We start from the raw sequence: 55647 nt of genomic DNA on the forward strand, positions 1-55647 counted from the left end.
AGCACCGCCCCGGCGGTGGGATCCGGCGCGCCGGGGCCGCCCTGCAGCGCATGCGCCAAGGTCTGGGAGAGGGCGGTGGCGGAGGTCCAGGCCTCCGTCAGCTTGGCCTGCGCACCGGCGAGGCCGGCGAGATCCGCCGCCGGGAAGGTCGGCCAGCCGAAATTGGGGACGGCCTGCCCGGCACCCGGCGTGAGGAAGCCCGCGCCGGCCCGGGTCCAGAACTCGCCCATCGCCCGGAACGCGTCGAACTGGTCCATGCTGGCGTTCCTCCCGACCTTTTCTGGCTCCGCGTTGCCGCGGAGCCCGTTGTCAGCTCACCGACTCGACCGCATGACCCGAATCCTTCCTCCCCGCCCTGCGGGGGAGGGTGGCCCCCGAAGGGGGTCGGGAGAGGGGCAGCGCGACGGTACCCAACCGGGCTCTACCCGTCTCGATGGCGTCCGCCCCATTCTGAAACGTCGCTCCCCTCTCCCGACCCTCGCTGACACGAGGGCGTTCCTCACCCGCAGACGGGGGAGGGACGGCGCGCGTGGGTTGATTGTCGTTCTTGTCCTTCGATGTGTGGATCCGGTCGGGATGAGGTCGTTGTTGGGGCGCCCCCGGGTCGATCGACCGCTCACGCCGCCGGGCGCGTCTCCCCGAGGGCCTCGGCGTAGATCGCGAAGGCGTCGTCGTAGGTGACCTCGCGGGGGTTGTTCACGAGGAGCCGCGTCTGCTTCATCGCGTCGGAGGCCATCCGCTCCAGGTCCTGGCGGGCGACTCCGACCTCGGCGAGCGAAGCCGGCACCTTGCAGTCGCGGCAGATGGCGTCGAGGCTCTCGACGAAGCGCTTGGCGGCTTGGGCCGGCGGCAGGCTCGCGGCGGCGGGATCGAGGATCGGCGCCAGCTCGGCGTAGAGCGCCTCCGCGTGGGAGAGGTTGAAGCGCATCACCCCCATCAGCACCAGGGCGTTCGAGAGCCCGTGCGGCACGTGGAAGATCGCGCCCACGGGGTAGGCCAGGGCGTGCACCGCCGCCACCGGTGCGTTGGCGAAGGCCATGCCGGCCAGCATCGAGCCGAGCAGCATGCCGGAACGGGCTTCGAGGTTCTTGCCGTCCGTGCAGGCGGTACGGATGTTGGCCGAGAGCAGCGCCAGCGCCTGCTTGGCGAGCTGGTCCGAGATTGGGTTCTTCTTGTTCTTGCTGGTGAAGGCCTCGATGGCGTGGACCATGGCGTCGATGCCGGTGGCCGCCGTGACGGCGGACGGCAGGCCGAGCGTCAGCTCGGGGTCGAGCACCGCCCAGTCGGGCAGGAGCTTCGGGGCGACGACGCCCTTCTTCTCGGTGGTCGGTGTCGTGACGATCGAGATCGGCGTCACCTCGGAGCCGGTGCCGGCGGTGGTCGGCACGAGGATCAGCGGCAGCCGGTCGCCCTTGGCGAGGCCGACGCCGTAGATCGAATCGAGGGGCTCGTCGGACTTCGCCAGGTAAGCCACGAGCTTGGCGGTATCGAGCGCCGAGCCGCCGCCGATCGACAGGACGAGATCGGTCCCGAGCTCCCGGGCGCGCTTGGCCGCCGCCTCGATCACCGTGGAGGGCGGATCGGCGACCACGTCCTCGTAGACGTCGAGGGTGACGCCGGCTTCCGCCAGGGCGGTTTCGGCGGCCCGGGTCAGGCCGGCGCCGCGCACGCCCTTGTCGGTCACCAGCAGGACGCGCTTGGCCCCGAAGCTGCCGACGATCTCCGGCAGCTTCTTCGCGGCGCCCGCCTCGAACAGCACGTTCGGCGTGGTCTGGAAGGTGAACGGGTTCATCGCGCTGCCCTGTTGTCGTGCCGATCCGTCTGCGAGGCCGAACTCACTCGGCGGGCTCGAAATCCTTCACCTTGGCCCGCAGCTCGTCGACGAGGACGCGGGTGTTCTCCGAGTAGTCGATCGGCACCGCCACGAGGTGGACGCCGCCCGCCGCGAAGGCCCGGTCCAGGGTCGGGACGAGGTCGTTGACCGCCTCGACCCGGTGGCCGGTCGCCCCGTACGACTTGGCGTAGAGCACGAAGTCCGGGTTGTTGAAGGTCATGCCGTAATCGGCGAATTTGTCGACCGCCTGCTTCCAGCGGATCATCCCGTAGGCCGAGTCGTCGAGCACCAGCACCACGAGGTTGAGCTTGAGCCGCACCGCGGTCTCCAGCTCCTGGCTGTTCATCATGAAGCCGCCGTCGCCGCACACCGCCATGACGCGCCGCTTGGGATAAAGCATCGCCGCCATCATGGCCGAGGGCAGGCCCGCCCCCATCGTGGCCAGCGCATTGTCGAGGAGCAGCGTGTTGGCCACGTAGGTACGGTAGTTCCGGGCGAACCAGATCTTGTACATCCCGTTGTCGAGGCAGACGATCCCGTCCTCGGGGATCACCCGGCGCACGTCGCGCACGAGGCGCTGCGGCGTCACCGGGAAGCGGTCCTCGCCGGCCCGGTCGGCGATGTGGCTGAGGATGTGCTCGCGCAGGTGCAGCAGCGCGCCGGCGTTGGGGAGCTTCCCGTCCAGCTTGTCTGCCAGCAGCTTGAGCGTCGGCCCGAGGTCGCCCACCACCTCGGCGTCGGGATAATAGACCTGCTCGACGTTGGCCGGCATGTAGCTGATGTGCAGGACCTTCTGGTCGGCCTGGCCCATGAAGAACGGCGGCTTCTCGATCGTGTCGTGGCCGATCGCGATGATCAGGTCGGCCCGGTCGATCGCCTCGTGGACGTAGTCGCGCTCGGAGAGCGCCGCGGTGCCCATGTAGAGGTTGGTGCCGCTGGCGACGGTGCCCTTGCCCATCTGGGTGGTGAAGAACGGGATCTGGGTCCGCTGCACGAACCCGCCGAGCTCGCCGGTGGCCCGGGGGCGGCTGGCGGCGGCGCCCAGCATGATCAGCGGGCGCTTGGCCTTCAGGATCATCGCGGCGGCACGCTCGATGGCGGCCGGGTGGGCGACCGGGATGTCGATCGGGTGCGAAGGCACGAGGTTGGCCTCGGCCTCCTCGGCGGCGATGTCCTCCGGCAGTTCCAGCAGCACCGGCCCGGGGCGCTCCTCGGTGGCGACCCGGAAGGCGTCGCGCACGATGGTGGGGATCGAGGAGGCGGACACGATCTGCCGGGCCATCTTGGTGATCGGCTTCATCGAGCTGATCACGTCGACGATCTGGAACTTCGCCTGGCGCGAGGACAGGATGCCCTTCTGGCCGGTGATGATGATCATCGGCATGGCGCCGAGATGCGCGTAGGCCGCGCCGGTGGAGAAGTTGAGCGCCCCCGGGCCCAGCGTCGAGAGGCAGACGCCCGGCTTGCCCGTCAGGCGCCCGTGGGTGGCCGCCATGAAGCTCGCCGCCTGCTCGTGCCGGGTCAGGACCAGCTCGATGGAGGAGTTGCGCAGGGATTCGACGACGTCGAGGTTCTCCTCTCCGGGAATGCCGAAGATGCGATCGACGCCCTCGTTCTCCAGCGCCGCGACGAGTAGATCTGAACCCTTGGGCATGCGAAGTCTCGCTGATGCAACGGCGCGCCTGCGGCCCCCGGGCGCCTGCGGCCCGCTTGTCGCGAGGCTTCGAACAGCGCGGCCCGGGACGGAGGACGCCCTCCGTATATTCGGTTCGTTAGAGGGCTCGGCTGTAAAGCGGTCAAGGGCCGTTCGGGGTCAACAAGTCACAGAGCCGGGCCGATGCTAACGTATGGAAGTCGCTCCCCGATCTGGGACGAGGTCCGTACGGTCGCGCATCTGCCGCGGCCAGCGGATTGGAAATCGATGGATCGGGCGGGAAGCGACAAGACTGCGTCGGCACAGGGCGAAACCGAGGCTCCGGCCGCGGACTCGGTGCTGGCACCCATCGCGGACTTCCCGCGGATCGATCTCCGCGTGGGCGTCGAATCCTGGGACAAGCGGCGCCACGCCGGCAAACGGTTGCGGGCCGAGGTGCCCCACGCATCCCAGGCCGAGCTGGCCTCCGATCCGGACCGTCCGGACCCGATCGCCCTGATCGAGGCGGCGCACCGGGGACGGCAGCCGCGCCTGATCCCGCTGCGGGTCGCCCGGATGGCGTCCTCGCCCTTCGCGTTCCTGCGCGGGGCCGCGCACGTCATGGCCTGGGACCTGTCGCGCGGGCCGCGCAGCGGCATCGACGTGGTGATGAACGGCGATGCCCATATCGACAATTTCGGCCTGTTCGGCACGCCCCAACGCGACATCGTGCTCGACCTCAACGACTTCGACGAGGTGACCATCGGCCCGTGGGAATGGGACCTGAAACGCCTCGCGGCCGGCCTCGCGGTGGCGACCGCGGATGCGGGCGCGCCGGCGGGCGAGCGCCGCGCCGCGGTCATGGACGCGGTCTCCGGCTACCAGCACACGATGCGGCGCCTGGCGCCCCAGGGCTCCCTGGACGTCTGGTATCAGACCACGCGGGCCGACGGGCCGCATATTGCCGGTCTCCGGATGGATTCGGAGGCCCGGGCCGTGGTGCGGCGAGCGGTGGACAAGGCGCGGCGCCGGAACAACCGCAGCCTCCTCGCACAGGTGGCCGAGCGCCGCACCGACGGCAGCTGGCGCCTGCGGTCGGACCCGCCGATCCTGACGCCGGTGGACACGGAAACCCGCGAGGGCGTCGTCACCGGCCTGGAGCGCTACGCCGAGACCCTGCCGCGGGAGCGGCGCTTCATGCTCGACCGCTACCACGTGGTCGACGTGGCCCACCGCGTCGTCGGGATCGGCAGCGTCGGGACCCGGGCCTATCTGGCGCTCCTGTTCGGCAATTCCGACGCGGACGCCCTCTTCCTGCAGGTCAAGGAGGCCGTCCGCCCGGCGCACGCGCCGTACCTGCCGGGCATGCCGGCGCCCTATGCCGGACACGAGGGCGAACGCGTGATCTACGGCCAGCGCCTGCTTCAGGCGGTGGGCGACCCGCTGCTCGGCTGGACCAGCATCGCGGGCCGGCCGTTCTACGTGCGGCAGATGAAGAACCTGAAGGGGGCGCTCCCCCTGGCGCGGATGTCCGGCGCCTCGCTGCTGACCTTCTCGTACGCCTACGGGGCGCTCCTCGCCCGCGCCCATGCCCGGACCGGCGACGCGGCGGCGATCGCCGGCTATTGCGGCAGCGGCAAGCACCACGACCTGAGCGGCGCGATCGCCGACTGGGCGGCGGCCTACGCCGAGCGGAACGCGGCGGATTTCGCCCTGTTTCGCGCGGCGATCGCGAGCGGCCGGCTGGAGGCGGCGGACGATCCGTGCCTGTGACGCCGGCCGTCAGATGATGCCGGGCGCCGGCGGCTCGTGGGCGAGCCGCACCAGGAGATCCCGCAACCAGCGATGGGCCGGATCATGATCGTAGGAGGCGTGCCAGAGCATCGAGATGGGGACGTCGTCGAGATGCACCGGCACCGGGCTGACGCTGAGCGAGAGGGCGCTGGCGAAGGCATTGGCGAGCCGGGCATGCATCGTGGCGATCACCGGGGCCGCCCGGACCATGAAGGGGACGACGAGGAAGCGCGGGGTCGTCACCGCCAGGACGCGCGCGCGGCCGATAAGCGCCAGCGCGTCGTCGACCACCCCGTGGGCGGTCTCGCGCAGGGACGTCAGGACGTGCGGGAACCGCAGGTAGTCGTCGAGCCCGATCGGCGGCTGCAGGCCGATCAGCGCGGCGTTGAACAGCACGACGTAGCTGTCCCGATAGAGCAGCCGCTGCTTGTGGTGGAGCTGGCCCTCGGAGAACAACCCGATGGCCAGATCGACCCGGTCGGCGTCGAGCTCGTCGAGGACCCGCGTGCGGTCGACGGAGCGCAGCAGCAGGCGGATGCCGGGCGCCTCCCGCCGGAGCTGCGCGATCAGCCGCGGGCCGAGCAGCGCCTCGACGCTGTCGGGCAGGCTCACCGTGAAGGTGCGCTCCAGGGTGGCCGGATCGAAGCGCTCCTCCCGGTGCACCAGCGCCTGCACCTGCCGGAGGGTGGCGCGCAGCGGCTCGACCATCTTGAGGGCGCGGGGCGTCGGCCGCATCCCATCCGGCGCCCGGGTCAGGAGCTCGTCGTCGAACAGGCGCCGCAAGCGGGCGAGGCTCGAACTCATCGCCGACTGGCCGATCCCGACCCGGGCCGCCGCCCGGGTGACGCTGCGCTCGTCGAGGAGCGCGTCGAGGGCGACCAGCAGATTCAGGTCGATGCGGCTGAGGTCGATATGGTCGATGGCCACGGCGGTCACGGTCGGTCGGTTTCGCCGCCGAGCTATAGCAACATCCACTCTGCCGAGGGCGAGCATGACGCCGCCGATCCGGCCCTCGCCCTCATCGCGAGGCGACCGCGGGGCGGACGTCGCCGATCGAACCGAGGTCAGGCCGGCAGCGGCACCCGCGGCTCGGTGTGGTCGTAGAGGCGGGGCGGCGGGATCTCGTCCGTCGCGCCCATCCGCTGGACGAGGTGGTCGGCGACCCGGAGCGCGTTGGCGATGATCGTCAGCGTCGGGTTCACCGCACCGATCGACGGGAAGAAGCCGGCGTCGGTCACGTAGAGGTTGTCCAGCTCGTGGGCCTTGCAGTCCCGGTCGAGCACCGAGGTCGCGGGGTCATCGCCGAACCGCAGGGTGCCGGCCTGATGGGCCGTCCCGCCGATCGGCACGTTCTTGCCGAGGTAGAGCGCGCGGTCGAACAGGTGCGGGTGGATGTCGGTGAAGCTGCAGATCTCGCGCAGCTTGTGCCGCAGCCGCTTGTGCGCCTCCACGTTGGTCTCGGTGAGGTCGAGATGGACCTCGCCGTCCTTGTAGAACACCCGGTTCTGAGCGAGCGGCACGTCCTCGGAGGTCAGCCAGAAATCGACGGAGTGCTTGGCGATCCAGTCGAACGGCTTGTCGGGGAACCACTGCAGGAAGCCCGGCAGGCCCTCGCCGTGGATCTGCGCCCCGTCCGACTTGCCGACCATCTGGATGTGGCCGAGGGGAAAGGTCCAGGCGTCCTTCGGATCCGGGTCGCCGAAGTAGAAGTCGTTGAGCCCGAGCGTCTTCTGGAAGCGGGTCGGGTTCGGCGTCTTGGAGAGCGCCAGGACCGTTGAGTTGTTGTGGCGCATGTAGTTGCGCCCGACCTGATCCGACCTGTTGGCGAGGCCGTTCGGATGTTGTGCACTGGCTGACCGCAGCAGCAGCAGCGCCGACGAGAGGGCGCCGCAGGCGACCACGACGAGGTCGGCGGAGGCCTCGAAGGGCGCGCCGTCCCGGTTGCCGACCACGCCCGTGACGGTGCGGCCCGCGGGATCCGTCATCAGGCGCTCGATATAGGTGCGGGTCAGGAGCGTCAGGTTCGGGCAGTCCCGCAGGGCCGGATCCACCACCATGGTCTGGGCGTCGGACTTGCCGTTGGTGGGGCAGGGGAAGCCGTCGAAGGATTCGCACTTGATGCACGGCGAGGTCGGGACGGCCCTCCCGTCCTTCTCCACCAGGCGCACGCCCACCGGCAGGTGAAACGGGTGATGGCCGGCCTGCTTCAGGTTGTCGAACAGCTCCTGGATCCGCGGCTCGTGCGAGACCGGCGGATGCCCGTAGGGCTTGCGCGACCAGGGTTCGGTCGGGTCCTCGCCGCGCAGGCCGTGGACGTGGAACAGGTCCTCGGCCGCCTGATAGTACGGCTCGAATTCGTCGTAGCCCACCGGCCAGGCGGGCGCGACGCCGTCTTGGTGGCGGATCTCGGAAAAGTCCTGCTCGCGCAGGCGGAACAGGACCGAGCCGTAGAATTTCGAATTGCCGCCGACATAGTAGTGCAGCCCCGGGTGGAAGCTGCGGCCGTCCGAGGCGTACCACGTCTCCTTGGCCTGGTAGACGCCGTCGACGATCACCGCCTGGCTGTCCCAGTTCCGCGGCTCGCGCAGCAGGTAGTCGCCGCGCTCGATCAGCAGGATGCGCTTGCCGGTCTGGGCAAGGCGCCACGCCATCGTCCCGCCCCCCGGACCGGATCCGACGATGATGACATCGTAGTGCTCACCGGGCATGTGCCGCCTCCGTCCGGGCCGCTGTCCTGGCCGCCGTATTGGCAGGCAACTCGTGAGCCGCTTTTCGGATCACGCGCCGGACACCTTTCCGGCGGCTCATCGCGGTCGCGGTCGGGCCGGCGCCCGCCGCAACCGCCGGTTAAGCCCCTTTCCCAACGCCGCCTTCAGCTTCGCCTGCGATCCTGCCTCCGACCGGCCTCCGCCGGGGAGGCACGCATGATCGAGGACATCGCCCTGGTCCTGGCGCTCGCCGTCGGGACGCTCCTGGCGCTCGACCGCTGGCGGTCGCGCGGGGCGCTGTCCGACGAGAACGAGGCCGAGCGGCTGCAGGATCGCATCTGGCGGATCAGCGAGAGCGAGGATCGCTACCGGGCCCTGGTGGCCGCAACCACGGAGATCATCGTCCAGCGGGACCCCCGGGGCCGCATCACCTACGCCAACGAGGCCTATGCCCGCCTGCTTGGCCGCGAGCCGATCGACCTGCTCGGCGCGCAGACCGAACTCGAGATCCTCGACCGCCACGCAGTCCAGGTCGGGGACGACGGGGTCCGTCGCATGGAGGCGCAGGTCCGGGCCGCCGACGGCCGCGTGCGCTGGTTCGCCCTCGTGGAGATGCCGATGGCGCACGGCGACGCGATGCACTGGCTGTGCGCGGGCCGGGACGTGACGGCCCGCGTCGAGGCGATCCGCAGCCGCGACGGAGCCCTGGAGCGGGCCGAGGCGGCGAGCGTGGCGAAATCCCGCTTCCTGGCGACGGTGAGCCACGAGATGCGCACGCCGCTCAACGGCATTCTGGGCATGGCCGACCTCGTCCTCGGGACCGACCTCGACGCCGAGCAGCGCACCTACGTGGAGGCCGTGCGCACCAGCGGTCAGGCTCTGCTTGGCCTGATCGACGGGGTCCTCGACTTCTCGCGGATCGAGGCCGGGCGCCTCGATCTGGCGGCCGAGCCCTTCGACCTGCCGGCGCTCGCCGAAGGCGTGGTCGAGTTGCTGGCGCCGCGGGCGCAGGACAAGGGGATCGAGATCGCCCTCGACGTCGCCGCGGATTTCCCGTCCGGGGTGGTGGGCGACCCAGACCGGGTCCGGCAGATCCTGATCAATCTGGCGGGCAACGCCATCAAATTCACAGAGCGCGGCGGCGTCGGCGTCAGCCTGGGCTACACCCGTGACGAGCCCGGCGGCGGCGTCGTGCTGGCGGTGGCCGATACCGGCCCCGGCATCCCGGAGGACCGGCTGCCGATCCTGTTCGAGGAGTTCGAGCAGGGTGACGGCAGCCCGAGCCGCAGCCATGAGGGCACCGGGTTGGGTCTCGCCATCACCCGGCGCCTCGTCACACGGATGGGCGGCCGGATCGACGCGGAGTCGCGTGTCGGGCGGGGTTCGACCTTCCGGGTCGTGCTGCCGCTGGCAGAGATCGCCGGGGTCGGACACGGCTCGCGCGACCCGCTGCCCCACCGTGCCGGCCTGCGCTGCCTGATCGTGGCTGATTCGCCGTTCCAGGCGCCCTATCTCGCCCGCAGCCTGTCCCGCGCCGGTGCCGCCACCGTGATCGTCGACACCGTGGAGGCCGGACTCGATGCCCTGTCGGGGGCGGCGTTCGACGCGGTGCTGGCCGACCGGGCCCTGGGCGACGCGGCGGTGCGGCAGATCGCCGACGCGGCGCGCGCCTGCGGGGTGCGCACCAGCCTCGTCCTGCTCTCGCCCTTCGACCGTCGCGGGTTCGGTGCGCCGGGCGCGGCGGGCTTCGGCGGCTATCTGATCAAGCCGGTCCGCACCCGGTCGCTGTTCGAGCGGCTGCTCGCGCCGGCCATCCCGCCCGAGACCGCCGCCGCGCCGCCCCCGGCCCCCTCCCGGATCGGCAGCGGCCTGCGCATCCTGCTCGCCGAGGACAACCCGATCAACGCCCTGCTGGCGACCCGCGCTCTGGAGCGTCTCGGCGCCGCGGTGGTCCACGCGGTCGACGGCGTCGAGGCGCTGGAGCGGCTGGATTCGGACGGCCCGTTCGATCTCGCCCTGATCGACGTGCGCATGCCCCGCCTCGACGGGCACGAGACCGCCCGGCGGATCCGCGCCGCCGAAGCCGCCGGGTCGGGCCGGCTGCACCTCGTCGCGCTCACCGCCAATGCCGGCCGCGAGGACGAGATCGCCGCCCGGGAGGCGGGGTTCGACGGCTTCCTGGCCAAGCCGCTCAACCTGAAGCTCCTCCCGTCCCTGCTGGAGCGGCGATCCGAGCGGGCGGCCTGAGGCGGCCCGGCTCACCCTCCGGACCCCACCGGTCTCGGCGCATCGGGGCGGCGGGCTCGTCCGACGCTCAGGTCCCGCCGCCGGGAGCGACGGGGAGTGCCTCAGCCGAAGATGATCAGGCCCGCGAAACCCAGGGCGCCGACGATGATCCGCCACCACGCGAACAGCCAGAAGCCGTGGCGCGAGACGTAGTCGAGGAGCACCCGCACCACGAACAGCGCCGCGATGAACGACACGACGAAGCCGATCACGATCAGCCCGACGTCGTTGGCCGAAAGGTATTTGTAGTTGTCCAGCAGGTCCTTGGCGAAGGCGCCCGCCATCGTGGGCATCGCCAGATAGAACGAGAACTCGGTGGCCGAGCGCTTGTCGGCCCCCATCAGCATCGCGCCCACGATGGTGGCGCCGGAGCGCGAGACGCCGGGGATCATGGCGAGGCACTGGAAGATGCCGATCTTCAGGTCCATCGGCAGCGAGAAGTCGTAGACGTCGGTCTTCTTCACGTCGAGGTCTGTGTCGTCGATGACCAGCAGCACCAGCCCGCCCGCCACCAGGGTCGCGCAGACGATCCACGGGTTGAACAGGTACGCCTTGATCATCTTGGAGAAGATGCCGCCGATGATGGCCGCCGGCAGGAAGGCGACCAGGATCCCCAGCACGAAGCGGCGCGCCTTCGGGTCGGACGGCACCGCCGTGGCGATCCCCAGCAGGCGCCGGAAATAGACCGCCAGGATCGCCAGGATCGCGCCGAGCTGGATCAGCACCTCGAAGGTGTTGTTGGGCGAGTGGAAGCCGATGAAGTGGCCGACCAGCAGCTGATGGCCCGTGGACGAGACCGGGATGAACTCGGTCGCGCCCTCCACGAGCGCCAGCAAGACCGCCTTGCCGATACTTGCCAGATCCATCGTGCTGCCTCGCGCCCGGGCGCACGCCGGCCCATGCCGGGCGCGCCGCGAACCGCTTCAATACTCGTGCCGCTGACTGTGCCCATCATGGTTGACGGGCGGTTACCGCAGCCGGCTGCGCGTGTTAAGGGCTCGGCAACGGTCGGGCAATAACGCTTGGTCCGAAGTCCTGCGCGACCACGTCGTGCGCGTCGGGGCCGACGCGCGGGCCCCGCCGCACCGTCAGACCGAACTCCACGCACGGCCTCGATGGCAACCCTCTACCACTTCCCCTTCTGCGCGAATTCCCGCTTCATCCGTCTCGTGCTCGCCGAGATGGGCATGGAGCCGACGCTGTTCGAGGAACGGCCCTGGGAGCGCCGCGACGACTTCCTGCTGATCAACCCGGCGGGAACGACCCCGGTTCTGCTGGAGCAGAACGGCCACGTGATCCCGGGGGCGGGCGTGATCGCCGAATATCTCGACGAGACCCGCGGGCTCGGCCTGTCGGGACGGCGGATGATGCCCGACGAGACGGTCGACCGGGTCGAGGTGCGGCGCCTCCTCGACTGGTTCCTGGTCAAGTTCGATTCCGAGGTGACGGGGTACCTCGTCAACGAGAAGATCTCGAAGCGCTTCATGGCGGCGAACGAGGGCGGAGGCCCGCCCGACATGAACGCGATCCGGGCCGCGCGCACCAACGTGCGCTATCACCTCAAGTATATCGGCTACCTGATCGCCCGCCGGCGCTGGATCGCCGGCGACAACCTGACCTACGCCGATCTCGCGGCGGCGGCCCATCTCTCCTGCGTCGACTATCTCGGCGACGTCCCGTGGGACGAGGACGAGATGGCGCGGAACTGGTACGCTCGGATCAAGTCGCGGCCCTCGTTCCGCGGCCTGCTCGCCGACCGGGTGCCCGGAATGGTTCCGGCCGGCCATTACGCGGATCTGGATTTCTGAAACAGCGACGGATCCATCACGGTGCCGACCTGCGCCGGCTCCTGGAGGCCCGGGCCCGCGATCTGGGCTTCTGCGGCCTGCGCGTGACTCGGCCCGACCGTCTGCCGGACCTGCCGGGCCGCCTCTCGACCTGGCTCGCCGAGGGCGCCCACGGCACGATGGACTGGATGGCCGACCGGGCCGGCCAGCGCGCGAGCCCCATCAATCTCTGGCCCGGCCTGCGCAGCATCGTGGTCGTGGCGATGAGCTACCGGCCCGAGCAGGATCCGCTGTCGCTCCTGGCGCGGAAGGATCGGGGCGCGGTGGCGGCCTACGCGCAGCGGCGGGACTATCACGAGGTTTTGAAGGGGCGGCTGAAGGAGCTCGGCGGCTACCTCTCGGCGAAAGGCGACGTCCGGGTGAAGGTGTTCTGCGACACCGCTCCGGTGATGGAGAAGACGCTGGCGGAGGCGGCGGGGCTCGGCTGGCAGGGCAAGCACACGGTGCTGATCGACCGCCGGCACGGCAACTGGCTGCTTCTCGGGGCGATCTACACGAGCGCGGAGTTCGAGCCCGACGCGCCGGGACGCGACCATTGCGGGTCCTGCCGCGCTTGCCTCGACGTCTGCCCCACCGCGGCGTTCCCGGCGCCCTACCGCCTGGATGCGCGGCGCTGCATCTCGTACCTGACGATCGAGCACGCCGGGCCGATCCCGCCGGAGTTCCGCTCCGCGATCGGCAACCGGATCTTCGGCTGCGACGACTGCCTCGCCGTCTGTCCCTGGAACAAGTTCGCCCGCACGGCCGCCGAGACGCGTCTCGCGGCCCGGGCGGATCTGGCCTCGCCCGCGTTGGCGGACCTCGCGGCCCTCGACGATGCAGCCTTCCGCCGGTTCTTCGCCGGCACGCCGGTGAAGCGGACGGGGCGGGACCGCTTCCTGCGCAATGTGATGATCGCAGTCGGGAATTCCGGGACACCGGACCTCGCCGACGCGGCCGTGGCCGGCCTCGCCGACGCGTCGCCGCTGGTGCGCGGCATGGCGGTCTGGGCCTGCGGCCGATTGCTGGACCCGGAGGCGGTTGGCGCGCTGCACCGTCGTCACGGCGCGGCCGAGACCGATCCCCATGTGCGCGACGAGTGGCGGGCCGCCGGCTTGACGGAAGCGCGAGCGGGCGAGACATCCGCCGCATGAATCTCTTCGTCTTCGGGCTCGGCTTCACCGGCCGCCGTTTCGCCGAGCGGGCGCGTGACCGATTCGGGACCGTGCGCGCGACCGTCACGGAGGCCGCGGCCGCGGCGCGGATCGCGGCGGAGACGGGCTTCGCCATGCGCGCCTTCGGCCCGGAGGCCGACGATCCGCGGATCGCCGACGACCTCGCCGACACGGACGCGCTCCTCGTCTCGGCCCCGCCCGGCGCGGAGGGCGACCCGGTGCTCGCCCGCTACGCGGACGCGATCGCGGCCAGCCGGATCGCCTGGATCGGCTACCTCTCGACCATCGGGGTCTACGGCGACCAGGGCGGCGCCTGGATCGACGAGGCCACGGCCGCGGCCCCGCGGAGCACCCGGTCGAAGGTGCGGCTGGACGCGGAGGCGGCGTGGCTCGCCCTCGGCGCCGGGACCGGCAAGGCCGTGCAGGTCTTCCGCCTGTCGGGCATCTACGGGCCGGGACGCAACCCGATCGTGAAGCTGCGCGAAGGCCGCTCCCAGCGGATCGTCAAGGCCGGCCAGGTCTTCAACCGCATCCACGTCGACGACATCGCCACGACGCTCCTCGCCTCGATCGACCGGCCGCGGCCCGGCGCCATCTACAACGTCACCGACGACGAGCCGACGGCGCCGCAGACCGTGACCGAGCACGCCGCCGCGCTCGCCGGCCTGCCGCTGCCGCCGGAGATCGACTTCGAGACCGCCGACCTGTCGCCGATGGCCCGCAGCTTCTACGGCGAGAACAAGCGCGTGCGGAACCGGCTGATCCGGGACGAACTCGGCGTCCGCCTCGCCTATCCGACCTATCGGGAGGGGCTGGCGGCGCTGAAGGATCAGCCCTGATCAGGCTTCGAGATGGCGCTGACGCCCCAGGCGGCAGAGCAAACCGTCACGCGGGCCGGCCAGCATGGAGGCGACGTACAGGGCGCCCGCCGCCAGCACGATGGCCGGACCGCTGGGCAGGTCGAAGCGGTAGGACAGGCTGAGCCCCGACACGCTCGCGATCGCGGCGATCAGCATGGAGACCGGGATGAGGCCGCCGAGGTCCCGGGCCCAGAACCGGGCCGCCACCGCGGGGAGGAGCATCAGTCCGACGGCCAGCAGCGTCCCGAGGGCCTGGAAGCCGCCCACCAGATTGACGACCACGAGGGCCAGGAACGCAAGATGCACGGGGCCGCCGCTCCGGCTCACCGTGCGCAGGAACAGCGGATCGACGCACTCCATGACCAGGGGCCGGTAGATCACCGCGAGCGCCATCAGGCTCAGCGTGCTGATGGCGCCCAGCAGGGACAGCGCGGCATCGTCGAGGGCCAGGACCGAGCCGAACAGGAAGTGCATCAGGTCGATCTGCGAGCCGCGCAGCGAGACCAGCAGCACGCCGGCGGCGAGGGAGATGAGGTAGAAGGCCGCGAGGTTCGCGTCCTCCCGCACGACGGTGGCGCGGGTCACGGCGCCCGCCAGCAGCGCCACCGCAACGCCGGCGACGAGGCCGCCCAGCGTCATCGCCGGCAGCGACAGGCCGGCGACGAGGAAGCCCGCCGCGGCGCCCGGCAGGATCGCGTGGCTCATGGCGTCGCTCATCAGGCTCATCCGACGGAGCGTCAGGAATACGCCGACGGGCGGAGCCGAGACCGACAGCGCGAGGCAGCCCGCCAGCGCCCGACGCATGAAGCCGAACTCGACGAACGGCGCGACCAGGGACCCGAACGGCTCGATCACGCAGCGTCCTCGTGGGGGTGGTGACCGTCCGGGTCATGGAGGCCGTGATCGTGGGCGCCGTGCCGGTGGGGCGCGTCGCCGCGCGGTCCGGCGCAGACGGCCGCGCCCTCGTCCCAGGCCTCGGAGAGCGCGCGCGCCCGTGCCAGGTTGTCGGGCGTCAGCACTCGGGATGTCGGACCCCAGGCCACCGGCTCGCGGGCGAGCAGCAGGGTGCTGGGGAAATGCGCCCGCACCTGCGACAGGTCGTGGAGCGCGGCGACCACGGTGCGGCCCTCGGCGTGCCAGCGGCGAAGCAGCGCCAGCAGATCCTCGACCGTGCGGGCGTCGATTCCGGTGAACGGCTCGTCGAGGAGCACCACCGGACAATCCTGCAGGATCAGCCGCGCGAACAGGGCGCGGCGGAACTGGCCACCCGACAGGGTCCCGATCGGCCGCGCCTCGAAGCCGTCGAGACCGACCGCCGCCAGGGCGGCCTCGATCGCGCCACGGTGCCGGTTCAGGCCGCGCCAGACCCCGGCCCGGCGCCAGAGCCCCATGCCGGCGAGATCCAGGACGCTGAGCGGGAAGCTCCGGTCGATCTCGTCCGCCTGCGGCATGTAGGCGATGGCGCCCGCGCGCTCGATGCGGCCGTCGAGGCAGCGGATCTCCCCCGCCATGCCCTTCAGCAACGTCGATTTGCCCGCCCCGTTCGGTCCCACCAGCGCCAGCAGGTCGCCGGCCCGGACGGTCCCGTCCAGGTGATGGACCGCCGGATGCCGGTCGTAGCCCAGGGTCAGGCCGACGAGGCGGATCGGAGCGGGATCCGGCAGCGTGCTCATAGCGCGAGCGCCCACGCGATCATGAGCCACACCAGGGCCGAAAGGGTGCCGGCTACCGCGAGGCGCAGACCGATCCCGCTCCGGAAGAGGGAGAGGCGGGCCGCGCGTCTCGGGCTGGGTCTGGTCGGCAAGGCGTCCTCGTCGCGCGTTCGAGCCGGCGCGGGGACCGGGCGGGGTGACTGGTCCGGGGCGGCGGTGATACACTGTAACACTCGCGCGGGACAACCTGCGGATCGGTCAGTGGAGCAATCATGCACCGTCACGAGGGTCACGACGCGTGCCCGGGGGACGCCGTCGACATGCTCGCGCGGGCGGAATCCCTGTGCCGGGAGCGCGGCCTGCAATTCACGCCGCTGCGCCGCGACGTGCTCGAGGTCGTCGCCGCCTCCGGCAAGGCGCAGGGTGCCTACGACATCGCCGAGCGCCTCAGCGTCCCGGGCAAGCGCGTGGCGCCGGTCTCGGTCTATCGGGCCCTCGACTTCCTGATGGAGCAGGGGCTGGTGCACCGGATCGCCAGCCGCAACGCCTTCATCCCCTGCGCGCACGTACACGCCCCCGGCGAGGGCGTGATCTTCCTGATCTGCCGCACCTGCGGCGGCGTCGACGAGGAATCCTCGCAGGACCTGGAGAGCGGGCTCGGGCGCACGCTCGAACGCGCCGGCTTCACCCCCGCCCACAGCATCCTCGAGGTCGAGGGCGATTGCGGCCTCTGCCGGGACCGGAAGCAGGCCTCCTGACGGCTCAGAACGCGTTCTGGTAGGCCCGGCGCGAGACCAGGGTCTGGATCATGATCTGGATGTCGAACCAGATCGACCAATTGTCGATGTAGTGCAGGTCGCAGGCCACCCGCCGTTCCATGTCGAGGTCGGTCAGCGTCTCGCCGCGGAAGCCGTTGACCTGCGCCCAGCCGGTGATCCCGGGCCGGACGTTGTGGCGGCGGGCATAGAGGGCGATCCGCCGCTCGAAGCTCCGGTCGTGGGCCAGGGCGTGCGGGCGGGGGCCGACAAGGGACATCTCGCCCCTCAGGACGTTGAGGATCTGCGGCAGCTCGTCGAGATTGGTCCGCCGGAGGACCGCGCCCACCCGGGTGATGCGGTCGTCGTTGCGGGTCGCCTGCCGGAACGCCGCGCCCGCATCCGTCCGCATGGACCGGAACTTGAACACGCCGAAGGGCTGCTGGTTGAAGCCGTAGCGCTTCTGGCGGAAGAAGACCGGACCCGGGCTGTCGAGCTTGATCGCCACGGCGATCGCCGCGAGGAGCGGCGACAGGGACACGAGCGCGATCGTCGCCACGGTCAGGTCGAAAGCGCGTTTCAGCACGACCTCGCCGACGTTGAGCGGCCGGCGGCCGATATTGATCCCGGAGACCCCGCCGACGCGGGTGATCTGAAGGTCCGGAAACCGGTCCATCACGGCCCCCGGCCGCAGATGCAGCGCCGAGGGCACGCGCAGGAACGCGTCGATGCAGCGCTCCACCTCGGCGGCGTCGGTCCAGGGCACCAGCACGAACACGTCGTCCGGGCGCAGAAAACGCACCACCGAGACGGCGAGGTCCAGATCCTCCTGCAGCTGATCGTGGCGGGCGGCCGTGTCGGCGCCCGGATCGACGCGGCGCAGATAGCTCGTCCCGACGATCCGGAGCCCGAGCCTCTCGGCCTCGTTGCCGGCGTAGAAGCGGGCGATGTCCTCCTCGTAGCCGACCAGATGCACGCGGCTCGCGGAGGCCGAGCCGCCCGCGAGGCTGCGCCGCACGAGACGGATCGTAGCCGCGCGCGAGAGGGCCAGTGCCGGCAGGCCGAAGCAGAAGATCCCGATGCAGACCACGCGCGAATAGTCGTTGGTGGTCTTCGTCATGAAACTGACGACGAGAACCGCGGCCCAGCCGACCAGCCAGAGCGACGCCGTGCGCTGAAGGCTCGCCTTCCGGGTCATCGCGCGGTCGAGATCGTAATCGGCGCGCAGGGCGTTGGTGGCGACGATGACCACGCTCAGCAGGGCTGCGATCTGCAGGCTCCGCAGATCGTTCGTCCAGATCGACCCGGCGCGCCAGACGACGTGGTAGGCGAACTCCATGAACAGCGTGACCGCCAGGATCGCCGCGATGTCGGTGCCGGCGAGCGCCGCCGACAGGGCGATCCGCACCGCCGCCTGGCTCCGGCGCGGCAGAAGGGCCGACCACACGCTGCGGCGACGCTCAGCCGCGTTCGGCAGGGCCTGGAACGTTTCCGGAAGCCGGTCTTGAAACATCTGGCGCGCCAAGTCCCGTCTTGAGCGGACTATGTACCGGTCTGAAACACCGTTGGTTTCAAAGCCGTTCGGTCCCGTCGACCGAGCAAACGGCGGGCCCCGGAGATTCGCGTTTCCATCCGTTCAAGGCCGCTGCCGACTAATATGCGCGGCCGGACGCGGCAATACATAATTAATGCTGAGCGGGCCTGAGCCGCTTTTTCGTCTGAAAAAGACCGGTGGCAACCGGCCGGGCGCAGCCCTGCCCAATTCTAGCGCGTTGCTTCCCGGGGCAATACAACCGGGGCGAGACGCGACGCCGCAGCAGGCTTCCACCGTGCGCCGCGGGAGCGGCCGGGCGTCTTCGCCCGGCGGAGATGGCGGCGTCAGACGGCCTCGGCCGCCTCCCGCGGTGCGGCCGCGCCGCCCACGGTCTGGATCGCCTCGAAGCCTTCGAACTGCGGATGGCCGAGGTAGAGCGGCTTGGTGCTCGGAACCCGGCCATGCGCCTTGCGGAACTGCTCGGACCGGGTCCAGGCTTCGAAATCCGCCCGCGAGCGCCAGATGGTGTGCGACGCGTACAGGACGTGGTCGTCGTGCTCGGGCCCCCGCAGAAGGTGAAACTCGACGAAGCCATCCATCTCGCCGAGGTGGCTGTCGCGGCCCAGCCAGACAGCCTCGAAGTCCGCGGTCGCATCCTTGACGACCTTGAACCGATTCATCGCAATGAACATGCGTCTCTCCTTTGAGATGGTGACCCTACAAGCCATCCCGCGCTCTGGCGACCCACGGCGCGGCGACAAGGCGCACCCTAGACTCCGTGCAAAGTACGACTGCCGACATTTCCGCAACAATGTTGCAAAGTTGTGTGCGCTTAAACTAGAAGCTGTAATCATTGACTTGCGAAGCTTGACAACTTGGTGTCCTACTGCGGCGCGGCTGGTTTGTGCCGCAGGATGGCCGATCGAGGGCTGCCAGCTTTTGAGTTGCGAGATCATTTTGTACGGCTTGGGACGCAGGGGCGGACGGTGAAGCAGCGCGACGGCGAGGCAAAGGCACCGCGACCCCACCAGGACGCAGGCCAATCGGCCGAGAAGGACACGCCCGGCCAGACGATGCCGAAGCAGACCACCGACGTGGATCGTCTCGTCGGCGTCCGCATCACGGCGTTGCGCAAGGCGCGCGGCATGAGCCAGACCGCCCTCGGCAACGCGGTCGGCGTCACCTTCCAGCAGGTGCAGAAGTACGAGAAGGGTCAGAACCGCGTCGGCGCCGGCCGGCTGCGCGAGATCGCGCGGCTACTTGAAGTCCCAGTCTCGGCGTTCTTCGAGGAGAACGAGCCGCGCGAGAAGACCCAGGAAGACGTCTTCGGCTTCCTCAGCGCCCATGGGGCCATCGAACTGTTGCGCGCCTATGCGCAGATCGAGGACGAGCAGATGCGACGGGACGTGGTCGCGCTCGTCCGGAGTGCTGCCCGCCTCGCCCAGGCCCGGGCCGTATCCCCTCCGGCGGAACCGACCTGATATCCGGCGCCGCGTCGCCTCACCCGGGATCGGCGGCGACGAGATGGAAGAAGCTGCCGGTGACCGTGCCGACGCGATGCCCGGCCAGGCCGAGATCGACGCCCTCCGCGTCCGTGACCCGGGCCAGGGCCTCCCTGTCGGACGGGGCCGCCGACAGCTCGCTGGCGTAGTGGAACTCGTGGCCGATGAGGCGCGCGCCGGCCGGCCCGAGGATGCCGTCGTCGCAGAGGCGCGCCACGCGGTAGCCGAGATGGAGCTTGCGGCGCCGGTACGACGTCTCCACCGGCAGCAGACCCGCCATCGGGTAGGTGGCGCCGTCGGCATCCTCCAGGGCGCGGCCGAGCACCATGTAGCCGCCGCACTCGCCGTGGACCGGATGCGCGCGCGCGAAGCTGCGCAGGCCGTCCAGGAACCGCTCCGCGCCGGCGAGGCGGCCGGCATGCAGCTCCGGATACCCGCCGGGCAGCCAGCAGACGTCGCAATCCACCGGCGGCGGCTCGTCGGCCAGGGGTGAGAACGGCACGAGCTCCGCGCCGGCCCTGCGCCAGCCAGTTTCGAGATGCGGGTAGAGGAAGCTGAACGCCGCGTCGCGGGCAACCGCGATGCGCTGTCCGGGCGGGGACGGCATCGGCCCCGCCCCATCGGGCACCGTGCCGCCCGCGCAGGCCACGAGGGCGTCGAGATCGATCCCCGCTTCCGCAAGGTCGGCCAGGCGATCGAGACGCGCCGCCAGGTCGGCGGTCTCGCCGGCCTGCACCAGGCCGAGATGGCGTTCGGGCAGGACGAGCTGCGCGTCGCGCATCAGCACCCCGAGGACCGGCAGGCCGGCGCGCTCCATGCCGGCCTCCACGAGCCGGCGATGGCGCGCGCTCGCCACCTTGTTGAGGATCACCCCGGCGATGGTCACCCGCGGGTCGTAGAGCCTGCAGCCCAGCGCGACCGCGGCAGCCGATTGCGCCGCGCCGGAGACATCCACCACCAGCACCACCGGCCATCCGTAGCGGGCGGCGATGTCGGCGTTGGCGCCGGTGCGGCTCTCCGCCGCCCGGACGCCGTCGAACAGGCCCATCGACCCTTCGGCGATGACGAGGTCGGCCGCCGCGGCCGTCTCGCTCGCGAGGGCGTCGAGCAGGCGCGGCGCCATGGCGAAGCTGTCGAGATTGAAGCTGGGCCGCCCCGTCGCCGCGTGGTGGAAGGCCGGATCGATGTAGTCCGGCCCGCATTTCGCCGCGCGCACGCGCAGGCCGCGGCGGGTCAGGGCCCGCATGACGGCCAGCGCCACCGTGGTCTTGCCGGAACTCGAGCGCGGGGCCGCGACGAGAAGGCCGGGGGCGCTCACGCGGCGCCCCCGACCGTGCCGCCGGGTCGGAAGCGCCGGTCGTAATCGGCGGCGTAGAGCGCGCTCTCGGGGAAGCCTTCCGCGGCGAGCGCCGGGCCGACCAGGATCAGCGCGGTCCGCTCCAGGCCGGCCTCCGCCACCAGCCCGGGCAGCGTCCCGAGGTCGCCCGTCAGCACACGCTCGTCGGGCCAGGATGCGCGGAACACCGCCGCCGCCGGGCAGGCCGGCCCGTAGAACGGGATCAGCGCGGCCGCGACCCGATCGACCACGTGGATCGACAGGTGGATCGCCAGCGTCGCCCCGGTGGCGGCGAACGCCGCGAGGGTCTCGCGTTCGGGCATGGCGCTCGCCCGGCCGGAGGTGCGCGTCAGAACAACCGATTGGGCGACGCCCGGGACGGTCAGCTCCCGCCGAAGCAGGGCGGCGGCCGCCGCGAAGGCCGGGACGCCCGGCGTCACCGTGTAGGGGATCGCCAAGTGGTCGAGGCGGCGCATCTGCTCGGCCAGCGCGCTCCAGATCGACAGGTCGCCGGAATGCAGCCGGGCCACGTCCAGGCCGCCCGCATGGGCCGCCGCCATCTCCGCCACGATCGCGTCGAGGTCGAGGGGGGCGGTGTCGACGATCCGCGCCCCGGGCGGGCACCATCCGAGGATCTCGGGCGCCACCAGGGACCCGGCGTAGAGGCAGACGGGACAGGCGGCGACGCGGTCGCGCCCGCGCACCGTGATGAGGTCCGCCGCGCCGGGGCCGGCGCCGATGAAGTGGACGGTCATGGCTGTGGTTTCGTGGTCTGTGGGACGGCCAGCGCGCAGGTGGCGCCGCCGCTCGCGATCCGCGGGAGGACGAGCCGGCTATCGGGCCCGGCCGCGGCCAGGGCAGCCGCCTCCGCCACCGAGCCCACGGCGCGCAGGCGCTCGATCCGCGCCGAGCGGGTGACGACCGACCCGTCGCGGGCTTCCAGCGCGGCCGCGCCGACCGGGGAGGGGCGCAGGCCGAACCGCGCCGCCGCCCGATGGATGGACGGTTCGGAGGCCCGGTCCTCCGCCGTCGCGACGCCCGCAAGGTCGGCGCTGCCGGCACCGACGAGGGCGAGCGCCCGGGCGATTAGGGCGGCGATCTCGTCGGCGCCGGTGCCGTGGCGGAATCCGACGCCTGCGACGAACGGACCGGTCATGATCTCGTCCAGGCCCACTGGGTCACCGGCATGGCGGGCCGCCAGCCGTGAAGGCCGCCGACGGGGCTCGCGCGCTCGACCGAGAATCGCCGCAGGCTGCCGCCATGCTCCGAGAAGGCGGTCAGCAGGACGGCTTCACCCTGCAGCGTCACCGCGTTGGCAACGCATCGCCCACCGGTCGGAAGCGCTGCGAGGGCCGCCGCGAGGAGGCCGGGCTCCGAGACGCCGCCGCCGATGAACACCGCGTCGGGGGCCGGCAGGCCGGCGAGGGCTTCGGGGGCCGCGCCCGTCACCACGGTCAGGTCCGGGACGCCCAGCGCCTCGGCGTTGCGCCGGACGCGCTCGGCCCGGTCCGGCCGCGCCTCGACCGCCGTGGCGTGCATACTCGGGTGGCGCAGCATCCACTCGATGCCGACCGAACCCGCGCCGGCCCCGATATCCCAGAGATAGCGCCCCGGATGCGGGCGCAGGGCCGCGAGGGTCAGGGCCCGGATCTCGGACTTGGTGAGCTGGCCGTCGTTCTCGAACAGGGCGTCGTCGAGGCCGGGCGTCAGGGGCAGGGCGGGTCCCGGTCCGGCGACGGCGATCGCAACGGTGTTGAGGGGGTCGACCGCGCCCAGGTCCAGGGCGTCGGCCCGGCATGAGCGCACCTGCTCGCGCGGGCCGCCCATGGCCTCCAGCACCGTCAGCGTCGAGACGCCGAAACCGCGCGCGCAGAGCAGCGCCGCGATCGCCGACGGCGTCGACCCGTCCCAGGACAGGGCCAGCAGCCGCGCGCCCGGCTGGAGATGCGGGACGATCCGGGCGAGCGCGCGTCCGTGCAGCGTGACGAGGCCGCATTCGGCGAGGGGCCAGCCGAGCCGGGCACAGGCGAGGCTGAAGGCCGAAGGCGATGGGAAGGTGCGGATCTCGGCCGGGGGCACCAGCCGGACGATCTCGGCGCCGATGCCGTAATGGAACGGATCGCCGGTGGCGAGGATGCAGGTCGGCTCGCCTCTCCGGGCGAGGATGTCCGCATAGGCGTCGTGGATCGGGCTCGGCCAGGGGCGTGTCTCGGCGTCGAGCGGGCCCACGAGGGCGAGATGGCGCCGGCCGCCATAGACCACGCGGGCCGCATCGAGGGCCGCAGCCGCGGTGGCGGTCAGGCCGGCCCGGCCGTCCTCGCCGATGCCGACGATCGACAGCCACGGGGTGCTCGACAGCGGCTCAGCGCTCATGGACAAGGCATCCATGAACGGGGCGCCCGAGACGCACGAAGGCCGGCGGATCCTGATCCTCGGCGGCACCGGCGAGGCGAGCGCCCTGGCGCGGGCGCTGGCCGGGCGGCCGGACCTGTCGGTCCGCCTGTCCCTCGCCGGACGGACCGCCGCGCCGAAGGTCGAGCCCGTGCCGACCCGGATCGGCGGATTCGGCGGCGCCGCGGGCTTGGCGCACTACCTGCTCGCCGAGGGGCTGACGCGCCTGGTCGACGCGACGCATCCCTTCGCCGCGGCGATCTCGGGCAACGCCGCGCGCGCGGCCGCGCAGGCGGGGGTGCCGCTCCTCGCGATCCGCCGCCCGGCCTGGGACCGCGTCCCGGGCGACCTCTGGACCGAGGTCGGCAGCATGGCGGAGGCCGCCGCTGCCCTCGGCCCGGTGCCTCGGCGCGTGTTCCTGACGATCGGCCGCCAGGAGGCCGGAGCCTTCGCGGCGGCGCCGCACCACGCCTACCTGGCGCGGACGGTCGAGCCGCTCCGTGAGGTGCTGACGGTGCCGCGCCTCGCCACCATCGAGGCCCGCGGCCCCTTCGACGCGGAGGCCGAGACTGCGCTGATGAGGGCCTCCGGCATCGAGATCCTGGTCGCCAAGAATTCCGGCGGCGCCGCGACCTACGGAAAGATCGCGGCGGCGCGGCGTCTGGGGATACCGGTCGTCATGGTGCGGCGGCCGGCCAAACCCGACGTGCCGAGCGTGGCCGACATCGCGGGCGCCCTGCGCTGGTTGGACGGGGACGCTCACGCCGTCCCCTCGACCGTGCGGGCGGTGTAGACGAGCGGGGGCCGCCCCTCCCGGTGGATCAGGCGCGTGGTCGAGGCGCCGAGGATCACGATCGTGGCCATGTCGGCCGGCAGGTCGGGCGCCTCCGCCAGCGTCGCGACCCGGATGGCCTCTTCCGGCCTGCTGACGGCGCGGGCGAACATGACCGGCGTCCCGGGCGCGCGGATCCCGGCGGCGATCGCCAGGGCCGCGCCGAGCTGCCAGGGGCGGGCCGCGGAGATCGGGTTGTAGAGCGCCACCACCAGATCGGCCCGCAGCACCGCCTCCAGCCGCGCGGTCACCACCGGCCAGGGCTTCAGGTTGTCCGAGAGCGACAGGGCGCAGAAGTCGCCGCCGAGCGGGGCTCCGAGGCGGGCGGCGGCCGCCAGCATGGCGGTGATGCCCGGCTCCACCGTGATGGCGAGGTCGCGCCAGCCCGGCTCGCCGTGCTCCACTGCCTCGAACACCGCCGCCGCCATGGCGAAGACGCCGGGATCGCCGCCGGAGACGATCGCGACCCTCCGCCCGGAGGCGGCGAGCCGCAGGGCGTGGCGGGCGCGGTCGACCTCCACCCGGTTGTCGCTGGCGTGCCGGGTCAGGCCCGGACGCTCGGGCACGCGGGCCACGTAGGGAAAGTAGCCGACGAGATCCTCCGCCGCGTCCAGCGCCCGACGGGCGGATTCGGTCAGCAGCGACGGGTCGCCCGGTCCCAGGCCGACGACGGCGAGGCTGCCGTCCGGATGGCTGCGGCCCGTCATGACAGTGACGGGGCGGCGATGCCCCGCGCCGCGAGACGCTTCACCGCCCCCTCGTCGAGGGACGCGAAGGTCTCGCCGCTCATTCGCCGAACTCCGCAGGCGGTCACGCCGCTGGCGAAAGCGCCGCCCGCGTCAAGCATGGTCAAGCCGGCCACGACCGCGATCGATCCCCGACGCGCGTCGCGTTCCCTGCGCGGGAGGACGGGGCATGTCGCTCACGGCCGCCGCCCCTCGCCGGGCACGAGCACCATGGAGAAATACGGGGCGTCGTCGTCGGCCTTGTCCGCCAGCATCACGACGCGCTCGCCCGCCATCGTGCCGCGCTCGACGTAGACGGCCCGGTCGAGGACGCCCGCGGCGGCCAGGGCGGCGCGCACCTTCGGCAGGTGGCGGCCGAGCTTCATCACCACGGCCGCGTCCGTGGCGCCGAGGCGCTCGGCGAGGGCGGCGAGCGGCAGGGTGGCGGGCAGGACGGTGAGGACGTCGTCACCCCAGGTGATAGGGGTACCGGCCCGGGTCCAGCAGCCCGACATGCCGGTCACGCCCGGCACGACCTCGACGGGGAAGCGGTCCTTGAGGCGCCGCCACAGGTGCATGAACGAGCCGTAGAAGAACGGGTCGCCCTCCGACAGGATCGCCACGTCCCGCCCGGCGCCGAGATGGTCGGCGAGCTGCCCGGCCGCGTCGTCGTAGAAGCCCGCGAGCGCCGCGACGTAATCCGGATGCTCGGGGTGGATCTCGGTGGTATAGGGGTAGGCCAGCGCCATCTCGCGGGCGGGATCGCGCAGGATCGCGTCCGCGATGGTGCGGGCGTTCCCGCGTCGGCCGCGCTTGCAGAAGTGCACCAGCACCGGCGCGCGCATCAGCACGCGCTGCGCCTTCACGGTCAGCAGCTCCGGGTCCCCCGGACCCATCCCGACCCCGTAGAGCGTGCCGGTCACCGCGGCGGCGGGAAGCGCCTCGGCGGGCTCGTCCAGCCGTTCGAACCCGTCCATCACTCGGCCTCGCTGGCGAGCGCGTTGACGGCCGCGGCCGTCATGGCGCTTCCGCCCCGCCGCCCATGGACGACCACGAAGGGCACACGCCCGTCCCGGGCGAGCGCCTCCTTCGACTCCGCGGCGCCCACGAAGCCCACCGGGATGCCGATCACGGCGGCCGGCGGCGCCACCCCGGCGTCGAGCAGCTCGAGCAGGCGGAACAGCGCGGTCGGCGCGTTGCCCACCGCCACGACGCTGCCCGGCAGATGCTCGCGCCACAGCTCCATGGCGGCGGCGGAGCGCGTGGTGCCGAGGCGGCCGGCGAGATCCGGCACGCGCGGGTCGCCGAGGGTGCAGATCACCCGGTTGTCGGCGGGCAGGCGGGCCCGGGTCACGCCGTCGGCGACCATGCGGACGTCGCACAGGACCGGCGCGCCGGCCCGGAGCGCCGCGACGCCGGCCTCGGCGAAGCCCGGCGCCATCTCCACGTCGGCCGGGAGGTCGGTCATGCCGCAGGCGTGGATCATGCGCACGACCACGCGCTCGGCGGCCCCCGTCCAGCGGGCGAGATCGGCTTCGGCGCGGATCATCGCGAAGGAGCGCGCGTAGATCGCGCCGCCGTCGCGGATGTAGTCGTAGCGGGACGGTGGCTCGGAAGCCGCCGCCGGCTCCGATCCTGTCTGGCGCAGGGCGTTCTGGCTCGCGCTCATGCCGGTCTCCTGGTCCTCCCGCTCTCCGTCCGGGCAGCCTCCGGCGCGAAAGCGGCGGCGAGCCCGACGGTCTTGGCCCTTCCTAACCGCTCCAGCACGGCCTCGATAGGGAGGTCGATCGCCGGCTCATCGCCCGGGCCGCCGTCGATCACGATGCCGTAGAGGCCGCCGCGACCGACGAGCGTCAGGTCGGTCGGGCCGGGCCTGGCGCAGCCCTTGGCGCAGCCCGACACGTGCGCGGTCCGCCCCTGCGCCGCCAGCTTTCCGAACAGCGCCGCGACACGGGCGGCATCCGCGAGGGTCGGCGTCGATCCGGACGCGCAGCCCGGAGCGCCCGTACAGGCGTCGATGCTGCGGCGGGGATCCTCGGGGGCGACGATGAACGCGTCCGCGAGGCCGGCCAGCACCGGTTCCGCGCGTGCGCCGGCCGCAGCCGCCAAGACGAAGCCGCGGGTCGGCGAGAGCCGGATCGCGTCCGCTCCGATCGCGGCGGCCGCGGCCGCGACCCGGTCGAGGGCGTCCGCGGTGCAGCGGCCGAAGGGCGCGTCGAGGGCGAGGATCTGGAGATCCGGCGCCGTCCGAAGGCCGGCGGCCGGCCCGAACGGCGCGCCCCGGAGCGGAGCATCGCCGCGCTCCGTCGCCCGCACGGACTGGCAACTGCCCGCCGCCCGGGTCCCGCCGAGCATGTCCGCCAGCCCGGCGCGTTCGTCGTCTGACAGGTCGCGCATGCGGCGGCGGCCGCTGCGCGCGAAGGCCGCCAACAGCCGCGCCACGAGGGGCGCGGCCTCCTGCGCCGGGCAGGTGAGGAGATCCCGCCGGCCTCGGTCGGTGGCAACCGCGATCACGACACCGTCGCGGTCATCGGCGAACACGAGACAATCCGCGTCCGGCAGCGCCACGGCGCGGCGGCCCTCGACCACGACCAGCGTCTTGGCCGGCAGGCCGGGGATCGCGAGCGCCGCCGCCTCGATGGCGCGGGCCAGGGCCGGCACGTCGAACACCTCGCCCGCGTCGCGCCCCGCCAGGGGGCTCGTGAGCGTCGAACGCTGCGGGCCCCCGTCGGCGCGCACGTCGCCGAGGCCGGCGGTTGCGAGTAGCTCTGCGAGCTCCGTCCGGGTCGCCTCGGTCACGCCGCGGATCTGGAGATTGGCCCGGGCTGTGAGGTCGAGATGGCCGTTCCCGAATTGGCGGGCGCCCTCCGCCACCGTGCGGGCCTGATCCGGCGTGAGCATCCCCAGGGGCGGGTGCACCCGCGCCAGGAGCCCGTCGCCCGTCGGCATCGGCCGGGCGAGGCCCGGGCACCAGCCCCGGCGGGCAGGCGCCTGGGGCAGGGCGCGGCGGTGGCGGCCGGCGAGCGGGGTCACGCGGCCGCCTCCCGCATCAGCGCATCCGCCGGCAGGGCGTTCCGGCGGCTGCGCCAGAGGCCGCGGTCCCGGGCCTCGTCGAAGCGCTCCAGGATCGCCCGCGTGGCCGCGGGATTGGCGGCACGGAGCCGCTCGAACACCTCGGCATCGGCGATCCAGGCGGCGTAGAGCCGGTCGAATCCGGCATCGGTGACGGCCTCGCTCGTCGCGGCAAGGACGAACACCGCGTCGAGGCCCTGCGCCAGCTCCTGCGCCCCCCGGTGGCCGTGGCGGAGCTGCGCGGCGATCCAGCGGGGATCGGCCAGGCGTCCGCCGATCAGGCGCGCAGCATCCTCGCGGGCCGTGCGGGCCTTCGGCCGTTCCGGCACCGAGACGTCCAGGCTGTAGAGCGTCGGCCGCGCACCCTCCAGGCTGGCGGCGGCCGCGAAGCCGCCCATGGCGTCGACCGCCGCGTCGCCGTCGAACAGGTCACGCTCGGCCACGTCGAAGGCGTGCAGATACGCGTCGGCGGCCCCGACCCGGGCGGCGAAATCCCCGTCCGGACCCTCGCCGTCGCCGAACGCGTGGGTGCTGGCCGCGAGATAGGCACGGCCGAGATCGGCCCGGTCGTCCCAGCCGCCGTCGAGGGCGGCGGCGGCCGTGCCGGCGCCGTAGCGGCCCGGCGCCGCGCCGTAGACCCGCGCGCCCGTCGCGCCGCGCCGCCGGGCCGCCGCCAAGGGGTTCTCGTCATCCGCCTCGTCCCGCTCGGCCACCGCCCGGGCGGCGCGGTCGATCAGCGCCAGCGTGTCGGGAAACGTGTCGCGGAACGCCCCCGAGACCCGGACCGTCACGTCGATCCGCGGACGGTCGAGCAAGGCCAGGGGCAGGATCTCGAAGCCGGTCACGCGGGTGCTGGCGTGGTCCCAGACCGGACGGACGCCCATCAGCGCCAGGGCATGCGCCACATCCTCCCCACCGGTGCGCAGGGTCGGCGAGGCCCACAGGTCCATGACGATCCGGGCCGGATAGGTCCCCTCGTCCTGGAGGTAGCGCGTGACGACGGCATCGGCGGCCCGGGCGCCGAGGAGCGCGGCGGCGCGGCTCGGGATCGCACGGGGATCGAGGGTGGTGAGGTTCCGTCCGGTGGGCAACACGTCGGTGCGGCCCCGGGACGGGGAGCCGGCCGGTCCCGGGGGAACGAACCGGCTGTCGAGGGCGGCGAGCAGGCCGTCGCGCTCGCCGGCGGCGCTCGCCAGGACCGGATCGGCCGCCCCGTCGGGGGCCCGGCCGAAGACGTGCAGCCCGTCGCGGAACGTGGTCTCGCCGAGGTCGCACAGGTGGGCGTCGAGCTGCGTCAGCGCCGCGTCCATCGGCGTGTCGGGTCCGATCCCGGCGCCGTCCAGCAGTCCGGCCGCCTCGGCCTCGTCCAGGATGGCCCTGGCCACGAGGGCGGCCCGGCGCGGGTCCAGGACGCTGGCGGCCGCGTATTCCTCGACCAGTTCGCGCAGGCGCACGGCTTCTGGCGGCAGGGCATGCGCCGCGGTCTGCGGGGTCAGGTGGCCCAGCGCGATCCCGCCGAGGCGGCGCTTCAGCGGAGCGGCCTCGCCCGGATCGTCGACGATGAACGGGTAGACCACCGGAAGGCCGCCGACGCAGAGCGCCGGAAGACACGCGGGCGACAGCGCCACCGCCTTTCCGGGGAGCCATTCGGTCGTGCCGTGGGTGCCGAGCTGCACCAGGACGTCGAAATGGCTCCGCAGGCCCAGGTAGAAGGCCAGATAGGCGTGGGTCGGGAGGCGCTCCGGGTCGTGGTAGCCCGCCTTCCGGTCCGGATCGCGCCCCCGGTCGGGCTGGAGGAAGACCGCGAGGTTTTCGCGGTGGCCTCCGCCGTCCGGCGGGGCGGAGCTGCGCCCGCCGACGGGTGCGCTTCCGCCGGTCACCATGCGGAACCGGAACGCGCCGTCGACGCAGCCGGCATCGCCCTCGGGTTCCCCCCAGGCCGCGACCAGGGCGGCGCGCGTCGCCTCGGGGAGGCCGCCGAGCCAGGCGGCGTAGGACGCGAGCGGCACGCTGAACCCGGCGGGGCCCTCGGTCAGGTCCGCCATCAGCCGGCTACAATCGGGCAGCGCCCCCGCGGCGTAGCCCGCGGCGGCGAGGTCGGCGGCAATCGTGCGGGCGCTCGCCGGCGTATCGAGGCCGACCGCGAAGCCGGCCCGTCCGCCGCGGGCCGGATAGTCGGACAGGACCAGGGCGACGCGCCGCGCCGCCCGGGGCAGGGCGGCGAGGCGCAGCCAGCCCGCTGCCCGGTCGGCCAGGGCGGCGATGCCCGGCGCGTACGGCACCGCCCGCCGCTCGGCGAAGCCCGCGACCTCGGGACTCTCCTCTTTGAAGGAGATCGGGAATCCCGAGAGCCGGCCGTCGAATTCCGGCAGCGCCACCTGCATGGCGAGGTCGGCCGCGCCGAGACCCCGGGCCGAAGCCTGCCAGGCGTCCTGCGCGGCGCCCACCGTGTAGGCCTGCAGGACCGGGCAGTCGGCCCCGTCGAGGACGAAGTCGGTCCCGTCCTCCCGGGCCGAGAACGCCGTCGCGGCGATCACGAGATCGGGCCTGCGCGCGCGCACCGCCTCCGACACCGCGGCGGCGGCCTCGGGCTCCTTCAGGCTCGAGACCGCCATCGGCAGCACCCCGATGCCCCGATCGCGCAGGGCCGCGGTCAGCACGACGAAGGGCGCGGTGTCGCCGCCGAGCACGGCCGACCGGTAGACCAGGAGCAGGACCAGCGGTGCGGCCGGGGCGCCCGATCCCGCGAAGGGAATCGCCGACGCGGCCGCCGCGACGGCGTCGTCGACGGCCATGACGCTGCAGCCCGGGCACCAGGGGAATCCCCGCGGCAGCGGCCGGGGCGGCTCGACCGCGAGGTCGCAGCCGATCCGCGCCGCCAGCACGCGCAGCAACCGCCGCAGATTTGCCGGGCCGCCGGCGCGGAAGTAGGCGTCGAGACGCCCGGCGAGATCGGGGTCGGTCGAGAAGGCCGCGAGCCGCGGGTCGGGCCGGTCGTCGCCCGGGAGCACCGCGAGCACCACCCCGTGTGCCCGGGCGATCTCGGCGCAGCGCTCGATCCCGTAGCGCCAGTAATCCAGGCCGCCGAGGCAGCGGATCATCACGAGCTTCGCCCGCGCCACCACCCGCTCGACATAGAGGTCCACCGACAGCGGATGCCGGAGCTTCGCCAGCTTGGCGAGCCGCAGGCTCGGCAGCCCGGTCTCGGCCGCGTGCGCCTGCGCGATCCCCGACAGGTCGCTGTCGGTGAAGGACAGCACGACGAGGTCCCCGGGCTCCTGCCCGAGATCCACCGCCGCCTCGCCCTCGTCGAGGGACACGGAATCGATGCGCACGAGGTGCATGGCGCCTAACCCGCCGCGTCCGGCATCATCCGGACAGGCACGCCGAAGACCCGCCCTTCGCGCGCGGCCGTGTCCTCCGCCCGGGCGGGAACCGCGTCGATCCGCATCGGTTCGGGCTCGCGATCCAGCACGGTTCGAGGCGCTCCCTCCGCCACAGCACGCTCATCCTGCCGCCGGCGGCGACAGGCCCCTAGCCGGCCAGCGCGGCGGCCACGGCGCTCCGGTCGAAGCCCTTCAGGCCGATCACCACGAGCGTCCCGTCCCGCGGCTCGCCCGCCCGCCAGGGCCGGTCGAAATGGTGGGCGACACGGCGTCCGACACCCTGCACCACGAGGCGCATCGCCTTGCCTTCGACCTCCGCGAAACCCTTGATGCGCAGCACCCCCGCGGTCTCCGCCGCCTTCTCGACGCGGGCCGCGAGATCCCCGGCGGTCACCGCCGGGCGGATCGGCAGCGCCACGGTCTCGAAGTCGTCGTGGTCGTGGTCCTCGCCGTCGCCGTGGTGCGAGGGGCGGGCATCGAGGTCGTCCTCGGCCGCCGCGCCGAGGCCCAGCAGCACACGCGGGTCGATGGCGCCGTTCTCGGTCTCCACCACCTTCACGGCGCGGGGCAGGTGCCCCTCCACCTCGGCCCGGACCCGGGCGCGCGTCGCGGCGTCGATCAGGTCGGCCTTGTTGAGCACCACCAGGTCGGCGCAGAGGAGCTGATCCTCGAACACCTCCTCCAGCGGGTTGTCGTGATCCACCGACTGGTCGGCGGCCCGCTGGGCCGCCAGCGCCTCGGGATCGTCCGCGAAGGCGCCCGCCGCCACCGCCGGCCCGTCCACCACCGCGACGACGCCGTCCACCGTCACCCGCGAGCGGATCGCCGGCCACTGGAAGGCCTGGACCAGGGGCTTGGGCAGCGCCAGGCCGGAGGTCTCGATCAGGATGTGCTCCGGCGGCTCGGCGCGGGCGAGCAGCGTCTCGAGGGCCGGCACGAAGTCGTCCGCCACCGTGCAGCAGATGCAGCCGTTCGGCAGCTCGACGATGGCGTCCTCGGTGCAACCCTCGACGCCGCAGGCGGCCAGGAACGACTTGTCGAAGCCGACATCGCCGAACTCGTTGACGAGGATCGCCAGCCGGCGGCCCCTGGCGTTCTGCACCACATGGCGCACCAGCGTCGTCTTGCCGGCCCCGAGGAAGCCGGTGACGATGGTGCAGGGGATCTTGGACACGAGGGTCATTCGGCGGCCTCCAGGGTGCCGGCCGGGAGCGGGCGGGGTTCGGGAAACGGGGGGATGCGCGCGATCACGCCGGTGCGGAACGCCGCCGGCCGCTCGCGCCACGGCACGAGGCCGTCCGCGGTCGTCGCATAGGCGCAGAGCCCGCCCAGGATCGTCTCGGCGGAGGCGGCGGGATCCATGTCGCCGTACACGTAGGTCCAGCGTCCGGCCGACGCCACCGCCACCGTACAGGGCCGCTTGCACACGGACAGGCACTCCACCGGCTCGATGCGCAGCTCCGGCACGGCACCCGCCCGTTCCCTGAGGGCATCGAGCAGGCGCGCACCGGCGCGGGGCCCGTCCGGGGCGTCGCCGTCCCGGCGGCAGGTGGTGCAGACGTACAGGACGGTCTCAGGCACGGGCCGTACCCCACGCGGCGTCGCGCCCGAAGACCAGCCAGGCCCGGCCAAAGGCGAGGGCGATCATCATCCAGAAGACGAAGCTGATCGCCAGCGAGCGGGCGGCGAACTGCGCCGCGAGGGCGGGCGGCAGCTCGGACGCCCCCGAAGGCGCCTCCGGCGCGCCGGCCACGTGGGGGGCGATGAGCAGGACGAGGCCGCCCAGGATGGCGATGAGCGAGCGGCGCATCGCGATCAGGTACAGACCCATGCCGGTCGCCGCGGCGGTCATGACCCACCACGCCTGCCGGGCCGCCAGCGGGGCGGCCTCGCTGCCGGGCAATTCCGGCGGCAGGCCGAGCCCCGGCGCCAGGGCCACGCTGGCGAAGCCCGCCACCGCGAAGGCCAGGCAGGTCTGCGGCGTCGGCTCGCGTCCGCAGGCGAGCATCACGGCGCCGAGCAGCAGGGCGTAGCCGACCCCGCCGACCAGCGTCGCCAGGGCGGTGAACGCCATCCGCGGCAGACCCGCGCCGGGCTGCCATTCCGGCGCGGCATCGGGCGCGCCGTGCTCGTGCCCGGCATGCGCGAGAACGATCGGAAGCGCCCGCGCGGCCTCATGGGAGGGCTCCGCGTGCTCGTAGCGTTCCGCCGCCACGATCAGCGGCGAGGTCAGCGTGAGTTCGAGCCCCGTCACGACGACGGCCGCGATGAAGCCGGCGGCCAGCGCCGCCGACAGAAGCCGGATGATCATCCCTGGTTCAGGGGCGTCAGTGGCAGGGGAAGTTCTGGGTGTGGCGGAAGTCGTGCGCCGCGTTGTGGAACGCGATCGCCGGCGAGAAGCCCGCCAGGAACAGGAGGCCCAGGCCGAGGACGGCCGCCAGCGCCACGGCGACGGGACGCTCCGCGGAGCGGCTGCCGAGGGCGGCGGGGGCGAGGGTCGAGGTGGTCATGTGCGTGTCTCCAGCCGCCCCACCGGCGGCATTGCGGGATCCTGTCGTGACGGCAGGTCTCCTGGCTCGCGGCTCTGCGCGCCGGCCGCCTTCCCGGATGCGTCCGGTGGCATTCTGGCAGGCACTTGCCGCTCACAGTTGCGGGGGCAGCCGCGGCTTCGAGGCTTCCACCTCTCACCGCATTCCCTTTTCACCCCGTCTCCGGGGCACCGTCACGGGATCGTTGTAGACGCATGACAGCTCTCACACAACGGAGGCCCAGCGGAATCATGTTCGGCCCTCCGGGAACGGGACGGTGGGGCGAAGGGGCGGTCGCTTGAGGGATTCCCCGACCCCGCGGGGGCCTACCTCGACCGCCCCGGATTTCCCGCCGCCGGGCCGGTCGGCGATACCTTCGAACCTGCGAGCGTGATCGTGATGCGAACCCTGTCGCTGGCCCTCGCCCTCCTGGCGGCGGCGTCCGGGCCCGTCCGGTCCGACGGCCGGATGGCCGCGCTCGCGGCCGGCGGCCTGACGCTGGACGCGACCGGTGCCGTCACCCTGGTGGCCGAGGATCTGTATCTCTCGGAGGCGCGCGTGCGCGTCGATTATCGATTCCGCAACCCGACCGGGGCCGCCATCGCGGCCACCATCGCGTTCCCGATGCCCGACATCGCCGGCGATCCCGACAGGTCCGTTTCCATCCCCGACCCGTCGAGGGACAACTTCCTGCGGCTCGAAACCCTGGTCGATGGCCGCCCCGTCGAGCCGCATCTCGAGCAGCGGGCCTTCCTGGGGCGGGACGGCCAGCCGCCGCGCGAGATCACCGATCTGTTGAGGAGTCTGAGCATTCCGCTGGTTCCGACGGTCGAGGCGACGGAAGCGGCGCTGCGCCGCCTGTCGGAGGATCGGCGCCGCATCCTGGCCGAGGCCGGCATGCTGACGCGCCAGGTGCACGCCGACGGCACGCTCGCGGACGTTCCGCTCTGGACGCTGCGGTCGCGGTTCTGGCACCGGCAGGTGTTTCCGGCCGGTCGGGAGGTCGTGGTTCGCCAGAGCTACGTGCCGAGCCTCGGGAGCCGACCCGATTTGGCCTTCGGCGCTCCGGACCTGGATCCCGCTGAGCGGGCTCCCTATGAGGCGCGTTTCTGCGCGGACCCGGCCTTCGCGCGGGCCGCACAGGCCTTGTACCGGAGGGCCAGTGCCGATGGCAGCCGGTCCTTTCATCCGTCCGAGCGATATCTCTCCTACGCGATCGCATCCGGCGCCGGCGGGAACGGGCCGATCGGCGCGTTCAGGTTGACGGTCGACAAGGGCGATCCCGCGTCCCTCGTCTCGTTCTGCGGCAGGAATGTCCGGAAGACCGGTCCGACGACGCTCGAGATGGAGGCGACGGACTACACGCCCGAGCGCCCTATCGACGTCCTCCTTCTGAAGCCGACGACGCACGACTGAGCGGGCTTTTCCGTCGGGCGGAGACCAACCGGGCGGGGACAGCGTCGATGCGGGTGATGCGCCGCCCCCGAGGCGGATCGGCTCTGCAGGACGTCAGGGCGTCGGCTTGAGGCGGTCGGCCGGAGCGCCCGCGGGTGCCGGGTCGGCGTCGCGCGCCTTGATGGCGTCGGCATAGAGCCGCTCGACATCCCTGCGGAACGCCGACCGGGACTCGGGCCGCGTGTAGAACATGTGGCCGCCCGGATAGACGGCGAGGCTCAGCCGGCCGGCGCCGTAGGCGGGAACCTGGGCGAGCAGCAGCTTCGACGCGTAGTAGGGCGTCACGAGGTCGGTGAAGCCGTGCGCCACGAGGACGCGCAGCCGTCCGTCCAGCGCCAGGGCGCCCCGGAGATTCGACAGCACCTCCGGCGCCTGCCGGCCCGAGCCCCAGCTCCAGCCGCGGTTCACCGCGGTGTTGAGGAGTTCGTACCGCATGTTGGGCACGGGCCATTTCAGGGTCCGCGCGTAGAAATCGAGCATCGCGCTGGTGAGCGGGGCCTGGAGCGCCGTGAGCTGCGGATCGTCGAAGCTCGACTGCGCGGCATCCGGGTTCGGGTCCCAGCCGGAGATCCCGGTATCGTAGGCGCTGGTCACCCGCCCCGCCGCGCGGTCGATCTCGCGCTGGACGCTGCGGGTGGAGAGCCGCGCGGCCTGGGCGCGCACGAGGGCCGGGTCCAGGCCGACCAGGGGCGCGACCTTCTCGGTCATCCGCGCCACCGCCGCCGCGTCCCCCGGCCCCTTGATCAGATCCGCCAGATAGGGACCGGACGCGTACGCCTCGGCCTCGGCCAGCAGATCCGGATCGGGCACGCGGCCCGCCCGCTCCAGCGCGCCGGCGGCGAGGGAGGGCAGCTTCAGCACGTAGCCCCAGGGATTGGCGCGCGGCGTCTCCAGCCAGCCGAAATCCAGCACCGGCGACAGCAGCACCATCCCCGAGAGGCCGACGCCGACATCCTCCTGCAGCTTCTCGGTGATCAGGGGGCCGCGGAAGCCGCCGTAGCTCTCGCCCACGTAGAATTTCGGGCTCGCCATCCGGTCGTTCACCCGCAGGTAGCGGGCGATCATCGCCGCCAGCGTCGACGCGTCCGTGTCGATGGACCAGTAGGCCTTGCCGTTGCCGTCGGCCGCCCGGCTGTAGCCGGTGCCGACCGGATCGATGAAGACGAGGTCGGTGAATCCGAGCCAGGTGCCGTCGTTCGGCGTGAGGGCGACCGGCTGGGACGGGCTGATGCTGTCGCGGCCCAGGGGCAGCCGCCAGGGCCCGATCGCCCCGATGTTCAGGTAGGCCGACGACGCGCCCGGCCCGCCATTGACCGCGAAGGTGACCGGACGCTCCCGGCCGGGATCCGGCGCCAGGGTGTAGGCCACGTAGGCGATCTCGGCCTGCAGCTTGCCCGCCTCGTCGACCAGCGGCAGGCTGCCGGCGGTGGCGGTGAAGTCCAAGACCCGGCCGTCCGGCAGGGCGAGGCTGTGCTTCGTCACCGAATCGGCCGGCAGGCGCCGCCCCTCCGGCGCCCGCGGGGCCTGCCGGGCCTCCGGTTGCGGATGACCGGGAGGCATATCCTGGGCGCGGACCGGCCCGGGGGCCACCACGGCGACCGCCAGGGCGAGCGCTGCGCGCGCGAGACGTCTGCCGAGAGCCATCGTCACGCCTTCTTGCTCCACCGTCCGGACTCGTCCTGCTGCCAGTAGGCGACCGCGTGACCCGCGTCCTTGGCCTGCTTCCACTGCTCGCGGGCGCGTAGCAGGGCGTCCTGGTCGGTCCCGTCGAACAGGATGCAGATCCGCTCGTACAGGCCGGCATCCGGCGGCAGATCGGCGCCCTCCACCAGGAAACGGATCGAGGCGGCGTTGGGGTTCACGTCGCGGAGGGTCAGCACCACAGGCTGGCTCCCCGCGTCCGGCTCGCGGTCCGTGCCGTGGGGCAGGAAGCTCTCGTCGGAATAGGTCCAGAGATGGTCGTCCAGCGCCTGGAGCCGCTCCTCGGTCGCCGCCTGGATCGCGGCCTGCCAGCCGCGCTCGAGGGAGCGCTCGACCAGGTTCGGCAGCACCTTCTCCAGGGGCTGGCGCTGCATGTGGTAGAAGAGGATCTCGGTCACGGTCCGAGGCATATAGGGTCCGGCGCCGCGGGGCGAGGAGCGGCGCGCCGCCGCGCCTCAGACCAGCCGGCTCTGCTCGATCGCCGCGCCGACGAAGCCCTTGAACAGCGGATGCGGCTCGAAGGGCCGGGACTTCAGCTCCGGGTGGAACTGCACGCCGATGAACCACGGGTGGCCGACATGCTCCACCGTCTCGGGCAGCAACCCGTCCGGCGAGACGCCGGAGAAGCGCAGGCCCTTCGCCTCCAGCCGCTCGCGATAGGCCATGTTGACCTCGTAGCGGTGGCGGTGACGCTCGGAGATGTGCGCCGATCCGTAGATCTGCGCGATCTTCGATTCGGGGTCGAGGGTCGCGTCGTAGGCGCCGAGCCGCATGGTGCCGCCGAGATCCCCGGCCGCGGCGCGGCGCTCGAGGTCGTTGCCGCGCAGCCACTCGGTGAGCAGGCCGACCACCGGCTCAGACGTGTCGCCGAACTCCGTGGAATTGGCATCGGGCAGCCCCGCCAGCGAGCGGGCCGCCTCGATCACCGCCATCTGCATGCCGAAGCAGATGCCGAGATAGGGAATGCGCTTCTCCCGGGCATACCGGGCGGCGCGGATCTTCCCCTCCGCGCCGCGCTGGCCGAAGCCGCCCGGCACCAGGATGCCGTTGAGGCCCTCCAGGAACGGCGCGGGATCCTCGCGCTCGAACACCTCGGCCTCGATCCAGGCCAGGTTGACCTTCACCCGGTGGCTGATGCCGCCGTGGGTCAGCGCCTCGGTCAGCGACTTGTAGGCGTCCTTTAGCCCCGTATATTTGCCGACGATGGCGATCGACACCTCGCCCTCGGGGTTGCGCACACGCTCGGCGATGGTCTGCCAGCGGGCGAGATCCGGTTCCTCGCCGTGATCGAGGCCGAAATGCCCGAGGACCTCCCGGTCGAGGCCGGCGGTCCGGTAGGAGAGCGGCACCTCGTAGATCGACGCCACGTCCCGCGCCTCGATCACCGCGGTCTCGCGAACGTTGCAGAACAGCGCCAGCTTGCGCCGCTCATCGACGGGGATCGCCCGGTCGCAGCGGCAGAGCAGGATGTCGGGCTGGATGCCGATCGACCGCAGTTCCTTGACGGAGTGCTGCGTCGGCTTGGTCTTCAGCTCGCCCGCGGAGGGGATGTAGGGCAGGAGCGTCAGGTGGACGTAGCAGCAGGTGCCGCGGGGCAGCCCCTGGCCGAGCTGGCGGATCGCCTCGAAGAACGGCAGGCCCTCGATGTCGCCGACCGTGCCGCCGATCTCGACCAGCACGAAATCGAACGCCTCGTTGCCGTCGAGGACGAAGTCCTTGATGGCGTTGGTGACGTGCGGGATCACCTGGATGGTCGCGCCGAGGTAGTCGCCCCGGCGCTCCTTGGCGATGATGTCCTGGTAGATCCGGCCCGTGGTGATGTTGTCGGCCCGGCTGGCCGGGACGCCGGTGAACCGCTCGTAATGGCCGAGGTCAAGGTCGGTCTCGGCGCCGTCGTCGGTGACGAAGACCTCGCCGTGCTGGGTCGGGCTCATCGTGCCCGGATCGACGTTCAGATAAGGGTCGAGCTTGCGCATCCGGACCCGGTAGCCGCGGGCCTGCAGGACCGCCGCCAGGGCCGCCGAGGCGAGCCCCTTGCCGAGGGAGGAAACCACGCCGCCGGTGATGAAAACGTACCGCGTCATGGGCCTCGGTCCATAAAGAAGGTGCCGGCGTTTGCCAAACGCCTGATGCCCCGGCCGACGCCGGGGCAGGAGTTCCCCCGGCGCATGGGACGGATCTACCGTCGTCAGACTGTCAGGAAGCGGCTGAGTCGCCAGCGCCGCCCGCGGGCGTCAGCGCGATTGCGGAGCGTCCGGCACCGCCGGCTGGGCCGGGGCGGTGGCGGGCGCCCGATCCTGCTGCTGACGCAGCGTGTCGAGCAGGTTGTCGGCGCCGGTCGGCTGCTTGGCCGGCTGGCCCGAGGTCTGCGGCGCCCCCGTGTCGAGGATCGACTTCGGCGCCTGCGACCGGTGCGACATGATGGCCAGGACCAGGCTGGTGGTGAAGAACAGGGCCGCCAGGATCGCGGTCGCCCGCGTCAGCGCATTGGCCTGGCCGCGGCCGGTCATGAAGCCGGCGACGCCGCCGCCCCCGCCGCCGCCGAGCCCGAGGCCGCCCTCCGAGCGCTGCAGCAGCACCACGCCGATCAGCGCGAGCACGATGATGAGGTGGACGACGATCAGGACGGTCTGCATCGGTGTTCCGGAGATCTGCTTGGGCGCCGGACGCCGGCTGGAAGCACCGGAAGCCGAAGCGCATCGGCCGAAACGCCGACGCCGCCTGCGCCGCTCCCGGTCACGCCGGGGAACTTCGCTTGCGACGCGCGGGCGTGCCGGCCGGAATTCTGCGACGGCCATACACCACCCGTCCGCCGCCGCCAACCTGACGCCGGCCGGCCCGCTGTTCCCCCCGGCCCTCGCGTTCGGCCCTGCGCCGTGCTCTGTCGGCGGGGAGGGTGGCCGATCGAACGCGCCGCCCCATCCAGGGAGGTCCTTCATGTCCGTGTCACGCCGTCTGGCGCTCGCCGCCATCGCCGCGCCCGTCCTGATGCGATCGCGTCCGGGCCGGGCCGCCGGCCAGGACGGGGCCGCCGTCGAGGACGCCGTCGACGCGCTCACCAAGGCCCTGCTCACCGGGGACCGGGCCGCCCTCGAGGCCCTGACCCATGACGGCCTGAGCTACGGCCATTCCAGCGGCCTCGTCCAGGACAAGGCGGCCTTCATCGAGCCGCTCGCCAGCAAGCGCGCGTCGTTTCCGCGCATCGCCCTGTCGGACAGATCGGTGTCGGTGGTCGGCGACGACGCCATCGCCCGGCACGTCTTCACCGGCGAGAGCGTGGCCGACGGCAAGACCTCGCCGGTGCATATCGGCGTGATGCAGGTCTGGCACCGCGACGGTCCGCGCTGGCGGCTGCTGGCCCGGCAGGCGTTCAAGATCTGAGGGCGGACCCGTTCAAGGCGTGCGACCGAGGGCGCGGCGCAGGATCGGCGCTCCGGGGTTCACGATACGCACCGCTTTCCCGGACAGGTGAAGCGAAGCGGAACCTGATCCGGGAACCAGCACACGCAGCGCCGCTTACGCGGCACAGGTTGATCCACACGGCCGCTTCGCGACGTCCCGTGCTGGGTCCCGGGTCGCATTCCGCTTTCGCTGCATGCGCCCGGGACAGGGACGGTGCAGAACCAGCTCGACGCGATTGTCTTGGGAGCTCTGTGCAAGTGCTCGGTGGGGCTCGATCTGACGCCCCGGCCGGATCGCCGCCCTCTCAGTATCGCGCGGGCACGTGCATGTCGGCGGGGATCGGCGCGCGGATGTAGTCGGCGTTCCGCACCCGCGCCGGCAGCGAGACGGGGGGATGCTCGACCGCGCCGTAGGGGATCTGCGCGAGAAGGTGGCTGATGCAGTTCAGCCGGGCGCGCTTCTTGTCCACGGCCTCGACCACCCACCAGGGCGCCTCGGGGATATGGGAGCGCGCGAGCATGTCCTCCTTGGCGTGGGTGTAGTCCTCCCAGCGCCGGCGGGATTCGACGTCCATCGGCGAGAGCTTCCACTGCTTCAGCGGGTCGGCGATGCGCATGTGGAAGCGCGAGGCCTGCTCCTCGTCGGTGATCGAGAACCAGTACTTCAGAAGCACGATCCCCGAGCGGACGAGCATCCGCTCGAATTCCGGCACGGAGCGGAAGAACTCCTCGACATCCGCCTCGGTGCAGAAGCCCATGACGCGCTCGACGCCGGCGCGGTTGTACCAGGACCGGTCGAACAGCACGATCTCGCCGCCGGCGGGCAGGTGGGCGACGTAGCGCTGGAAGTACCATTGCGTGCGCTCGCGCTCGCTCGGCGCGGGCAGCGCCGCCACGCGACAGACCCGCGGATTGAGACGCTGGGTGATGCGCTTGATCACGCCGCCCTTCCCGGCCGAATCGCGCCCCTCGAACAGGACGACGACGCGCAGCCTGTTGTGCTGGACCCAGTCCTGGAGCCGGACCAGTTCATGCTGGAGGCGCAGAAGCTCGCGGAAGTAGACCCTGCGATCGAGGCCGGACGCCGTCCCGCCGTCGAGGCCGTCCAGCCGGTCCTCCTCGATGCCGAGCTCGATCTCCTCGTCGTAGCTGTCGAGGATCTCCCGGCGGATCGTCTCGACGAGGGCGGAATCGGCGCGGGTCTGATCGTCCGGCATGGCTCGTGTCGGTCCCGGTGAAACGCGCGAGTCGTTAAGCAGGCGCGTATGACAGCCCCGAGACGTCCCGGCACGCCTCAGAGGTAGGCGGCGCAGATCCCCAGAAAATCCTCGGCGACGAGGCTGGCGCCGCCGACGAGGGCGCCGTCGACGTTGTCCACCGACAGGAGCTCCCGGGCATTCCCGGGCTTCACCGAGCCGCCGTAGAGGATGCGGATCTTCTGCGCCTCGTCGCCCACGAGCTTGTCGAGCATCTCCCGGAGCGACGCGTGGACCTCGGCGATGTCGCGCGGCGTCGGGGTGCGGCCCGAACCGATCGCCCAGACCGGCTCGTAGGCGATCACCGTGTCGGCCGCGGTCGCGCCCTTCGGCAGGCCGATGGCGAGCTGGGCGCGGACGATGTCCAGGGCGCGCCCCTGCTCGCGCTCCTCGATGGTCTCGCCCACGCAGATGATGCCGCACAGGCCGGCGCGGCGGGCGCCGAGCGCCTTGGCGTGGACGCCGTCGTCGGTCTCGTGGTGGTAGGCCCGGCGCTCGGAATGGCCGACGATCACGTATCGCGCGCCGAGGTCGGCGAGCATCTCGGCCGAGATCGAGCCGGTGAAGGCGCCGCTCGGGCGGGCGTGCAGGTTCTGGCCGCCGATGGCGATGGGCGAGCCGGCAGCCGCGGTCACGCAGGCGCTGATCAGCGTCGCGGGCGGGCAGATCAGCACGTCGATGTGGGCGGCCAGCTCCGGCGGGAGGCGATCGCGGATCGTCTCGACCACCTGGATCGACGCCCGCGTGCCGTTCATCTTCCAGTTGCCGGCAACCAGTGGCCTGCGCCCCGACTGCGTCATTCCCGCCCTCGCCCCGTCCGCGCCCGGCCCGGTCTCTCCCCAGGTCGCCGGGGCCTACCAGAGCGAGCTTGGGCGCGCAAACGGACGGCGGCGAGCGAGTCTTTGCCTGTGGACGCGAATGGTCTATCGCGGTCGGCTCTCAGGGAACGTGCCGGCCCGGCGACGGGTCGGCCGCCGAAGGTATCCGATCACAGACCATGCTTCAGGGCATCCGCAACGCCAGCCAGCACTGGCTCGGCAAGATCATCTTGACGGTCATCTTCACCCTGCTGATCGCGGGCGTGGGGATCTTCGGCGTCGAGGAGTTCTTCCGGGGCGGCACCAGCAACAACGTCGCGACCGTCGGCAGCACGCCGATCACCGCCGAACAGGTGCGCCAAGCCTATCAGAACCAGATGCAGCGCTATCAGGCGCAGCTCAAGCGCGCGCTGAGCCCCGACCAGGCGCGGATGCTCGGCCTCGACCGGCAGGTGATGTCCCAGCTCATCACCGAGGCCGCGCTGGACCAGAAGACCCGCGACCTCGGCCTCGCGGTGCCGGACGCCGCGGTGATCCGGGCGATCCACGACGAGAAGAGTTTCCAGAACCAGCAGGGCCAGTTCGAGCCGCAGCTCTTCTACCAGACGCTGCAGCGGGCGGGCCTGAACGAGGGCATGTTCGTGCGCGAGCAGCGCTCGGTCATCGCCCGGCTGCAACTCGCCGAAGCCGTGTCGTCCGATCTGCACGTCCCCGCGGCGATGCGCGAGGCCGTCCATCGCTACACCACCGAGCGCCGCGCCGCCGCCTACCTGATGCTGACGCCCTCGACGGCCGGCCAGATCCCGGACCCGACCGACGACGAGCTGAAGACCTGGTACGAGGCGAACAAGTCCGGCTTCCGCGCGCCCGAATACCGGTCGGCCAATCTCCTGGTGGTCGATCCGGGGGCGATGGCCAAGCCCGATGCGATCAGCGACGCCGACGCCCGGGCCGCCTACGGGCTGAACAAGGACCGCTACGGCGCCCCCGAGAAGCGCACGATCCAGCAGATCGTCTTCCCCGACGCGGGCGCCGCCGAGGCCGCCCGCAAGGCGATCGAGGACGGGTCCAAGACCTTCGAGGCGGTCGCGGCGGAGCGGGGGACGGACGACAAGGACCTCACGCTGGGCACGCTGACCAAGAGCGAATTGTTCGACAAGGCCGTGGCCGAGGCGGCCTTCGCGCTGCCGGAGGGGGGCGTGAGCCAGCCGGTCCAGGGCCGGTTCGGCACGGTGCTCCTGCGGGTGACCAAGATCGAGCCCGGAACGGTGAAGCCGTTCGAGGAGGTCGCGGGGGAGATCCGCAAGGGGCTCGCCCTCGCCCGCGCCCGCGACGCCCTGGAGACGACGCGCGACGCCATCGAGGACCAGCGGGCCGGGGCCAAGCCGCTCACCGACATCGCCGCCGAACGCGGCCTGAAGCTCGTGAGCGTGAAGGCGGTCGACCCCCAGGGCAAGGATCCGGAGGGTCGGAAGGTCGCCGACATCCCCGATCCGGACACCACCCTGCCGGCGCTGTTCCGCGGGGAGATCGGCGGCGACAACGAGCCGCTGCGCACCAAGGCCGGCGGCTACGTCTGGTACGACGTCACCAACATCGACCCCGCGCACGACAAGCCCCTCGATCAGGTCAAGGACGGCGTGAAGGCCGGCTGGACCGCCGCGGAGATCGCCAAGCGCCTCCAGGCCAAGGGCCGCGAACTGGCCGAGAAGCTCAATGCCGGCGAGACGATCGAGGCGGTCGCCAAGGAGGGCGGGGTCAACCCGCAGGAGGCGCAGGATCTATCGCGCAACCAGTCCAAGGACATGCTGACCACCGACGCCGTGAACCTGATCTTCGCGACCCAGGTGGGCAAGGCCGGCACCGCGGCGGCGGCCGATTCCCGGGCGGTGTTTAAGGTCACGGCCGCCACGATGCCGGCCTTCGTGGCCGACAGCCCGAGCGACCGGACGATCACGCAGAGCTTCCAGGCCGCGCTCGCCGACGACGTGCTGTCCCAGTACATCGGCGAGGTTCAGAAGAATGCCGGCGTCAAGGTCGACGCGGCGGCCCTGCGCCGCGTGCTGGGCGGCGAGTACTGACGCATGGCCGACGCGCCCGACTACGCGGCTTTCGCGGCACGCTACGAAGCCGGCCAGCCGAGTCTCGTCGCGCTGACCCTCGTCGCCGACCTCGAGACGCCGGTCGCGGCGTTCCTGAAGCTGCGCGCCCGGCACGAGGGCCCCGCCTTCCTGCTGGAATCGGTCGAAGGCGGTGCGGTGCGCGGCCGCTACTCGATGATCGGGCTCGATCCGGACCTGGTCTGGCGCTGCCGGGACGGGGCGCCGGCCATCGCGCGCGGCGCCGATCTGGATCGGTTCGAGCCCGACGACCGGCCGCCGCTGGCGAGCCTGCGGGCGCTGATCGCCGAGAGCGCCATCGGCGACGCGGCGGAGGCGGATCTGCCGCCGATGGCCGCCGGGCTGTTCGGCTATCTCGGGTACGACATGGTCCGCGCCATGGAGCGGCTTCCGGAGCCGAACCCCGATCCGCTGGGCGTGCCGGACGCGATCCTGATCCGGCCGCGGGTGATGGTGGTGTTCGATGCCGTCCGCGACCTGATCACGGTGGTCTCACCGGTGCGGGCGGCGGCGGGCGTCCCGGCCCGCGCGGCCTACGAGACCGCGCTCCAGCGCCTCGACCGGGTGGCGCAGACCCTGGAAGGACCGCTGCCGATCGAGGCCCGGATCGACCTCGCCGCGGTGGCGCATCCCGAGCCGGTCTCGAACACCGCGCCGGAGGCGTTCTCCGACCTCGTGGCGCGGGCCAAGGAGTACATCGTCGCGGGGGACGTGTTCCAGGTCGTGCTGTCCCAGCGCTTCTCGGCCCCGTTCACGCTGCCGGCCTTCAGCTTGTACCGTTCGCTCCGGCGCACGAATCCGGCGCCGTTCCTGTGCTACCTCGACTTCCAATCCTTCCAGATCGTCTGCTCCTCGCCGGAGATCCTGGTGCGGGTGCGTGAGGGCACCGTCACGGTCCGGCCCATCGCGGGCACCCGCCGCCGCGGGACGACCCCGGCCGAAGATGCGGCGCTCGCCGAGGAGCTGCTCGCCGATCCCAAGGAGCGGGCCGAGCACCTGATGCTGCTCGACCTCGGCCGCAACGATGCCGGCCGCGTCTCGCGGATCGGCAGCGTGCGGGTGACGGATTCGTTCTTCATCGAGCGCTACAGCCACGTGATGCACATCGTGTCGAACGTCGAGGGCGACCTCGATCCCCGGCACGATCCCCTCGACGCCCTGGCAGCGGGTTTCCCGGCCGGCACCGTCTCGGGTGCGCCCAAGGTGCGGGCCATGGAGATCATCGACGAGCTGGAGCACGAGAAGCGCGGTCCCTATGCCGGCTGCATCGGCTATTTCGGGGCCCGGGGCGAGATGGACACCTGCATCGTCCTGCGCACCGCCGTGGTGAAGGACGGGCGGATGCACGTCCAGGCCGGCGCCGGGATCGTGTACGACTCGGATCCGGCCTCCGAGCAGCAGGAATGCGTCAACAAGGCCAAGGCGCTGTTCCGGGCAGCGGAAGAAGCGGTGCGGTTCGCCGCGCAGGCGAAGCGCGGGCAGTAGGACGCTGGCTGTCGAGCCGCTTTGCGGCCCGTTCTTGCGCTGCATCCCTGTTCAGGTTCCGCTGCCGCTCTTCCTAGCCTGGAGAAGGGCCGAGGCGAACAGATCACGCGGGCCTTTCCCTGGCGCATGCAGCGAATGCGGAATGCGACCCGGGACCGAGCACACGAATCGCTGCAAAGCGGCGCGTTACAAACCCCAGACACGCGGCATGGTTGACCGCTTGGTCCCGAGCCGTCACATCGCCCCCATGCCCGAGCGTGCTGCCGCGATGTCCAACGTCCTCGTCATCGACAACTACGATTCCTTCACGTGGAATCTCGTGCATCTGATCGGCCCGCTCTGCGGTGCCATCGAGGTCGCCCGCAACGACGCGCTCACCATCGCGGAGATCCGCGCCAAGGCGCCGGACGCGATCGTGCTCTCGCCCGGCCCCTGCACGCCGAACGAGGCCGGCATCTGCCTCGATGTCGTGCGCGACCTCTCTGAGGAGATCCCGATCTTCGGCGTCTGCCTCGGCCTCCAGGCGATCGGGCAGGCCTTCGGGGGCGCGGTGGTGCGGGCGCCCCTGCCGCTGCACGGCAAGGTCTCCACCATTCGGCACGGGGCGCGCGGCCTGTTCCGCGGCCTGAACGACAGCTTCGACGCGACGCGCTACCATTCCCTGGTGGTCGATCGCGCGACCTGCCCGAGCGCACTGACGGTCACCGCCGAGGCGGACGGGCTGATCATGGGCCTGGAGCACGCCGACCGGCCGCTCCACGGGGTCCAGTTCCATCCGGAGAGCATCCGCTCGCAGCACGGCACGGAGATCGTGAAGAACTTCCTGGATCTCGCCGCCGCCTGGAACGCGGCGCGTGACACGGCCCGCTCCGACGTGCATTGACGGCTGAAGGCCGGGGCGGCCCTCCGTCAGAAGTCATGGATCGTTTCAGACCCCATCTCGCGAAAGTCGCCGGGGGCGTCGCCCTCGACCGGGCCGAGGCACGCGCCGCCTTCGACGACCTGCTGTCCGGCGAGGTGACTCCGGTCCAGGCCGGCGCCTTCCTGACAGCCCTCAAGGTGCGCGGCGAGACCGTCGCGGAGATCGTCGGCGCCGCCGAGGCCATGCGGTCGCGCATGACGCGGGTGGCGGCCCCCGAGGGCGCCGTCGACGTGGTCGGCACCGGCGGCGACCATTCCGGCAGCGTGAACGTCTCGACGCTGGCGGCCATCGTGGTCGCGGCCTGCGGGGTGCCGGTGGCCAAGCACGGCAACCGCGCCGCGACCTCGCGCTCCGGCGCCGCCGACGTGCTCGCCGCCCTCGGCGTACGGCTCGGGCTCGACGCCGCCGCGCAGGCGCGCTGCCTCGATGCCGCCGGCCTCTGCTTCCTGTTCGCCCAGGCCCACCATCCGGCCATGCGCCACGTGGCATCGGTGCGCTCGGAACTGCCGGTGCGGACGATCTTCAACCTGCTGGGCCCGCTCAGCAATCCGGCGGGCGTCGCCTATCAGCTCTTCGGCGTGGCCCAGGAGGCGCTGGCCGAGCCGCTGACGCGGGTCCTGGCGGAACTCGGCAGTCGCCGGGTCTGGACCGTCCACGGCTCCGACGGGCTCGACGAGATCACCGTGACCGGCCCGACCCGGGTCGTCGCCCTGGACGACGGCCGGATCTCCCGCTTCACCATCGATCCGCTGGAGCTGGGGCTGCCCCTGCGCGCCCCCGAGGAGCTGCGCGGTGGCGATCCGGCGGACAACGCCCGGGCGCTCGAAGCGGTGCTCTCGGGGGCACGCAACGCCTACCGCGACATCGCGGTCCTCAACGCGGCGGCTGCACTCGTCGTCGCGGGGGCGACGTCGGCGCTGGCGGACGGGCTCGCGCGGGCGCAGGATGCCGTGGATACCGGGGCGGCCCGGGCGACGCTCGCCCGCCTCGTGCAGGCCTCGAACGACCACTCCCACGAGCAGGAGGGCCGATGAGCTCGCTCACGCAAGAGGCGACGCAGGCAGCAGCCGCGGAGACGCCGCCCGAGCGGCCGAACGTGCTGGCCCGGATCGAGGCCTACAAGCGCCGCGAGATCGCCGAAGCGAAGCTGCGCGTGCCGCTGGCCAAGCTGGAGCGCCGGATCGCGCAGGCCGACCCGGTGCGCGGCTTCGCGGACGCGATCCGCGCCCACCTGGCCGCGGACCGTCCGGCGCTCATCGCCGAGATCAAGAAGGCCTCGCCGTCGAAGGGCCTGATCCGAGCCGATTTCGATCCCGCCACCCTGGCGGCGGCCTACGAGGCCGGGGGCGCCAGCTGCCTCTCGGTGCTCACCGACGAGCCCTCGTTCCAGGGGCGGCCGGACTATCTCACCGCGGCGCGCGCCGCCTGCGCGCTGCCGGTCCTGCGCAAGGATTTCCTGTTCGAGCCCTACCAGGTCTACGAGGCCCGGGCCTGGGGGGCGGACTGCGTCCTCGCCATCATGGCCTGCCTCGACGACGACGAGGCCGTGGCTCTGGTGGAGACGGCGCACCTCCTCGGCATGGACGTCCTGGTCGAGGTGCACGACGAGGCCGAACTCAAGCGCGCCATTCCCCTGGGCACGGCGCTGATCGGGATCAACAACCGCAACCTCAAGACCTTCGAGGTGTCGTTCGAGACCGCGATCCGGCTCAGCCCCGGCATCCCCGGCGACCGCATCGCGGTGGCCGAGAGCGGCATCGGCGACCACGCCGACGTGACGCGTCTCCGGGCGAACGGCCTCGGCGTGGTGCTGGTCGGCGAGAGCCTGATGCGGCAGGCGGACGTCACGCAGGCGACCCGCACGCTGCTCTTCGGCGATGCCGAAACCAAGGGCGCCGAAGCGAAGGGCGCCAAAGCCCGGAAGAAGGGCTAGGCGATGCAGCCGGGCTCGACGCTCACCCATCTCGACACCAGCGGCGCGGCCAACATGGTCGACGTCACCGACAAGCCGGCCACCGACCGCACGGCCCGGGCGGAGGGCCGCATCGTGATGAGACCCGAGACCCTGGCGCTGATCCGCGAGGGCGACGCCAAGAAGGGCGACGTGATCGGCACCGCGCGCCTCGCCGGCATCATGGCGGCCAAGCGCACGCACGAGCTGATCCCCCTCTGCCACCCGCTGCTCCTCTCGAAGATACGGGTCCTGTGCGAGCCCGACGACGCGCTGCCGGGGCTGCGCATCGCCGCCGAGGTGCGGGTCCAGGGCCCGACGGGGGTCGAGATGGAGGCGCTGACCGCGGTTTCGGTGGCGTGCCTCACGGTCTACGACATGGTGAAGGCGGTGGATCGCGGCATGCGCATCGAGGGCATCCGCCTCACCGCCAAGGACGGCGGCCGCTCCGGCGCCTACCGGGCGCCCATGGAATGAGCGGCCTGATCCCGGTCGCGGAGGCGCTGGCCCGGGTGCTGGCGAGCGTTCCCGGACCGGTCGAGCCCGAGAGCGTGCCCCTGGCACAGGCCGCCGGGCGGACGCTGGCCGCCGACGTCGTGGCCACGCGCACCCAGCCGCCGTTCCCGGCTTCCGCCATGGACGGCTACGCGGTTCGCGGCGCCGACGCCGCGGCGACCGGGGCGAGTCTGCGCCTGATCGGGACCAGCGCGGCCGGTCACGGCTTCGCGGGTCGGATCGGGCCCGGCGAGGCGGTGCGGATCTTCACCGGCGCGCCCGTGCCCGAGGGTGCGGACGCGATCCTGATCCAGGAGGACGCGCGCGCCGAAGGCGACACCGTACGCGTCGTGGAGCCGGTGGAGCCGAACCGCTTCATCCGCCGCGCCGGCCTCGATTTCACCGCCGGCGAGACCCTTCTCGCGGCCGGGACCAGCCTCGATGCCCGCCGTCTCGCCCTGGCGGCGGCGGCCGGCCATCCGCGGCTCTCGGTCCGGCGCCGGCCCCGGGTGGCGATCCTCGCCACCGGGGACGAGTTGGTGGAGCCGGGCGCGACGGCCGCCTGGGACCAGATCGTCGCCTCGAACAGCCTGGCGCTCGCCGCGCTCGCCGCCGAGGCCGGGGCCGAGATCATCGACCTCGGCATCGCGGCCGACGACCACGACGCGTTGGAGGCGGCGTTTCGCAGGGCCCGGGAGGCGCGGGCCGACCTGCTGGTGACGCTCGGCGGGGCCTCGGTGGGCGACCACGACCTCGTCCAGGCGGCCCTGGCCCGGGAGGGGCTGGCACTCGGCTTCTGGCGCGTCGCGCTCCGGCCCGGCAAGCCGCTGATGCACGGCCGCCTCGGCGACATGCTGGTGATCGGGCTGCCGGGAAACCCGGTCTCATCGATCGTGTGCGGGCTGCTCTTCGTGGTTCCGGCGATCCGCGCGCTCCTGGGCGATGCCCGGGCGGGGGCCGACCACAGCGAGCCGGCGACCCTCGGCCGCGACGTGCCGGACAACGACGGCCGCGCCGACTACATGCGCGCGAGCCTCTCCGTCGAGCCGGGCCGGCTTCCAGTGGCGACGCCCGAGCAGCGGCAGGATTCCTCGATGCTGGCGGTTCTCGGGCGCGCCGAGGCGCTGCTGATCCGCGCGCCGCACGAGCCCGCGGCCCGGGCGGGCGATCCCTGCCGGATCATCCGCCTCGACCGCCGTCTGCTCTGACCGGTCAGGGCACCACGCGCCAGACCTTCAGGGGACCCGGGAGTTCCACCGGCTCGAGCCGCCCGGACCGCGCGGCGCCGCGGGCGAGCCGTGTGGCGAAGGCGGGCTCGGCCTGGAGATCCGCCATCGGCCGGTCCGGGCAGGCGACAAGATAGCGGATCCCGAAATCCCGAAGCACCCGGTCGAGATCCGCCTCGGTCCCGCCGAGGCCCTCGATGGCCGCCAGAAGTCCGGGGATGGCCCGGTGGTAGGGCGCGGCCACGATCCGGTGGGAGGTGCGCAGGAGGATCGCCGGGCCGAGGAAGATCGGCGCCAGCACGGTTCCGGACGGGAGGGCGCCCAGCGGCCGCAGGGCGGCATCGCCCTGGCAGGCGGCCGCACCCGCGGGATCGGAGGCGGTGCGGGATGCCGGCGCCAGCGCCTCGGCGAGGGTGGCGGGCGCCATCCAGAGGGTGCTCACCAGGCCGCAGCCCAGCGCCGCGATGCCCCAGCGTCGGGCCCCTTCACGCGGGTCGCCCGCGGCGGCGAGGGCCCGGTCGATCACCGCGCCCGCCACCGGCGGCACGAAGCCCGCGGCGATGTAGAGCCCGCGGAACTGAAAATAGCCGAGGATCAGGCCCGGCCACAGGAACAGCGCCGTGACCGACCACGCGCGCCGCTGGGGACCGCGCCACGTCATCCAGGTCGCCGTCAGGGTCGCGAGCAGGGCCACGGGATAGAAGACCAGGACCTCCCACTGCCCCCGCGCCACGAATTTGGGCACGGAGGCCATCTCGTTCACCGTCAGGAGCCAGTGGGTCCGCACCAGCGCCGGCATCTCCGGGAAGGGTCCGCCGAGACAGTCCGGGGCGGCCAGCGCGAAGCCGGCGACGAGTAGGCTGCCGCCGAATCCCAGGAGGGCTGCCCGCGCGCGGATCGACCCGAGGCGGGGGGCCAGGGCGACGGAAGCGACGGCCAGGGCGGAGCCGCCGAGGGCCAGCCAGAGCCAGGGCGGCGAGAGGGCATCGCAGCGCGGAACGGTCCAGAGGCCGGGGGCCGTCTGCGCGGCAAACAGGAGCGGCGCGGCGCCCCCGAGGGCGAGGCCGAAGCCCGCCAGCACCGCCTCGGCGGGACGGCCGCGCAGGCACCAATCGCCCGCGAGGTACAGGGCGGCGAGCGCGATCGTGGGCAGGCCCTCGAGCCCGATCGCCAGGGACAGCGCCGCGAGGGCGCCGGCGACGAGCCCGTCCCGGAATCCACCGCGGATCATGCTGAAGGCCAAGCCCAGCATGGCGAGGATCTGCATGTTGTGATGATCGACGCGGCCCGGCTGGAACTGAAGGGTGATGCCGAAGGTCTGGGTCGCCGCCAGGAGCGCCAGCAGGGCCGCACGGCTGCCGAAGCTGGCGCGCACGCCGCGGTAGAGAACCGCGCCGTACAGCCCGAACAGCAGCGCGGGCCAGAGCACCGCCGCCGCCCCCATGGCGAGGGCCTCGCCCAGGAAAGGCCTCAACGCGGCGATCAGACCGGCGATGGGGGCATCCACCAGGCGCGACCAGTGGCTCGGCACGCCCGCGGGCGCGAGGAACCGGTGCTGGACGTTGTCGTACCAGCCCTGGCCGGACAGGAGGTCGCGCACCTCAACGAGGCGCATCGCGTCGTCGGTGTCGGGCACGCGCAGGTGGCGGACGGTGTCCCAGACATCGTGGGGCGCGTTCATGGTCGCGAGGCTGAGCGCGACGAGCACCCACAGGAGCGTCCGGGGGTCGATCCGGCCCGGCGAGACGGCGACCGCGGACGGCATCGGCTGCGGATCTCCCTGCGCACCCGGGGCGGGCGCCGGACCAGATGTCCCCGAAGACGCTTAAGGACCGGTCAATCCGCGCGGACGCGGTTCCTTAACCATCCGCCTGCACTATCCGGGGCGCCGGAGCGCGATCCGGCCGCGGAGCCAGCCGGAGCACGGGATGAGCCACCACACCGAGACACTGGTGATCGGCGCGGGGCCCGCCGGCCTCACCGCCGCCTACCTGCTGTCGAAGCAGGGGCGGTCTGTCACCGTCCTGGAGCGGGATCCGGCTCAGGTCGGCGGCATCTCGCGCACGGTGTCGCACAACGGCTACCTGTTCGATATCGGCGGCCACCGGTTCTTCTCGAAGTCGAAGGCCGTGGTCGATCTCTGGGACGAGATCCTGCCGAACGACTTCATCGAGCGGCCGCGCCTGTCGCGGATCTACTATCGCGGGCGCTACTACGCCTACCCGCTCAAGGCCTTCGAGGCCCTGCGCAACCTCGGGGTGCTGACCAGCGCGGCCTGCCTCGCCTCCTACCTCTACGCCCGCGTCCGGCCGGTGGCCGAGCCGAAGACCTTCCACGCCTGGGTGCGCAACCAGTTCGGCGAGCGGCTGTTCTCGATCTTCTTCAAGACCTACACCGAGAAGGTGTGGGGCATGTCCTGCGACGCGATCTCGGCCGATTGGGCGGCCCAGCGCATCAAGGGCCTGGACCTGGGGTCGGCGATCCGCGACGGGCTCAAGCGGTCGCTCGGCCTGAGCAAGCCCGTCAAGGCCGGCGGTCCCGTCATCAAGACGCTGATCGAATCGTTCCGCTACCCCCGGCGCGGGCCCGGGATGATGTGGGAGGCCGCCGCCGCCAAGATCCAGACCCAGGGCGGGCGCGTGCTCCTCGACCGGGGCGTCGATTCGCTCAGCTTCGATGCCGCCACAGGCATCTGGACGGTGGCGGCCCGCCGCGCCGACGGCAGCCGCGAGACCTTCACGGCCCGCCACGTCATCTCGTCCGCCCCGGTGCGCGAACTGGTGGATTCGATCCGTCCGCGGCCGCTCAGCACCTTCAACGCGCGGGCGCTCAAGTACCGCGACTTCCTGACCGTGGCGCTGATCGCCAAGTCCGCCGAGGACTTTCCCGACAACTGGATCTACATCCACGACCCGTCGGTGCAGGTCGGGCGGGTGCAGAACTTCCGCTCCTGGTCGCCCGAGATGGTCCCGGACGCCGACCACACCTGCCTGGGCCTCGAATACTTCTGCTTCGAGGGCGACGGGCTCTGGAATGCCGACGACGCGGATCTGGTGGCGCTCGCCAAGCGCGAGATCGGGCAGATCGGCCTGATCGACCCGGCCGACGTGGTCGATGCCTGCGTGGTCCGCCAGCCGAAGGCCTATCCGGTCTACGACGAGGAATATGCCGGGCACGTCGCCACCGTGCGGCGGGAGCTGGAGCGTGACTTCCCGACCCTCCACCTCGTCGGCCGCAACGGCATGCACAAGTACAACAACCAGGACCACGCGATGATGACCGCGATGCTCACCGTGGAGAACATCCTCTGCGGCCAGCGCCGGCACGACGTCTGGCAGGTCAACGAGGACGCCGAGTACACCGAGGCGGGGGTGTCCGGCGCCCAAGCCGCGCTCGGGAGCGAGCGGCTCGTGCCGCGCAAGGTCGCCTGAGGGGCGACAGGGGCCCGGCCGCGTCATCGCTGCGGCTTGCTCCGGCAGGCCGCGCCTCTATCGTTCGCTTCCGGATACGCCCCGGTTCAGGGGTGGCCGGGAGGATAGTCACCGATGCGATCACTGATCATCGCCGCACTTCTGGCGGGCGTCGCCGCGCCCGCCCTGGCGCAGGGCGCCGCCCCCGCCGAGACCAAGGCCAAGACCGACGACCTGGACAAGCTCCAGGGCATGCACAGCACCGACACCCAGGCCGCCGCCGAGATCCCGCAGACCGGCCGGCGCGCCGACGCGATCCGCAAGAATCTCGGCAAGATCAAGCTGCCCGAGGGCTTCAAGATCGACCTCTACGCCGTTGTGCCCGACGCCCGCGCCATCGCGGTCGGCCCCAATGCCGGCGTGCTGTTCGTCGGGACCCGCAAGAGCAAGATCTACACGGTCACCGACCGCGACAAGGACCGGGTCGCCGACGAGGTCCGCCCGTTCGCGCCGGGCATCACGTTCAAGATCCCCAACGGCGTCTGCTTCTCGAAGGACGGCGTGCTCACCGTGGTCGAGCAGAACCGGGTCCTGGCCTTCCCGGCCGCGGAATTCTTCTACGAGAACCCGGACGTCGCGGCGAGCGTGCTGATCAAGGAGGGCGAGCTGATCCCCGCCGGCGAGGAGAGCTTCAACCACACCGCCCGGGTCTGCCGGGTCGGCGCCGACGGCAAGACCTACATCGCGCTCGGGCAGCCCTACAACGTGCCGCCGGCCGAGAAGATGGACCTGTACCGCAAGGTCGGCATCGGCGGGATCATCCGGATCGACGCCGACGGCAAGAACCGCGAGGTCTACGCCACCGGCATCCGCAATTCGGTCGGCATGGACTTCGCCACCGACAAGTCGCTCTGGTTCACCGACAACCAGGTCGACGGCATGGGCGACGACAAGCCGCCGGGCGAGCTGAACCACGCCACCAAGGCCGGCGAGAATTTCGGCTTCCCCTGGTTCGGCGGCGGCGCGGTCCGCACCGTCGAGTACAAGGACCAGACGCCCCCCGCCGACGCGGTGGCGCCGATGGCCGAGCTTGCGCCGCACGCGGCCGATCTCGGCATGACCTTCTACAACGGCAAGCAGTTCCCGGCCTCCTACAAGGGCGGGATCTTCATCGCCGAGCACGGCTCGTGGAACCGCACCGAGCCGGTGGGCGCCCGGGTGATGTTCGCCAAGCTCGGGGCAGACGGGAAGATCGAATCGGTCAAGCCGTTCGCTGAAGGGTGGCTCACCGGCGACGGCGAGTATCTCGGCCGCCCGGTGGACGTGGCGGTGATGCTCGACGGCTCGCTGCTGGTCTCGGACGATTCCGCCGGGGCGATCTACCGGATCTCCTACGAGAAATGAGTGATCGCCGTCCCTCCCCCCTGCTGGGAGGGATCAGAGGGTGGGGGTGGTTCAGGATGAGGCGCAGCGGTGCCGTCTGCACCACCCCCACCTCCAACTCCTCCCCGCATGGGGGAGGAGAGTTCCGTCGCGCAATCCGAGCCCAGATGATGATCCGCCCGCTTCTCCTCCTCG

51 protein-coding genes and 1 riboswitch (2 of these 52 only partly in view) are annotated in these 55647 nt (G+C 72.2%); of the genes, 20 read left to right on the top strand and 31 right to left on the bottom strand.

The window, feature by feature from the left end; translation table 11 throughout:
- The 3 genes from MKL01_RS16550 to MKL01_RS16560 form a co-directional block, all read right to left on the bottom strand.
- Positions 1 to 257, bottom strand: the start of a protein-coding gene (locus MKL01_RS16550) for a poly(R)-hydroxyalkanoic acid synthase subunit PhaE (RefSeq protein ID WP_243906300.1). The gene continues 574 nt to the left of window position 1, outside the view; only the first 257 of its 831 coding nucleotides appear in the window; the start codon lies at positions 255 to 257; its stop codon lies off the left edge, out of view.
- Positions 258 to 616: 359 nt separating this feature from the next.
- The gene (locus MKL01_RS16555) at positions 617 to 1792 is read right to left on the bottom strand and encodes an iron-containing alcohol dehydrogenase (protein WP_243906301.1); all 1176 of its coding nucleotides are present in this window, start codon (positions 1790 to 1792) and stop codon (positions 617 to 619) included.
- A gap of 43 nt (positions 1793 to 1835) precedes the next feature.
- The gene (locus MKL01_RS16560) at positions 1836 to 3488 is read right to left on the bottom strand and encodes an acetolactate synthase large subunit (protein ID WP_243906302.1); all 1653 of its coding nucleotides are present in this window, start codon (positions 3486 to 3488) and stop codon (positions 1836 to 1838) included.
- Positions 3489 to 3755: 267 nt separating this feature from the next.
- Between MKL01_RS16560 and MKL01_RS16565 the strand changes: the two genes are divergently transcribed.
- On the top strand, positions 3756 to 5240 hold the full coding sequence (locus MKL01_RS16565) for a DUF2252 domain-containing protein (protein WP_243906303.1): 1485 nt from the start codon (positions 3756 to 3758) through the stop codon (positions 5238 to 5240).
- A 9-nt stretch (positions 5241 to 5249) separates the two neighbouring features.
- Here the strand turns inward: MKL01_RS16565 and MKL01_RS16570 are convergent, their stop codons facing one another.
- Both MKL01_RS16570 and MKL01_RS16575 read right to left on the bottom strand, forming a co-directional pair.
- Positions 5250 to 6188: a LysR family transcriptional regulator gene (locus MKL01_RS16570; protein WP_243906567.1), complete on the bottom strand. Its 939-nt coding sequence runs from the start codon at positions 6186 to 6188 to the stop codon at positions 5250 to 5252.
- Positions 6189 to 6325: 137 nt separating this feature from the next.
- The gene (locus MKL01_RS16575; RefSeq protein ID WP_243906304.1) at positions 6326 to 7969 is read right to left on the bottom strand and encodes a GMC oxidoreductase; all 1644 of its coding nucleotides are present in this window, start codon (positions 7967 to 7969) and stop codon (positions 6326 to 6328) included.
- A 216-nt stretch (positions 7970 to 8185) separates the two neighbouring features.
- Here MKL01_RS16575 and MKL01_RS16580 point away from each other — a divergent pair, with 216 nt between their 5' ends.
- Positions 8186 to 10216, top strand: coding sequence for an ATP-binding protein (locus MKL01_RS16580; RefSeq protein WP_243906305.1), 2031 nt, complete (start codon positions 8186 to 8188; stop codon positions 10214 to 10216).
- Positions 10217 to 10317: 101 nt separating this feature from the next.
- Here the strand turns inward: MKL01_RS16580 and MKL01_RS16585 are convergent, their stop codons facing one another.
- Entirely contained in the window at positions 10318 to 11121 is an 804-nt protein-coding gene (locus tag MKL01_RS16585) for an undecaprenyl-diphosphate phosphatase (RefSeq protein ID WP_243906306.1), read from the bottom strand.
- 249 nt (positions 11122 to 11370) lie between these two features.
- Between MKL01_RS16585 and MKL01_RS16590 the strand changes: the two genes are divergently transcribed.
- From MKL01_RS16590 to MKL01_RS16600, 3 genes are read left to right on the top strand one after another with little or no spacing between them, the layout of a single operon-like run.
- On the top strand, positions 11371 to 12063 hold the full coding sequence (locus tag MKL01_RS16590; protein WP_243906307.1) for a glutathione S-transferase family protein: 693 nt from the start codon (positions 11371 to 11373) through the stop codon (positions 12061 to 12063).
- Positions 12064 to 12092: 29 nt separating this feature from the next.
- Positions 12093 to 13235, top strand: coding sequence for a tRNA epoxyqueuosine(34) reductase QueG (gene queG / locus MKL01_RS16595; protein ID WP_313901473.1), 1143 nt, complete (start codon positions 12093 to 12095; stop codon positions 13233 to 13235).
- A complete protein-coding gene (locus MKL01_RS16600; RefSeq protein ID WP_243906309.1) occupies positions 13232 to 14095 on the top strand; it encodes an SDR family oxidoreductase in 864 nt (287 codons plus the stop codon). Before queG ends, MKL01_RS16600 begins: the two co-directional genes overlap by 4 nt.
- On the opposite strand, the gene MKL01_RS16605 is transcribed toward MKL01_RS16600, so the two are convergent.
- Both MKL01_RS16605 and MKL01_RS16610 read right to left on the bottom strand, forming a co-directional pair.
- Positions 14096 to 14920 carry a metal ABC transporter permease gene (locus tag MKL01_RS16605; protein WP_243906568.1) on the bottom strand — a complete coding sequence of 275 codons (825 nt, stop codon included), beginning with the start codon at positions 14918 to 14920 and terminating at the stop codon, positions 14096 to 14098. It lies immediately after the preceding gene.
- 47 nt (positions 14921 to 14967) lie between these two features.
- On the bottom strand, positions 14968 to 15789 hold the full coding sequence (locus MKL01_RS16610) for a metal ABC transporter ATP-binding protein (protein WP_243906310.1): 822 nt from the start codon (positions 15787 to 15789) through the stop codon (positions 14968 to 14970).
- A 251-nt stretch (positions 15790 to 16040) separates the two neighbouring features.
- On the opposite strand from MKL01_RS16610, the gene MKL01_RS16615 reads away from it, so the two are divergent.
- Entirely contained in the window at positions 16041 to 16526 is a 486-nt protein-coding gene (locus MKL01_RS16615) for a transcriptional repressor (protein WP_243906311.1), read from the top strand.
- Between the two features lie 4 nt (positions 16527 to 16530).
- On the opposite strand, the gene MKL01_RS16620 is transcribed toward MKL01_RS16615, so the two are convergent.
- Positions 16531 to 18036 carry an undecaprenyl-phosphate glucose phosphotransferase gene (locus tag MKL01_RS16620; RefSeq protein WP_243906312.1) on the bottom strand — a complete coding sequence of 502 codons (1506 nt, stop codon included), beginning with the start codon at positions 18034 to 18036 and terminating at the stop codon, positions 16531 to 16533.
- A 365-nt stretch (positions 18037 to 18401) separates the two neighbouring features.
- Positions 18402 to 18749 carry an antibiotic biosynthesis monooxygenase family protein gene (locus MKL01_RS16625; protein ID WP_243906313.1) on the bottom strand — a complete coding sequence of 116 codons (348 nt, stop codon included), beginning with the start codon at positions 18747 to 18749 and terminating at the stop codon, positions 18402 to 18404.
- A 381-nt stretch (positions 18750 to 19130) separates the two neighbouring features.
- On the opposite strand from MKL01_RS16625, the gene MKL01_RS16630 reads away from it, so the two are divergent.
- Positions 19131 to 19538 (top strand): helix-turn-helix domain-containing protein, encoded by a 408-nt coding sequence (locus MKL01_RS16630; protein ID WP_243906314.1) that lies wholly within the window; start codon positions 19131 to 19133, stop codon positions 19536 to 19538.
- Between the two features lie 19 nt (positions 19539 to 19557).
- Here MKL01_RS16630 and MKL01_RS16635 read toward each other — a convergent pair whose 3' ends face one another.
- The 4 genes from MKL01_RS16635 to cbiE are packed head-to-tail and all read right to left on the bottom strand — an operon-like array spanning position 19558 to position 23268.
- Positions 19558 to 20877, bottom strand: coding sequence for a cobyrinate a,c-diamide synthase (locus MKL01_RS16635; RefSeq protein ID WP_243906315.1), 1320 nt, complete (start codon positions 20875 to 20877; stop codon positions 19558 to 19560).
- On the bottom strand, positions 20874 to 21650 hold the full coding sequence (cobM, locus tag MKL01_RS16640; protein WP_243906316.1) for a precorrin-4 C(11)-methyltransferase: 777 nt from the start codon (positions 21648 to 21650) through the stop codon (positions 20874 to 20876). The genes MKL01_RS16635 and cobM overlap by 4 nt, the downstream gene beginning before the upstream one ends.
- A complete protein-coding gene (locus MKL01_RS16645) occupies positions 21647 to 22051 on the bottom strand; it encodes a cobalamin biosynthesis protein (RefSeq protein ID WP_243906317.1) in 405 nt (134 codons plus the stop codon). The genes cobM and MKL01_RS16645 overlap by 4 nt, the downstream gene beginning before the upstream one ends.
- Positions 22048 to 23268: a precorrin-6y C5,15-methyltransferase (decarboxylating) subunit CbiE gene (gene cbiE / locus MKL01_RS16650; protein ID WP_243906318.1), complete on the bottom strand. Its 1221-nt coding sequence runs from the start codon at positions 23266 to 23268 to the stop codon at positions 22048 to 22050. The genes MKL01_RS16645 and cbiE overlap by 4 nt, the downstream gene beginning before the upstream one ends.
- Here cbiE and MKL01_RS16655 point away from each other — a divergent pair.
- Positions 23267 to 24079 (top strand): cobalt-precorrin-6A reductase, encoded by an 813-nt coding sequence (locus MKL01_RS16655; protein WP_243906319.1) that lies wholly within the window; start codon positions 23267 to 23269, stop codon positions 24077 to 24079. The genes cbiE and MKL01_RS16655 overlap by 2 nt on opposite strands.
- Here the strand turns inward: MKL01_RS16655 and cobJ are convergent.
- From cobJ to MKL01_RS16700, 10 genes are all read right to left on the bottom strand, one after another.
- Entirely contained in the window at positions 24046 to 24825 is a 780-nt protein-coding gene (gene cobJ / locus MKL01_RS16660) for a precorrin-3B C(17)-methyltransferase (RefSeq protein WP_243906320.1), read from the bottom strand. The two genes, MKL01_RS16655 and cobJ, sit on opposite strands and share 34 nt — an antisense overlap.
- 215 nt (positions 24826 to 25040) lie before the next feature.
- Entirely contained in the window at positions 25041 to 25820 is a 780-nt protein-coding gene (locus tag MKL01_RS16665; protein WP_243906321.1) for a precorrin-2 C(20)-methyltransferase, read from the bottom strand.
- Positions 25820 to 26512, bottom strand: coding sequence for a precorrin-8X methylmutase (locus MKL01_RS16670; protein WP_279604662.1), 693 nt, complete (start codon positions 26510 to 26512; stop codon positions 25820 to 25822). Before MKL01_RS16670 ends, MKL01_RS16665 begins: the two co-directional genes overlap by 1 nt.
- Positions 26509 to 27792, bottom strand: a complete 1284-nt coding sequence (locus MKL01_RS16675; protein ID WP_243906570.1) for a precorrin-3B synthase — start codon at positions 27790 to 27792, stop codon at positions 26509 to 26511. Before MKL01_RS16675 ends, MKL01_RS16670 begins: the two co-directional genes overlap by 4 nt.
- Positions 27793 to 27872: 80 nt before the next feature.
- Entirely contained in the window at positions 27873 to 31259 is a 3387-nt protein-coding gene (gene cobN / locus MKL01_RS16680; protein WP_243906322.1) for a cobaltochelatase subunit CobN, read from the bottom strand.
- 5 nt (positions 31260 to 31264) lie between these two features.
- Positions 31265 to 31390 carry a hypothetical protein gene (locus MKL01_RS35750; RefSeq protein WP_279604663.1) on the bottom strand — a complete coding sequence of 42 codons (126 nt, stop codon included), beginning with the start codon at positions 31388 to 31390 and terminating at the stop codon, positions 31265 to 31267.
- 59 nt (positions 31391 to 31449) lie between these two features.
- A complete protein-coding gene (gene cobW / locus MKL01_RS16685) occupies positions 31450 to 32484 on the bottom strand; it encodes a cobalamin biosynthesis protein CobW (RefSeq protein ID WP_243906323.1) in 1035 nt (344 codons plus the stop codon).
- A complete protein-coding gene (locus tag MKL01_RS16690; protein ID WP_243906324.1) occupies positions 32481 to 32882 on the bottom strand; it encodes a DUF1636 domain-containing protein in 402 nt (133 codons plus the stop codon). Before MKL01_RS16690 ends, cobW begins: the two co-directional genes overlap by 4 nt.
- Positions 32875 to 33612, bottom strand: coding sequence for a CbtA family protein (locus MKL01_RS16695; RefSeq protein WP_243906325.1), 738 nt, complete (start codon positions 33610 to 33612; stop codon positions 32875 to 32877). Before MKL01_RS16695 ends, MKL01_RS16690 begins: the two co-directional genes overlap by 8 nt.
- Positions 33613 to 33628: 16 nt before the next feature.
- Positions 33629 to 33811, bottom strand: a complete 183-nt coding sequence (locus MKL01_RS16700; protein WP_243906326.1) for a CbtB domain-containing protein — start codon at positions 33809 to 33811, stop codon at positions 33629 to 33631.
- 33 nt (positions 33812 to 33844) lie between these two features.
- Positions 33845 to 34040: riboswitch (cobalamin riboswitch) on the bottom strand.
- Positions 34041 to 34228: 188 nt separating this feature from the next.
- Here MKL01_RS16700 and MKL01_RS16705 point away from each other — a divergent pair.
- A complete protein-coding gene (locus MKL01_RS16705; protein WP_243906571.1) occupies positions 34229 to 35245 on the top strand; it encodes a DUF4424 family protein in 1017 nt (338 codons plus the stop codon).
- 93 nt (positions 35246 to 35338) lie between these two features.
- Here MKL01_RS16705 and MKL01_RS16710 read toward each other — a convergent pair whose 3' ends face one another.
- The 4 genes from MKL01_RS16710 to secG form a co-directional block, all read right to left on the bottom strand.
- Positions 35339 to 36928 (bottom strand): S10 family peptidase, encoded by a 1590-nt coding sequence (locus MKL01_RS16710; protein WP_243906327.1) that lies wholly within the window; start codon positions 36926 to 36928, stop codon positions 35339 to 35341.
- Between the two features lie 2 nt (positions 36929 to 36930).
- Positions 36931 to 37383, bottom strand: coding sequence for a DNA polymerase III subunit chi (locus tag MKL01_RS16715; protein ID WP_243906572.1), 453 nt, complete (start codon positions 37381 to 37383; stop codon positions 36931 to 36933).
- Between the two features lie 57 nt (positions 37384 to 37440).
- The gene (locus MKL01_RS16720) at positions 37441 to 39069 is read right to left on the bottom strand and encodes a CTP synthase (protein WP_243906328.1); all 1629 of its coding nucleotides are present in this window, start codon (positions 39067 to 39069) and stop codon (positions 37441 to 37443) included.
- Positions 39070 to 39219: 150 nt separating this feature from the next.
- Entirely contained in the window at positions 39220 to 39621 is a 402-nt protein-coding gene (secG, locus tag MKL01_RS16725; RefSeq protein ID WP_243906329.1) for a preprotein translocase subunit SecG, read from the bottom strand.
- Positions 39622 to 39922: 301 nt separating this feature from the next.
- Between secG and MKL01_RS16730 the strand changes: the two genes are divergently transcribed.
- The gene (locus MKL01_RS16730; RefSeq protein ID WP_243906330.1) at positions 39923 to 40366 is read left to right on the top strand and encodes a nuclear transport factor 2 family protein; all 444 of its coding nucleotides are present in this window, start codon (positions 39923 to 39925) and stop codon (positions 40364 to 40366) included.
- Positions 40367 to 40691: 325 nt separating this feature from the next.
- On the opposite strand, the gene ppk2 is transcribed toward MKL01_RS16730, so the two are convergent.
- Entirely contained in the window at positions 40692 to 41603 is a 912-nt protein-coding gene (gene ppk2, locus MKL01_RS16735) for a polyphosphate kinase 2 (protein ID WP_243906331.1), read from the bottom strand.
- A gap of 77 nt (positions 41604 to 41680) precedes the next feature.
- Positions 41681 to 42442: a triose-phosphate isomerase gene (gene tpiA / locus MKL01_RS16740; RefSeq protein WP_243906332.1), complete on the bottom strand. Its 762-nt coding sequence runs from the start codon at positions 42440 to 42442 to the stop codon at positions 41681 to 41683.
- Positions 42443 to 42639: 197 nt separating this feature from the next.
- Here tpiA and MKL01_RS16745 point away from each other — a divergent pair, with 197 nt between their 5' ends.
- The 7 genes from MKL01_RS16745 to glp all read left to right on the top strand — a co-directional run bounded on the left by MKL01_RS16745 (position 42640) and on the right by glp (position 50641).
- A complete protein-coding gene (locus tag MKL01_RS16745) occupies positions 42640 to 44541 on the top strand; it encodes a peptidylprolyl isomerase (protein ID WP_243906333.1) in 1902 nt (633 codons plus the stop codon).
- Between the two features lie 3 nt (positions 44542 to 44544).
- A complete protein-coding gene (gene trpE / locus MKL01_RS16750) occupies positions 44545 to 46065 on the top strand; it encodes an anthranilate synthase component I (protein ID WP_243906334.1) in 1521 nt (506 codons plus the stop codon).
- A gap of 268 nt (positions 46066 to 46333) precedes the next feature.
- On the top strand, positions 46334 to 46948 hold the full coding sequence (locus MKL01_RS16755; protein WP_243906573.1) for an anthranilate synthase component II: 615 nt from the start codon (positions 46334 to 46336) through the stop codon (positions 46946 to 46948).
- A 35-nt stretch (positions 46949 to 46983) separates the two neighbouring features.
- A complete protein-coding gene (gene trpD, locus MKL01_RS16760) occupies positions 46984 to 48021 on the top strand; it encodes an anthranilate phosphoribosyltransferase (RefSeq protein WP_243906335.1) in 1038 nt (345 codons plus the stop codon).
- Positions 48018 to 48920 carry an indole-3-glycerol phosphate synthase TrpC gene (trpC, locus tag MKL01_RS16765; protein WP_243906336.1) on the top strand — a complete coding sequence of 301 codons (903 nt, stop codon included), beginning with the start codon at positions 48018 to 48020 and terminating at the stop codon, positions 48918 to 48920. Before trpD ends, trpC begins: the two co-directional genes overlap by 4 nt.
- Positions 48921 to 48923: 3 nt before the next feature.
- Positions 48924 to 49415 carry a cyclic pyranopterin monophosphate synthase MoaC gene (moaC, locus tag MKL01_RS16770; RefSeq protein WP_243906337.1) on the top strand — a complete coding sequence of 164 codons (492 nt, stop codon included), beginning with the start codon at positions 48924 to 48926 and terminating at the stop codon, positions 49413 to 49415.
- The gene (glp, locus tag MKL01_RS16775) at positions 49412 to 50641 is read left to right on the top strand and encodes a gephyrin-like molybdotransferase Glp (protein ID WP_243906338.1); all 1230 of its coding nucleotides are present in this window, start codon (positions 49412 to 49414) and stop codon (positions 50639 to 50641) included. Before moaC ends, glp begins: the two co-directional genes overlap by 4 nt.
- 4 nt (positions 50642 to 50645) lie before the next feature.
- Here glp and MKL01_RS16780 read toward each other — a convergent pair whose 3' ends face one another.
- A complete protein-coding gene (locus MKL01_RS16780; protein WP_243906339.1) occupies positions 50646 to 52424 on the bottom strand; it encodes a hypothetical protein in 1779 nt (592 codons plus the stop codon).
- 163 nt (positions 52425 to 52587) lie between these two features.
- Here MKL01_RS16780 and MKL01_RS16785 point away from each other — a divergent pair, with 163 nt between their 5' ends.
- From MKL01_RS16785 to MKL01_RS16795, 3 genes are all read left to right on the top strand, one after another.
- On the top strand, positions 52588 to 54090 hold the full coding sequence (locus MKL01_RS16785; RefSeq protein ID WP_243906340.1) for an NAD(P)/FAD-dependent oxidoreductase: 1503 nt from the start codon (positions 52588 to 52590) through the stop codon (positions 54088 to 54090).
- Between the two features lie 114 nt (positions 54091 to 54204).
- The gene (locus MKL01_RS16790) at positions 54205 to 55473 is read left to right on the top strand and encodes a PQQ-dependent sugar dehydrogenase (RefSeq protein WP_243906341.1); all 1269 of its coding nucleotides are present in this window, start codon (positions 54205 to 54207) and stop codon (positions 55471 to 55473) included.
- Between the two features lie 149 nt (positions 55474 to 55622).
- Positions 55623 to 55647, top strand: partial view of a c-type cytochrome gene (locus tag MKL01_RS16795; protein ID WP_243906574.1) — the 5' end (the start) only. Its footprint extends 290 nt past the window's final position; the window shows 25 of its 315 coding nt (coding positions 1-25); it begins with the start codon at positions 55623 to 55625; its stop codon lies off the right edge, out of view.

It is taken from the genome of Methylobacterium sp. J-070 (assembly GCF_022829385.1).
Classification (GTDB): domain Bacteria; phylum Pseudomonadota; class Alphaproteobacteria; order Rhizobiales; family Beijerinckiaceae; genus Methylobacterium.

Excerpts from the sequence above, each read along its gene's own strand:
- cobM (WP_243906316.1), bottom strand. The coding sequence starts at position 21,650 with ATGACCGTCCACTTCATCGGCGCCGGCCCCGGCGCGGCGGACCTCATC.
- glp (WP_243906338.1), top strand. The coding sequence starts at position 49,412 with ATGAGCGGCCTGATCCCGGTCGCGGAGGCGCTGGCCCGGGTGCTGGCG.
- secG (WP_243906329.1), bottom strand. The coding sequence starts at position 39,621 with ATGCAGACCGTCCTGATCGTCGTCCACCTCATCATCGTGCTCGCGCTG.
- MKL01_RS16590 (WP_243906307.1), top strand. The coding sequence starts at position 11,371 with ATGGCAACCCTCTACCACTTCCCCTTCTGCGCGAATTCCCGCTTCATC.
- MKL01_RS16785 (WP_243906340.1), top strand. The coding sequence starts at position 52,588 with ATGAGCCACCACACCGAGACACTGGTGATCGGCGCGGGGCCCGCCGGC.
- MKL01_RS16630 (WP_243906314.1), top strand. The coding sequence starts at position 19,131 with ATGCCGAAGCAGACCACCGACGTGGATCGTCTCGTCGGCGTCCGCATC.
- MKL01_RS16675 (WP_243906570.1), bottom strand. The coding sequence starts at position 27,792 with ATGCCGACGGGCGACGGGCTCCTGGCGCGGGTGCACCCGCCCCTGGGG.
- MKL01_RS16695 (WP_243906325.1), bottom strand. The coding sequence starts at position 33,612 with ATGATCATCCGGCTTCTGTCGGCGGCGCTGGCCGCCGGCTTCATCGCG.
- MKL01_RS16790 (WP_243906341.1), top strand. The coding sequence starts at position 54,205 with ATGCGATCACTGATCATCGCCGCACTTCTGGCGGGCGTCGCCGCGCCC.
- tpiA (WP_243906332.1), bottom strand. The coding sequence starts at position 42,442 with ATGACGCAGTCGGGGCGCAGGCCACTGGTTGCCGGCAACTGGAAGATG.
- trpE (WP_243906334.1), top strand. The coding sequence starts at position 44,545 with ATGGCCGACGCGCCCGACTACGCGGCTTTCGCGGCACGCTACGAAGCC.
- MKL01_RS16605 (WP_243906568.1), bottom strand. The coding sequence starts at position 14,920 with ATGCGTCGGGCGCTGGCGGGCTGCCTCGCGCTGTCGGTCTCGGCTCCG.
- MKL01_RS16555 (WP_243906301.1), bottom strand. The coding sequence starts at position 1,792 with ATGAACCCGTTCACCTTCCAGACCACGCCGAACGTGCTGTTCGAGGCG.
- cobJ (WP_243906320.1), bottom strand. The coding sequence starts at position 24,825 with ATGACGGGCCGCAGCCATCCGGACGGCAGCCTCGCCGTCGTCGGCCTG.
- trpC (WP_243906336.1), top strand. The coding sequence starts at position 48,018 with ATGAGCTCGCTCACGCAAGAGGCGACGCAGGCAGCAGCCGCGGAGACG.
- MKL01_RS16575 (WP_243906304.1), bottom strand. The coding sequence starts at position 7,969 with ATGCCCGGTGAGCACTACGATGTCATCATCGTCGGATCCGGTCCGGGG.
- MKL01_RS16585 (WP_243906306.1), bottom strand. The coding sequence starts at position 11,121 with ATGGATCTGGCAAGTATCGGCAAGGCGGTCTTGCTGGCGCTCGTGGAG.
- MKL01_RS16620 (WP_243906312.1), bottom strand. The coding sequence starts at position 18,036 with ATGTTTCAAGACCGGCTTCCGGAAACGTTCCAGGCCCTGCCGAACGCG.
- MKL01_RS16710 (WP_243906327.1), bottom strand. The coding sequence starts at position 36,928 with ATGGCTCTCGGCAGACGTCTCGCGCGCGCAGCGCTCGCCCTGGCGGTC.
- MKL01_RS16565 (WP_243906303.1), top strand. The coding sequence starts at position 3,756 with ATGGATCGGGCGGGAAGCGACAAGACTGCGTCGGCACAGGGCGAAACC.
- MKL01_RS16560 (WP_243906302.1), bottom strand. The coding sequence starts at position 3,488 with ATGCCCAAGGGTTCAGATCTACTCGTCGCGGCGCTGGAGAACGAGGGC.
- MKL01_RS16580 (WP_243906305.1), top strand. The coding sequence starts at position 8,186 with ATGATCGAGGACATCGCCCTGGTCCTGGCGCTCGCCGTCGGGACGCTC.
- MKL01_RS16600 (WP_243906309.1), top strand. The coding sequence starts at position 13,232 with ATGAATCTCTTCGTCTTCGGGCTCGGCTTCACCGGCCGCCGTTTCGCC.
- MKL01_RS16720 (WP_243906328.1), bottom strand. The coding sequence starts at position 39,069 with ATGACGCGGTACGTTTTCATCACCGGCGGCGTGGTTTCCTCCCTCGGC.
- MKL01_RS16625 (WP_243906313.1), bottom strand. The coding sequence starts at position 18,749 with ATGTTCATTGCGATGAATCGGTTCAAGGTCGTCAAGGATGCGACCGCG.
- MKL01_RS16745 (WP_243906333.1), top strand. The coding sequence starts at position 42,640 with ATGCTTCAGGGCATCCGCAACGCCAGCCAGCACTGGCTCGGCAAGATC.
- MKL01_RS16645 (WP_243906317.1), bottom strand. The coding sequence starts at position 22,051 with ATGACCGGTCCGTTCGTCGCAGGCGTCGGATTCCGCCACGGCACCGGC.
- ppk2 (WP_243906331.1), bottom strand. The coding sequence starts at position 41,603 with ATGCCGGACGATCAGACCCGCGCCGATTCCGCCCTCGTCGAGACGATC.
- cobN (WP_243906322.1), bottom strand. The coding sequence starts at position 31,259 with ATGCACCTCGTGCGCATCGATTCCGTGTCCCTCGACGAGGGCGAGGCG.
- MKL01_RS16755 (WP_243906573.1), top strand. The coding sequence starts at position 46,334 with ATGTCCAACGTCCTCGTCATCGACAACTACGATTCCTTCACGTGGAAT.
- trpD (WP_243906335.1), top strand. The coding sequence starts at position 46,984 with ATGGATCGTTTCAGACCCCATCTCGCGAAAGTCGCCGGGGGCGTCGCC.
- MKL01_RS16610 (WP_243906310.1), bottom strand. The coding sequence starts at position 15,789 with ATGAGCACGCTGCCGGATCCCGCTCCGATCCGCCTCGTCGGCCTGACC.
- MKL01_RS16780 (WP_243906339.1), bottom strand. The coding sequence starts at position 52,424 with ATGCCGTCCGCGGTCGCCGTCTCGCCGGGCCGGATCGACCCCCGGACG.
- cbiE (WP_243906318.1), bottom strand. The coding sequence starts at position 23,268 with ATGAGCGCTGAGCCGCTGTCGAGCACCCCGTGGCTGTCGATCGTCGGC.
- MKL01_RS16670 (WP_279604662.1), bottom strand. The coding sequence starts at position 26,512 with ATGAGCGCGAGCCAGAACGCCCTGCGCCAGACAGGATCGGAGCCGGCG.
- MKL01_RS16655 (WP_243906319.1), top strand. The coding sequence starts at position 23,267 with ATGGACAAGGCATCCATGAACGGGGCGCCCGAGACGCACGAAGGCCGG.
- MKL01_RS16730 (WP_243906330.1), top strand. The coding sequence starts at position 39,923 with ATGTCCGTGTCACGCCGTCTGGCGCTCGCCGCCATCGCCGCGCCCGTC.
- moaC (WP_243906337.1), top strand. The coding sequence starts at position 48,924 with ATGCAGCCGGGCTCGACGCTCACCCATCTCGACACCAGCGGCGCGGCC.
- MKL01_RS16665 (WP_243906321.1), bottom strand. The coding sequence starts at position 25,820 with ATGGACGGGTTCGAACGGCTGGACGAGCCCGCCGAGGCGCTTCCCGCC.
- MKL01_RS16705 (WP_243906571.1), top strand. The coding sequence starts at position 34,229 with ATGCGAACCCTGTCGCTGGCCCTCGCCCTCCTGGCGGCGGCGTCCGGG.
- cobW (WP_243906323.1), bottom strand. The coding sequence starts at position 32,484 with ATGACCCTCGTGTCCAAGATCCCCTGCACCATCGTCACCGGCTTCCTC.
- MKL01_RS16615 (WP_243906311.1), top strand. The coding sequence starts at position 16,041 with ATGCACCGTCACGAGGGTCACGACGCGTGCCCGGGGGACGCCGTCGAC.
- MKL01_RS16700 (WP_243906326.1), bottom strand. The coding sequence starts at position 33,811 with ATGACCACCTCGACCCTCGCCCCCGCCGCCCTCGGCAGCCGCTCCGCG.